Annotated in this window: 59 protein-coding genes (1 of these 59 cut by a window edge); 10 read left to right on the top strand and 49 right to left on the bottom strand. The window is 47.8% G+C overall.

All coding sequences use genetic code 11. The annotated features are described in order from the left end of the window. From rsmH to FGB90_RS02040, 5 genes are all read right to left on the bottom strand, one after another. Nucleotides 1-409, bottom strand: the 5' end (the start) of a protein-coding gene (gene rsmH / locus FGB90_RS02060) for a 16S rRNA (cytosine(1402)-N(4))-methyltransferase RsmH (RefSeq protein WP_138808909.1). Its footprint begins 539 nt before the window's first position; 409 of the gene's 948 nt are visible here — the first part of the coding sequence; it begins with the start codon at nucleotides 407-409; its stop codon lies beyond the left edge, outside the window. A 26-nt stretch (nucleotides 410-435) separates the two neighbouring features. Beyond that, nucleotides 436-867 (bottom strand): division/cell wall cluster transcriptional repressor MraZ, encoded by a 432-nt coding sequence (gene mraZ, locus FGB90_RS02055; protein ID WP_138808908.1) that lies wholly within the window; start codon nucleotides 865-867, stop codon nucleotides 436-438. 429 nt (nucleotides 868-1,296) lie between these two features. Beyond that, nucleotides 1,297-2,925 (bottom strand): bacillithiol biosynthesis cysteine-adding enzyme BshC, encoded by a 1,629-nt coding sequence (bshC, locus tag FGB90_RS02050; RefSeq protein ID WP_138808907.1) that lies wholly within the window; start codon nucleotides 2,923-2,925, stop codon nucleotides 1,297-1,299. Nucleotides 2,926-3,030: 105 nt separating this feature from the next. Further along, entirely contained in the window at nucleotides 3,031-3,408 is a 378-nt protein-coding gene (locus tag FGB90_RS02045) for a DUF3397 domain-containing protein (RefSeq protein WP_138808906.1), read from the bottom strand. Next, nucleotides 3,405-4,304, bottom strand: coding sequence for a 2-dehydropantoate 2-reductase (locus FGB90_RS02040; protein ID WP_171051667.1), 900 nt, complete (start codon nucleotides 4,302-4,304; stop codon nucleotides 3,405-3,407). Before FGB90_RS02040 ends, FGB90_RS02045 begins: the two co-directional genes overlap by 4 nt. 230 nt (nucleotides 4,305-4,534) lie before the next feature. On the opposite strand from FGB90_RS02040, the gene FGB90_RS02035 reads away from it, so the two are divergent. Beyond that, nucleotides 4,535-5,023 (top strand): N-acetyltransferase, encoded by a 489-nt coding sequence (locus FGB90_RS02035; RefSeq protein WP_138808904.1) that lies wholly within the window; start codon nucleotides 4,535-4,537, stop codon nucleotides 5,021-5,023. Between the two features lie 127 nt (nucleotides 5,024-5,150). Here the strand turns inward: FGB90_RS02035 and FGB90_RS20060 are convergent, their stop codons facing one another. The 4 genes from FGB90_RS20060 to FGB90_RS02015 form a co-directional block, all read right to left on the bottom strand. Further along, a complete protein-coding gene (locus FGB90_RS20060) occupies nucleotides 5,151-5,708 on the bottom strand; it encodes an RsfA family transcriptional regulator (RefSeq protein WP_138808903.1) in 558 nt (185 codons plus the stop codon). A gap of 139 nt (nucleotides 5,709-5,847) precedes the next feature. Then, nucleotides 5,848-6,645 carry an enoyl-CoA hydratase/isomerase family protein gene (locus FGB90_RS02025; protein ID WP_138808902.1) on the bottom strand — a complete coding sequence of 266 codons (798 nt, stop codon included), beginning with the start codon at nucleotides 6,643-6,645 and terminating at the stop codon, nucleotides 5,848-5,850. 181 nt (nucleotides 6,646-6,826) lie between these two features. Further along, a complete protein-coding gene (gene rpmF, locus FGB90_RS02020) occupies nucleotides 6,827-7,000 on the bottom strand; it encodes a 50S ribosomal protein L32 (protein ID WP_138808901.1) in 174 nt (57 codons plus the stop codon). Nucleotides 7,001-7,048: 48 nt separating this feature from the next. After that, complete coding sequence (locus FGB90_RS02015; RefSeq protein ID WP_138808900.1) at nucleotides 7,049-7,552, bottom strand: YceD family protein; 504 nt, start codon at nucleotides 7,550-7,552, stop codon at nucleotides 7,049-7,051. 293 nt (nucleotides 7,553-7,845) lie between these two features. Here FGB90_RS02015 and FGB90_RS02010 point away from each other — a divergent pair, with 293 nt between their 5' ends. Further along, nucleotides 7,846-9,087, top strand: coding sequence for a nucleotidyltransferase (locus FGB90_RS02010; protein ID WP_171051666.1), 1,242 nt, complete (start codon nucleotides 7,846-7,848; stop codon nucleotides 9,085-9,087). A gap of 119 nt (nucleotides 9,088-9,206) precedes the next feature. On the opposite strand, the gene FGB90_RS02005 is transcribed toward FGB90_RS02010, so the two are convergent. Both FGB90_RS02005 and FGB90_RS02000 read right to left on the bottom strand, forming a co-directional pair. Then, nucleotides 9,207-10,253: a SepM family pheromone-processing serine protease gene (locus FGB90_RS02005; RefSeq protein ID WP_138808898.1), complete on the bottom strand. Its 1,047-nt coding sequence runs from the start codon at nucleotides 10,251-10,253 to the stop codon at nucleotides 9,207-9,209. After that, on the bottom strand, nucleotides 10,225-11,034 hold the full coding sequence (locus tag FGB90_RS02000; protein ID WP_171051665.1) for a patatin-like phospholipase family protein: 810 nt from the start codon (nucleotides 11,032-11,034) through the stop codon (nucleotides 10,225-10,227). Before FGB90_RS02000 ends, FGB90_RS02005 begins: the two co-directional genes overlap by 29 nt. A 96-nt stretch (nucleotides 11,035-11,130) precedes the next feature. Here FGB90_RS02000 and ylbJ point away from each other — a divergent pair, with 96 nt between their 5' ends. After that, nucleotides 11,131-12,339, top strand: coding sequence for a sporulation integral membrane protein YlbJ (gene ylbJ / locus FGB90_RS01995; protein ID WP_138808897.1), 1,209 nt, complete (start codon nucleotides 11,131-11,133; stop codon nucleotides 12,337-12,339). 141 nt (nucleotides 12,340-12,480) lie between these two features. Here the strand turns inward: ylbJ and coaD are convergent, their stop codons facing one another. From coaD to FGB90_RS01940, 11 genes are all read right to left on the bottom strand, one after another. Continuing rightward, nucleotides 12,481-12,963: a pantetheine-phosphate adenylyltransferase gene (coaD, locus tag FGB90_RS01990; RefSeq protein ID WP_138808896.1), complete on the bottom strand. Its 483-nt coding sequence runs from the start codon at nucleotides 12,961-12,963 to the stop codon at nucleotides 12,481-12,483. Then, entirely contained in the window at nucleotides 12,963-13,532 is a 570-nt protein-coding gene (gene rsmD / locus FGB90_RS01985; protein WP_138808895.1) for a 16S rRNA (guanine(966)-N(2))-methyltransferase RsmD, read from the bottom strand. Before rsmD ends, coaD begins: the two co-directional genes overlap by 1 nt. A 736-nt stretch (nucleotides 13,533-14,268) precedes the next feature. Then, nucleotides 14,269-14,544 (bottom strand): YlbG family protein, encoded by a 276-nt coding sequence (locus tag FGB90_RS01980; protein ID WP_138808894.1) that lies wholly within the window; start codon nucleotides 14,542-14,544, stop codon nucleotides 14,269-14,271. Between the two features lie 66 nt (nucleotides 14,545-14,610). Then, nucleotides 14,611-15,051 (bottom strand): YlbF/YmcA family competence regulator, encoded by a 441-nt coding sequence (locus FGB90_RS01975; protein ID WP_138808893.1) that lies wholly within the window; start codon nucleotides 15,049-15,051, stop codon nucleotides 14,611-14,613. A 33-nt stretch (nucleotides 15,052-15,084) separates the two neighbouring features. Beyond that, nucleotides 15,085-16,047 (bottom strand): UV DNA damage repair endonuclease UvsE, encoded by a 963-nt coding sequence (uvsE, locus tag FGB90_RS01970; protein ID WP_138808892.1) that lies wholly within the window; start codon nucleotides 16,045-16,047, stop codon nucleotides 15,085-15,087. Beyond that, the gene (locus tag FGB90_RS01965; RefSeq protein ID WP_138808891.1) at nucleotides 16,044-17,456 is read right to left on the bottom strand and encodes a hypothetical protein; all 1,413 of its coding nucleotides are present in this window, start codon (nucleotides 17,454-17,456) and stop codon (nucleotides 16,044-16,046) included. The genes uvsE and FGB90_RS01965 overlap by 4 nt, the downstream gene beginning before the upstream one ends. Then, nucleotides 17,453-19,114 (bottom strand): DNA repair helicase XPB, encoded by a 1,662-nt coding sequence (locus FGB90_RS01960; RefSeq protein WP_138808890.1) that lies wholly within the window; start codon nucleotides 19,112-19,114, stop codon nucleotides 17,453-17,455. The genes FGB90_RS01965 and FGB90_RS01960 overlap by 4 nt, the downstream gene beginning before the upstream one ends. Nucleotides 19,115-19,280: 166 nt before the next feature. Beyond that, nucleotides 19,281-19,520: a YlbE-like family protein gene (locus tag FGB90_RS01955; protein ID WP_138808889.1), complete on the bottom strand. Its 240-nt coding sequence runs from the start codon at nucleotides 19,518-19,520 to the stop codon at nucleotides 19,281-19,283. Between the two features lie 14 nt (nucleotides 19,521-19,534). Continuing rightward, nucleotides 19,535-19,966: a YlbD family protein gene (locus tag FGB90_RS01950; protein WP_171051664.1), complete on the bottom strand. Its 432-nt coding sequence runs from the start codon at nucleotides 19,964-19,966 to the stop codon at nucleotides 19,535-19,537. 554 nt (nucleotides 19,967-20,520) lie between these two features. Next, nucleotides 20,521-21,723, bottom strand: coding sequence for a CAP domain-containing protein (locus FGB90_RS01945; protein ID WP_138808887.1), 1,203 nt, complete (start codon nucleotides 21,721-21,723; stop codon nucleotides 20,521-20,523). A 251-nt stretch (nucleotides 21,724-21,974) separates the two neighbouring features. Then, nucleotides 21,975-22,403, bottom strand: coding sequence for a CBS domain-containing protein (locus FGB90_RS01940; protein WP_138808886.1), 429 nt, complete (start codon nucleotides 22,401-22,403; stop codon nucleotides 21,975-21,977). Between the two features lie 218 nt (nucleotides 22,404-22,621). Between FGB90_RS01940 and FGB90_RS01935 the strand changes: the two genes are divergently transcribed. Beyond that, nucleotides 22,622-22,978 carry a YugN family protein gene (locus tag FGB90_RS01935; RefSeq protein ID WP_138808885.1) on the top strand — a complete coding sequence of 119 codons (357 nt, stop codon included), beginning with the start codon at nucleotides 22,622-22,624 and terminating at the stop codon, nucleotides 22,976-22,978. On the opposite strand, the gene FGB90_RS01930 is transcribed toward FGB90_RS01935, so the two are convergent. Next, nucleotides 22,975-23,358, bottom strand: a complete 384-nt coding sequence (locus tag FGB90_RS01930; RefSeq protein ID WP_138808884.1) for an Asp23/Gls24 family envelope stress response protein — start codon at nucleotides 23,356-23,358, stop codon at nucleotides 22,975-22,977. The two genes, FGB90_RS01935 and FGB90_RS01930, sit on opposite strands and share 4 nt — an antisense overlap. A 91-nt stretch (nucleotides 23,359-23,449) precedes the next feature. Between FGB90_RS01930 and ytvI the strand changes: the two genes are divergently transcribed. Further along, a complete protein-coding gene (ytvI, locus tag FGB90_RS01925; RefSeq protein WP_138808883.1) occupies nucleotides 23,450-24,508 on the top strand; it encodes a sporulation integral membrane protein YtvI in 1,059 nt (352 codons plus the stop codon). Nucleotides 24,509-24,556: 48 nt separating this feature from the next. Here the strand turns inward: ytvI and FGB90_RS01920 are convergent, their stop codons facing one another. From FGB90_RS01920 to cyoE, 6 genes are all read right to left on the bottom strand, one after another. Next, a complete protein-coding gene (locus FGB90_RS01920; protein WP_246056018.1) occupies nucleotides 24,557-25,015 on the bottom strand; it encodes a DUF420 domain-containing protein in 459 nt (152 codons plus the stop codon). Nucleotides 25,016-25,231: 216 nt separating this feature from the next. Further along, complete coding sequence (locus FGB90_RS01915; protein WP_138808881.1) at nucleotides 25,232-25,582, bottom strand: cytochrome C oxidase subunit IV family protein; 351 nt, start codon at nucleotides 25,580-25,582, stop codon at nucleotides 25,232-25,234. Between the two features lie 14 nt (nucleotides 25,583-25,596). Beyond that, nucleotides 25,597-26,217 (bottom strand): cytochrome (ubi)quinol oxidase subunit III, encoded by a 621-nt coding sequence (locus FGB90_RS01910; protein ID WP_138808880.1) that lies wholly within the window; start codon nucleotides 26,215-26,217, stop codon nucleotides 25,597-25,599. A 1-nt stretch (nucleotide 26,218) separates the two neighbouring features. Further along, a complete protein-coding gene (gene ctaD, locus FGB90_RS01905; protein ID WP_438502668.1) occupies nucleotides 26,219-28,045 on the bottom strand; it encodes a cytochrome c oxidase subunit I in 1,827 nt (608 codons plus the stop codon). A 28-nt stretch (nucleotides 28,046-28,073) separates the two neighbouring features. After that, a complete protein-coding gene (gene coxB / locus FGB90_RS01900; protein ID WP_138808878.1) occupies nucleotides 28,074-29,111 on the bottom strand; it encodes a cytochrome c oxidase subunit II in 1,038 nt (345 codons plus the stop codon). Nucleotides 29,112-29,154: 43 nt separating this feature from the next. Further along, a complete protein-coding gene (gene cyoE / locus FGB90_RS01895) occupies nucleotides 29,155-30,090 on the bottom strand; it encodes a heme o synthase (protein ID WP_138808877.1) in 936 nt (311 codons plus the stop codon). A 489-nt stretch (nucleotides 30,091-30,579) separates the two neighbouring features. Here cyoE and FGB90_RS01890 point away from each other — a divergent pair, with 489 nt between their 5' ends. Then, nucleotides 30,580-31,473 carry a COX15/CtaA family protein gene (locus FGB90_RS01890; RefSeq protein WP_138808876.1) on the top strand — a complete coding sequence of 298 codons (894 nt, stop codon included), beginning with the start codon at nucleotides 30,580-30,582 and terminating at the stop codon, nucleotides 31,471-31,473. Between the two features lie 53 nt (nucleotides 31,474-31,526). On the opposite strand, the gene FGB90_RS01885 is transcribed toward FGB90_RS01890, so the two are convergent. The 4 genes from FGB90_RS01885 to glsA all read right to left on the bottom strand — a co-directional run bounded on the left by FGB90_RS01885 (nucleotide 31,527) and on the right by glsA (nucleotide 37,342). Further along, entirely contained in the window at nucleotides 31,527-31,973 is a 447-nt protein-coding gene (locus FGB90_RS01885) for a Dps family protein (RefSeq protein ID WP_138808875.1), read from the bottom strand. 95 nt (nucleotides 31,974-32,068) lie between these two features. After that, a complete protein-coding gene (gene pyc, locus FGB90_RS01880; RefSeq protein ID WP_138808874.1) occupies nucleotides 32,069-35,515 on the bottom strand; it encodes a pyruvate carboxylase in 3,447 nt (1,148 codons plus the stop codon). A gap of 502 nt (nucleotides 35,516-36,017) precedes the next feature. Further along, nucleotides 36,018-36,314, bottom strand: a complete 297-nt coding sequence (locus FGB90_RS01875; protein WP_438502667.1) for an Fpa/YlaN family protein — start codon at nucleotides 36,312-36,314, stop codon at nucleotides 36,018-36,020. A gap of 98 nt (nucleotides 36,315-36,412) precedes the next feature. Continuing rightward, nucleotides 36,413-37,342 (bottom strand): glutaminase A, encoded by a 930-nt coding sequence (glsA, locus tag FGB90_RS01870; RefSeq protein WP_138808872.1) that lies wholly within the window; start codon nucleotides 37,340-37,342, stop codon nucleotides 36,413-36,415. 104 nt (nucleotides 37,343-37,446) lie between these two features. On the opposite strand from glsA, the gene FGB90_RS01865 reads away from it, so the two are divergent. Then, complete coding sequence (locus FGB90_RS01865) at nucleotides 37,447-37,923, top strand: molybdopterin-binding protein (RefSeq protein WP_138808871.1); 477 nt, start codon at nucleotides 37,447-37,449, stop codon at nucleotides 37,921-37,923. 197 nt (nucleotides 37,924-38,120) lie between these two features. Here the strand turns inward: FGB90_RS01865 and FGB90_RS01860 are convergent, their stop codons facing one another. Continuing rightward, complete coding sequence (locus tag FGB90_RS01860; protein WP_138808870.1) at nucleotides 38,121-38,531, bottom strand: LysM peptidoglycan-binding domain-containing protein; 411 nt, start codon at nucleotides 38,529-38,531, stop codon at nucleotides 38,121-38,123. A 257-nt stretch (nucleotides 38,532-38,788) separates the two neighbouring features. Here FGB90_RS01860 and FGB90_RS01855 point away from each other — a divergent pair, with 257 nt between their 5' ends. Both FGB90_RS01855 and FGB90_RS01850 read left to right on the top strand, forming a co-directional pair. Beyond that, entirely contained in the window at nucleotides 38,789-39,694 is a 906-nt protein-coding gene (locus tag FGB90_RS01855) for a manganese catalase family protein (RefSeq protein WP_138808869.1), read from the top strand. Nucleotides 39,695-39,930: 236 nt separating this feature from the next. Further along, on the top strand, nucleotides 39,931-40,587 hold the full coding sequence (locus FGB90_RS01850) for a hypothetical protein (protein WP_138808868.1): 657 nt from the start codon (nucleotides 39,931-39,933) through the stop codon (nucleotides 40,585-40,587). A 171-nt stretch (nucleotides 40,588-40,758) separates the two neighbouring features. On the opposite strand, the gene FGB90_RS01845 is transcribed toward FGB90_RS01850, so the two are convergent. From FGB90_RS01845 to FGB90_RS01815, 7 genes are all read right to left on the bottom strand, one after another. After that, nucleotides 40,759-42,186 carry a dihydrolipoyl dehydrogenase family protein gene (locus FGB90_RS01845; protein ID WP_138808867.1) on the bottom strand — a complete coding sequence of 476 codons (1,428 nt, stop codon included), beginning with the start codon at nucleotides 42,184-42,186 and terminating at the stop codon, nucleotides 40,759-40,761. Beyond that, on the bottom strand, nucleotides 42,187-43,446 hold the full coding sequence (locus tag FGB90_RS01840; protein ID WP_138808866.1) for a dihydrolipoamide acetyltransferase family protein: 1,260 nt from the start codon (nucleotides 43,444-43,446) through the stop codon (nucleotides 42,187-42,189). 15 nt (nucleotides 43,447-43,461) lie between these two features. Further along, a complete protein-coding gene (locus FGB90_RS01835) occupies nucleotides 43,462-44,463 on the bottom strand; it encodes an alpha-ketoacid dehydrogenase subunit beta (RefSeq protein ID WP_138808865.1) in 1,002 nt (333 codons plus the stop codon). Next, the gene (gene pdhA, locus FGB90_RS01830; RefSeq protein ID WP_138808864.1) at nucleotides 44,460-45,524 is read right to left on the bottom strand and encodes a pyruvate dehydrogenase (acetyl-transferring) E1 component subunit alpha; all 1,065 of its coding nucleotides are present in this window, start codon (nucleotides 45,522-45,524) and stop codon (nucleotides 44,460-44,462) included. The genes FGB90_RS01835 and pdhA overlap by 4 nt, the downstream gene beginning before the upstream one ends. Nucleotides 45,525-45,548: 24 nt before the next feature. Next, nucleotides 45,549-46,655, bottom strand: coding sequence for a Leu/Phe/Val dehydrogenase (locus FGB90_RS01825; RefSeq protein WP_138808863.1), 1,107 nt, complete (start codon nucleotides 46,653-46,655; stop codon nucleotides 45,549-45,551). 35 nt (nucleotides 46,656-46,690) lie between these two features. After that, on the bottom strand, nucleotides 46,691-47,095 hold the full coding sequence (locus tag FGB90_RS01820; protein WP_138808862.1) for a thioesterase family protein: 405 nt from the start codon (nucleotides 47,093-47,095) through the stop codon (nucleotides 46,691-46,693). A gap of 163 nt (nucleotides 47,096-47,258) precedes the next feature. Further along, nucleotides 47,259-48,236 carry an NAD(P)H-dependent flavin oxidoreductase gene (locus tag FGB90_RS01815; RefSeq protein ID WP_138808861.1) on the bottom strand — a complete coding sequence of 326 codons (978 nt, stop codon included), beginning with the start codon at nucleotides 48,234-48,236 and terminating at the stop codon, nucleotides 47,259-47,261. 62 nt (nucleotides 48,237-48,298) lie between these two features. Between FGB90_RS01815 and FGB90_RS01810 the strand changes: the two genes are divergently transcribed. Continuing rightward, entirely contained in the window at nucleotides 48,299-48,808 is a 510-nt protein-coding gene (locus tag FGB90_RS01810; protein WP_138808860.1) for a gamma carbonic anhydrase family protein, read from the top strand. A gap of 301 nt (nucleotides 48,809-49,109) precedes the next feature. On the opposite strand, the gene FGB90_RS01805 is transcribed toward FGB90_RS01810, so the two are convergent. The 8 genes from FGB90_RS01805 to FGB90_RS01770 form a co-directional block, all read right to left on the bottom strand. Further along, nucleotides 49,110-49,946, bottom strand: coding sequence for an SDR family NAD(P)-dependent oxidoreductase (locus FGB90_RS01805; protein ID WP_138808859.1), 837 nt, complete (start codon nucleotides 49,944-49,946; stop codon nucleotides 49,110-49,112). A 167-nt stretch (nucleotides 49,947-50,113) separates the two neighbouring features. Then, nucleotides 50,114-50,746 carry a DUF1129 family protein gene (locus tag FGB90_RS01800; RefSeq protein ID WP_138808858.1) on the bottom strand — a complete coding sequence of 211 codons (633 nt, stop codon included), beginning with the start codon at nucleotides 50,744-50,746 and terminating at the stop codon, nucleotides 50,114-50,116. After that, nucleotides 50,743-51,081, bottom strand: a complete 339-nt coding sequence (locus FGB90_RS01795; protein ID WP_138808857.1) for a PadR family transcriptional regulator — start codon at nucleotides 51,079-51,081, stop codon at nucleotides 50,743-50,745. Before FGB90_RS01795 ends, FGB90_RS01800 begins: the two co-directional genes overlap by 4 nt. A 192-nt stretch (nucleotides 51,082-51,273) precedes the next feature. Continuing rightward, nucleotides 51,274-52,773: a phytoene desaturase family protein gene (locus FGB90_RS01790; RefSeq protein WP_138808856.1), complete on the bottom strand. Its 1,500-nt coding sequence runs from the start codon at nucleotides 52,771-52,773 to the stop codon at nucleotides 51,274-51,276. Between the two features lie 226 nt (nucleotides 52,774-52,999). Further along, on the bottom strand, nucleotides 53,000-53,557 hold the full coding sequence (locus FGB90_RS01785) for a methyltransferase family protein (RefSeq protein ID WP_138808855.1): 558 nt from the start codon (nucleotides 53,555-53,557) through the stop codon (nucleotides 53,000-53,002). Between the two features lie 177 nt (nucleotides 53,558-53,734). After that, the gene (gene paaX, locus FGB90_RS01780; RefSeq protein WP_171051663.1) at nucleotides 53,735-54,628 is read right to left on the bottom strand and encodes a phenylacetic acid degradation operon negative regulatory protein PaaX; all 894 of its coding nucleotides are present in this window, start codon (nucleotides 54,626-54,628) and stop codon (nucleotides 53,735-53,737) included. Between the two features lie 118 nt (nucleotides 54,629-54,746). Then, nucleotides 54,747-55,949, bottom strand: coding sequence for a thiolase family protein (locus FGB90_RS01775; protein WP_138808854.1), 1,203 nt, complete (start codon nucleotides 55,947-55,949; stop codon nucleotides 54,747-54,749). Continuing rightward, nucleotides 55,946-56,833: a 3-hydroxyacyl-CoA dehydrogenase gene (locus tag FGB90_RS01770; RefSeq protein ID WP_138808853.1), complete on the bottom strand. Its 888-nt coding sequence runs from the start codon at nucleotides 56,831-56,833 to the stop codon at nucleotides 55,946-55,948. Before FGB90_RS01770 ends, FGB90_RS01775 begins: the two co-directional genes overlap by 4 nt. Nucleotides 56,834-56,909: the final 76 nt, after the last annotated feature.

Genomic DNA, 56,909 nt, shown 5'->3' with positions numbered 1-56,909 from the left:
TAAAGGCCGTCAGTTCCTGTGTCTGATCCATCCTCATATCCAGCGGTGCATCGTAACGGTAGCTGAATCCCCTGTCCGCTTCGTCAAACTGCGGTGAAGAGACACCGAGGTCAAAAACGACACCGTCAACGCTGGTTATTCCGATGGAAGCAAGTTCTTCTTTAATGTGGCGGAAGTTAGAACGTATGAATGTAATCCGTTCCCTGTAAGGTTCCAGACGTTCTTTAGCTGCCTTCAGTGCCCGGTCGTCCTGGTCAAAGGCAATCAGCCTCCCGCTGTCACCAAGCTCCCGGACAATCCTTTCACTGTGGCCGCCGCCTCCGAGTGTACAGTCCACATAGATGCCGTTCGGTTTTATTTTCAATCCTTCGACTGTTTCTTCCCTGAGTACCGTTTCGTGTTCAAACATCTGCTGCACCTGTCCCTTTTTTACGTTTACAAATCAAAGTCGACGATTCCCTCTGCAATCTCTGCAAAGGAGTCTTCGGATTCTTCTACATACTCTTCCCAGATTTCTTTACTCCATATTTCCACACGGTTTGAGACACCAATGATGACACACTCTTTTTCAAGCTTTGCATAAGACCTGAGTACACCGGCAATGTTTGCCCTCCCCTGCTTGTCCAGTTCACATTCAGTTGCACCGGAAAAGAAAAAACGGGTAAATGCCCTGGCGTCCTTTTTGGTAAAAGGAAGTGCTTTAAGCTTCTGTTCTAAGTGTCTCCATTCTTCTTCGGGATAAACAAAAAGACATTGGTCCAACCCTCTTGTTACCACGAAGGAGGAGCCGAGATCTTCACGGAATCGGGCGGGAATAATCATCCTGCCTTTATCGTCAATGTTGTGACGATACTCTCCCATAAACATCTGCGGCACCCCCTCCCCCACTTCTTATCACTAATTTACCACATCCCCCCACTTTCCTCCACTTCTTTTTGAAATAAGTTTTGAAACTGTAATATTTTTTTCTGCTTTAGTAATTCACACTTGTTTTATCATCCCGAATCTTTACGCCTGAATCGAAAAAAGCCTGGTATATTAAGGTTTACGCCGTCACCCCGCGAAGGGCAAAACAGTCTGTCTTTTAAGGAAAAATGGAGTGGGGAAAAGTGGGGAAATTTTACGGATTTCTGCCCTCAGGAAGGTTGGAACACAGCAGCCCATGGAAGTGATTTGCGGCAGACTGAAAACCCGGGGTAAGAGAGACTGTTTCAATACCAGTGCGGAAAAACCCCGTCTATCTGTCTCACAGCCATTCATGACAAAAAAACCGCAGAAATATTCTGCGGCTGTAAGCTAAAGGTATACAATTGTATGTTCGTGACTGAGCGGGGGGTTCTCCCTGATTCTGCAGTTCAGGTCACGTATGAGGTCAGGACCGTACTCGTTCAGAAAAGGAAGAACATTGATAACCCGCTCCTGAAGGCCCCCCTCGGGGCGCAGGGCAGCACTGAGGCTGTCGTAACCCGTGACCCCCGGTGCCAGATCCCTTTTAACTTCTCTGTCCACTTCCTTTTCATACCGCTCCAGCATGTTCAGGGCACCCTCTTCAAAAGTGTCCGCTTTATGAGGAATCAGATCGTTTTCGGAAAGACTGTTTCTGAGACGCTGCAGCACTTCCCGCATTTCACTCTCCGCACGTTCGAATACCGGACTGTAGTCAACAGGCCTGCGGGCAGACTGCCATTCGTGTTTATCTTTCTGAACACCATTTGCAATTACCTTATGAATATCTGCATCCAGGCGGCCCGCATAGCGCTGTGTTCTCCTGTCACAGATCGTGATCTGCATCCTCGGCAGAAGAGGAGGCATCTTATAATCAAAATTCTGAAACACCTCTCCCAGTGTCCCCCAGTATTTTATTTCACCCGGGCCTGAAACAAAGCCCAGGACAGGGAGGAGCCACTCCTGCATAAGCGGCCTTGTCACAACATTATTACTCAGCGCTCCAGGGCTTCCTGCTTTCTGCTCCACTTCGCTGAAAGTCCAGCTGAAACGGCCATCCCGGTCTGTAAAAGTACCGTTATCCTCCGAAGCATATAACAGGATACGCTCGCCTTTATGGTGGATAAAAAGATGCGAAAGCGCGGCATCAATCGTCACCGGTTCACCAAATCCCGCTTCCCTGAACGCTTCTGCCCTCGATACAAACGAACTTCTGATTTCGCGGTTCTTTCTGACGAGCTCCCTGAAGAAGGGACCCTCCAGATGCCTTATATCAGGATCATGGGCGTCCATAAGAACGATTCCGGTTCCTTTAAACAGTGTGTGAACAAGAGCAGCAAAGAAATCCACATACGTCTCGGATGAGGCAAGCAGACGATTCCACTCCTCAAAAAGGGGACCGGTAAACGCCGTTTCACGAAGGTGGCGGAAAGAACTGAGAAGACGCTCAGCCGTCTCCTCATTTTTCACCGGTCTTTCCGATGCGGCAATTTTTACATCGTTGCGCTCCCGTACAGATACCCGTTTGATTTCATCCCTGTAGTGAACAAAAATGTGATTAATTTCATCAATATCGTGATCCTCACCTGCTATCCAGAACACCGGGACAACCGGGATCCCCGTTTCATCTTCAGCACGGGCAGCTTCCGTCAGAATTGAAATAATCTTATTAACAGTATACAGCGGACCTGTAAAAATCCCGGCCTGCTGGCCGCCTGCAATCACCGCAGAATTTTCAGCCGTAAGCTTTTCAATCTGTCTGAATGTTTCTTCACAGTCTGTATATCTGCGATTAAATGCAGAAAGAACCCCGGCAAGTTCCGTTCTGTTAAACTGCCGTTCTGAAAGTTCTGCTGCTCTTTCCTTCAGATCTTCAGGACCAGACCCGTAATCATAAAAAGAGAGCAGTCTGCTATTCTGCTCTATGTACTGATCCAGAAAAGGATTAACACCTTTTATATGTTCATACTTTATCTGCATAGAGTAACAACCTTTCAGCTTCTCATGACTGTTATTTCGAGTACCGTTATTTCATTGCTCTATTATAGCAGAGTTTTTTTTCATGACCAACGAAACGCACCGGGTTCACGCTGCAATCGTCAAAACCGAACCTACGATGGCCAGAACAACATAGAGAACCAGAAACAGAACAAACTGAAAACGCCAGACACCCTTTGCAATTCGGAAAAAACGGATATCTTCATATTTTCTCCAGTGAACGAACGTAAAGATGATAGCCAGGAAAAGCATAACGGCAAAGATATACTGAATGAGGGACAGACCCCATATTTCAAGGATAAAAAAATGAACTGCCAGTACAAAAAACAGCAGCGACCCATCAGCAGCAGCTCTCAGGGCGACTCCTTTATTTTTAGTCACCTTTACCGTAACAATGTAAATAAGATACAGTGCAATAAAAGGCACTGTTACCAGCGTAGCCGCCACTCCCCCAATAATACTCACAGCCGCAGCCCCCTCCTTTCAAGTCCTTTTACCGAACGGTGAACAAATTCTGTCACCGGAACAGGGGTGCCGTTCTCTCCTGCTTTTTTCAGCACGTAACCTGTAATTGCATCGGCTTCTGTAAGTCTCCCTTTCATAAGGTCCATACACATTGAGGAGTGATTCTCCGACGTGCCCAGAATGACCTCCTCCACAAACTCCCACCCAGGTGCTCCTTTTAAAACCCCGGCCACCTCAGCGTAGAGCTGCCGGGCATTCCCTTCAAGTTCACCATTGTCACACAGACTCCCATTACTAACCTGGTAAATTGCTGTGAGCGGATTAATAACGGCATTCACCACAAGTTTATCAATCATATCCTGTTCGATGGAATGGGTCAGCGCTGCGTTAAGGCCGGCTCCGGTTAAACCCCGGCAGAATGCATCTGCTGCAGGAGAGGCTTCTCCTCCTGCCGGACCCGCTTTCAGCATTCCGGTGCCTGTGTGCCTCACAGAGTGCGGTTCGCCCCTGAGTGCCCCGTGGGTCATCACGCACCCGTAAATCGAGGGACCGGTAAGTTTCTCAGAGGCCTTTTCAAGATGGCCCATCCCGTTCATGAGGAAAAACACCGGCCCCTTAAAACCCGAATCTGCAATTTCCTCCAGTACAGGCTCAAGGTGAAACTGCTTCACCGCAGCTATCGTTACATCCGCATCGGATGGAACGTTCACCGGAACAGAATGAATCCCCGTTACTTCCTCATACACCCCGTCACGTTCCAGTACCACCCCACGCTCCAGGATCCGCTCAGCCTGTCCGGCGGTTCTCGTTATGAGGGTTACGTCAAAACCCGCTATTCTGCTGTAAGCAGCCGTAAGCAACCCCGCCGCGCCGCCTCCAATCACATTCACCTTCATTACGTTCACCTTCTGTTCAGCCGCTGTATTTGCCGTATATTTTATCATAAATTCCATTTGTGCACGGTTTTTCCTCTTTTATTTAAAAAATTACTTTTAATAGAAACAGGATTGTGAAGGGTTTCCATTAATGCGCTTTCATTTTTGGAGTGGAAATTTTAAAAACATATAGATTATTCTGTTGTCATTATTGTAAAATAGGAAGTAATCGAATTGTTGGAGGGACAGCCATGGTTGATATCCAGGAAGTTAAGCGCTTACGCATTAACTTTAAAACACTTGAAGAGTTTGAGAACTTTCGTGAATATGGACTGCAGGAGCTGTCCATGAAAGAGGATCTCGAGGGCAATATGGTGGACAATGACGAAGAATCACCATTTTACGGGATTTACTACGGTGACAAACTCGTAGCAAGAATGAGTCTGTACAAAGTGGACAGTAAGTTCGACCGCTACTTCGAACCTCCCCAGGACTATTATGAACTGTGGAAACTCGAAGTTCTTGAACCATATAAAGGAAAAGGATTCGGAAGATCCCTTGTTGATTATGCAAAGTCACTCGGACTTCCAATCAAAACAAATGCACGTCAGCGGTCCGATGAATTCTGGACACTCATGGGATTTGAACCACTCACTTACGATACTCAGCGGGACAGGGGCGAAAATCCGTACGTCTGGTTTCCGCAGGGCGTAAAAGAACAGAAAACCGATCAGGAGTAACTTAACTGATCTGTGCCGGCACCTGCTGTTCATCTTTAAGGCAGAGTCTGCTGTGGATTCAAGCCAAAATAAGAAGAACAGGCTCTGTTATGACGGGCCCGTTCTTCTTTTCATTTACACTGCAAAGTCACGACAGATTATCTGCAGTATTTTTGTTTCGTTTTGCTGCACGCTCGACGACATTAATCATCAGCTGATAATCCTGCTTCATGATATCGTAATCGCCTTTAACCTTGTTCAGCTCTTTACTGAGAACTTCATTCTCCTGCCGCAGGGCAGCCACCGCTTCTGCCAGCTCATTCGCGTCCTCTGCAGCTCCTGCACTTTCCAGCTTTTCCCGCTGCTCATGCAAAAATGCAATCACTTCATCAAATACTCCGACAATTCCCTTAGGGGCAGATTCACCGCCGCTATTCACCGAACGCGGGTAATCCACTCCATTTTCCACATGACCTTTTTTACCCTTAACTGCCTTTCTCTGCTTCTTCGCAAGCTGGATGGCGGTTTCATACTTTTTTCTGATTGCAGAATTCCACCGGAAGCCGCACGCTGCCGGCGTTCTGGAAAGTCTGCGTCCAACCTCTTCAAATGCAGCAAGCTGCGTGCTTCCATCCCGTATATGGCGGAGTACTGTTTCTGCCAATGTCAGATCTTCATCATTGTTCCATGCATCCTGCCGAACCAATCGGCACCCCCTCCTTTTTAAATTCCTCACTGTTCATCTCATATCTATGCAGATGATAGAAAAGATAGACTTCGTTCTCTTAATTTAAGTATAAACTGAAGGGCTGGTCCTATTCAGAAACATGGGACATGTCCGGGTATTACCGGCTTTTACTCCCATTACCTCCTGTACTCCTTTTCCTTTTTGATAGAAACAATTCCACCGCTTCATGGTGGGCATCCATTTCCCAGAGCACAGCACAGCGCCTTACTTCACGATCAACCGAAGCAGCCAGGGTTTCTCTTTCCTGTTCTGTTCTCAGTGTCTGTTTATAGGCGGCTATGACTTCCTTTCCGGTATGAGCCCACTGGCTGCACCAAAGCCTCAGCTCTTCGTCACTTTCCACTATTTTGTTTATCCATCTGATCTTTTTCCCTTCCTCAGCCGAAAACAGCCTGGCGCTGCCAAGCATGGTCAGAGCAGTGGTGTAAGGAACCTTTTCCTTCAGAAAACTGGCACCACCCCATCCGGTCGTGATCGCAAGCGTCCCCTGAATGAACCCGGTTCGGCTGCCAGGCAGTGAAAGTCTGTAATCACATGAAGCAGCAATTTCACAGCCCCCGCCTACGGCATGCCCGTTCAGATAAGCAACAGTGATAACCGGCAGATCTGCAATCCGTTTTAAAAGCCGGCTGACAGGTCTCAGCATGGAAAGTGCCTCCTCCTCTGTCCTGAGAGAATGGAACTTTGTCAGATCTCCACCTGAACAGAAAATACCCTTCTTCCCCTGCAGTATCATTACGCTGATATCAGGATCCGACTCAGCCTGCGAAACTGCTTCCCCCAGGCGGTCTGCTACATCAAAATCCACCGCATTTTTAACTTCCGGCCGATTAATTGTAACCCACAGCAGATTCTCTTCTTTTCTCACTTCCACTTTACTTCTCTTTCCGCTCATATCCGGGTCCCCTTCCGTGCATTTATGTAACCGCTTTCTCCCTGCATAAAAAAAAATAGCCGAGGCGATTCTTGCAGCAAAAAGCTCCACTGCACACCTTCCCCTCGCATCATCCAGACCACTTACTTTCCCCTACAAAAAAAAGGCAGGAAGGAGTACCTTCCTGCTGCCCATCCGGGTCTTATTTGTTTACAACTTCTTTTCCTTTGTAAGAACCGCAGGCTTTGCATACGCGGTGGGAAAGCTTCTGCTCTCCGCAGTCCGGGCACGCTACCATGCCAGGTACAGTAAGCTTCTGGTGTGTACGGCGCTTATTTTTACGGGTTTTACTCGTTCTTCTAAAAGGTACGGCCATGTCTGACACCTCCCTGATATTCGTTCATGTCTGCCCTTTGACAGACCGTTACTTGTCAAAAAACTTTTCAAGTTCCTTCAGCCGGGGATCGACTTTCTTCTCCTGTTCCTCCTCGGAAACAAGTTCCCAGTCTTTGCCCTGAACAGGAGCCGGTCCTTCCTCCGCTTCGCTGAAGACCTGCATCGGTTTCTCAAGCAGTATACGTTCTTTCACGTACGGCATTAAATCAACCGTGTTATCATCCAGCTCATGAACGTCATCTTCCTCTTCGAAGGTGGCCCATTCATCCAACTTGAAGATCTCGTTGGCTTCGATTGAGAAAGGATATTCCACATCATTCAGCGTCCTTGAGCAGGGCAGCGTCATTTCACCGCTGATCCGGAGTTTAAACCTCACGGAATTACGGGTAAATGATGCATCGCCCGTTACGTGTACGGGACTGATGTGCCGGATTTCACGATCTCTTTCCTGCAGCTCTGATACATCAACCGATTCGTCGATGTGTAATCCTTTATGCTTTAAGGATAACAACTGTTGAACCGACCATTTCATTCTATTTCACCTCAAGACAACAAATGTAATTATATCCTTGCCGATTTCTTTTGTCAAGGTAACTTCTTTACATCATCAGTATACATTTTACCCGAACTGGAGGCTTTAAACCATCCTGTTTTCCTCCTCGGAAATTCAGTGTAACAGACTTGATGTTCTGATTAAAGAAGACCGCTCTGTTTACGGGGAGGATTTTCACTTAATTGGGTTACCAGGAAGTAAGAAGGTTTAAACCACAGCGGTTTTTGATTAGAATTAAAATAAGAATGATTTATGCCAAGGAGATGCTGGAAGTGAAAACAACCGGACTAGTTGTAGAATATAACCCTTTTCATAACGGACATCAGTATCATCTGACAGAATCCCGTAAACTCAGCGGAGCTGATATAGTCATCGCTGTCATGAGCGGCCCGTTCCTTCAGCGTGGCGAACCGGCCATCACCGACAAGTGGACGCGGACCAGAATGGCACTGAAGGGAGGCTGTGATATTGTAGTTGAACTTCCTTTTGCCTACGCTGTCCAGCATGCCAGCGTTTTTGCCCGGGGAGCCGTTGCCATCCTGGAAAAACTGGGAGCTTCATCTGTCGTCTTCGGCAGTGAGGACGGGAATACGGACCGTTTCCACCAGACTGCCCGGCTGCTTCAGGCCAGATACCCGGAATACAGTCACCATATGAAAAAAGCCCTCTCTGACGGCCTCAGTTACCCTGCGGCTGCAGCCAGTGCCTACAGAACAATTGCTTCAGATGATTTTACCGGAGTGGATCTGAGCGAACCAAACAACATCCTCGGTCTTCAGTACTGTGAGGCTGCTGCAGAACTTGGGGGACGCATCGAACCGCTGACCATTACAAGGGAACAGGCAGGCTACCACGATCCGGTTGCAGGAGATGGCCCCATAGCAAGTGCAACCAGTATACGGAGGATCCTGTTTTCCCCTGATTCAGACCTGGAGGATATCCGCAAATACGTACCGGAGACAACTTACCAGTGCCTGAAGGAGTATAAGGAAGAGTGGGGCGGATTTCACAGCTGGGAGGACTACTTTCCTCTTTTCCGTCACAGACTTGTTACCAGCTCCCCCGAAGACCTGCGTTCCATCTGTGAGATGGAGGAAGGTCTTGAGCACCGATTCAAAAAAGGGCTTTCCCATGCCGAGGACTGGGAAACATTCCTTTCATTCGTCAAAACTAAACGTTATACAAGAACCCGCCTTCAGAGAGCGATGGTTCATATGCTTATGAACACAGGAAAAAAGTGGCTCAAAGATTATGGTGATCCGCTGAAACCTTCCTATATCCGGCTCCTCGGCATGACTGCTGCCGGCCAGGAGTACCTTTCTTCGGTGAGAAAAGATCTGGATGTACCACTTGTTGCAAATGCTTCACGGGGTGAAGACCCTCTTTTTGAGAAAGACATCGAGGCCTCAACGGTACATCACCTGCCTTTAGTGGAGCGGGCCGGCGGCAGTATGGTTAAAGAATACCGTGAAACACCTGTACGGATCAAAAAAACCGGAAGTGCCTTCGTTTAAGGCACTCCGGTTTTTGTTTTACTCTGCTCTGTAAATTTGACGGACAGGAGCTGTACTAAACGACATCCACTCCCTTTCCGCGGCGGTAACGCTGAGCCTCCCCGGCAACACCTTTAGGTTTACTGGAGATTTTCCAGGTAGGTAAGAGCTTCATCAAAAGTATCGATTCCGGCTACTTCCATGTCTGTTCCAATGCTTTGGGCAGTTTCCATGGCAATCTCATAGTTGGACCCCTCCACCCCATTTTCATTGGGGACAAAAAACACGGCTGCACCGGCACTGTCTGCTGCAATGACTTTCTGCTTAACCCCGCCGATTCTGCCAACCTCACCATCTTCATTGAGTGAACCGGTTCCAGCTATATGGTGCCCCCTGGTAATGTCCTCTTCTGTCAGCTGATTATAAATTTCCAGTGAAAACATCAGACCTGCCGATGGACCGCCGATCTGCCTGGTGTCAATTGTAACTTCAGGGGATTTAATAAGTTCCCTGTCGGTTACAGGATGGGCAATCCCGATTCCCCCGCGTTCTCCTGACGGATCAAGTTCTTCGGGGAAGTGATCCACCGCAAGCACAACTTCCAGAGTATCGCCATCCCGCTCCACTCTCAGCTCAACCTGATCCCCTATCCGGGCGTCTCCCAGTTCGTCGAGAAGATCCTGAGCTGTCTGCGTTTCCATCCCGTTGACAGCTGTAATTCTGTCTCCGGGTTCGAGCTTGGCCTCCGCATCCATACCTTCCACGAAGCTGGTAACAATTACCCCGTAATTCTCAAAGTAGGCTTCTTTTCCCGCATTTCTGTACGCCACCAGAATGGCTGTATCCTGTGAGTTGGCCATCATCATAAGCTGCCGGTGGTGATATTCCTCATCGGACTCCCCCTCCGGCCGAATCAGGCTTTCATGGACCAGATCTCTCTCGGTACTGAGGAGTGACCACACATAATTCACTGTGTTCGACCTGCCCATTCTTACAGTCGTCAGACTGAGGGATCCATCATATTCAAATCCCTCATCCACTTCAATAACTTCACTGAGCACCTTGGCGTCTCCGGGAATACTGAAGTAGTACGGCAGCTGATAAAAATTGATAAATACCAGTATAAGCAGGAAAATGCCCCAGCTGAATGCGGACCCTTTAATCGTTCTCCGTTTCTCGTTGCTCATGCTGCTTCTCCTTCCACGCCGCAATGCTTTCCTTAAAGGAGACGAGATGCTTTTCCATTTCCCGTTCCCCCTGCAGGATTATCTCCTCAACCTCTGTAAATTGAGTGGCTTTAATATGTTTAAAGATTGGCCGTACCATTAAATCTGTCTCAATTTCCCTGAAACGTACCATTTCCTTTTCCATAATGTCCATGCTCTGCATGATGACATCATAAATAGAGGTAATCTCAGGTTCTTTATTAAAATAGGACACGTCCACAGCAATGACAAGGTCCGCCCCCATCTCCTTCACTACACTCACGGGAACCCGGTCGATGACACCTCCGTCAACGTACAGACGCCCCTCTATCCGCTCAGGCACAAGAATCCCGGGTATGGCAATGCTTGCCCTGACAGCTCTAGTGGCATCCCCTGTCGTAAACACCGCCTTTTCTCCTTTTTTCAGATCCGTGGCAATTACTGAAACCGGAGGAGAAAGCTCTTCAAGTTTTTTCTGTTTCATGAGCATTCTGATGACACTTTTAGCCTTATCACCTTTTATAAATCCCATTTTCGGAACAGTAAAATCAAGAAAAAACTTTCTCCTGAACTGAAGGGCCATTTTTTCAATCATTTCAGGTGAGTGTCCGGCACTGAAAAGTGTGCCGATCAGGGCCCCCATGCTGCTGCCCGCGATGTAATCAACATTGATCCCTTCCCTGAGAAGCACTTTCAGTACACCGATATGCGCGAAACCTCTGGACCCTCCGGAACCCAGAGCCAAACCGATTTTCGGGTTCATGATTACCTCCCTCAACCTCCTGAATCAAGGTCTAATCTCCCTGAAATTACGTATATTTTAGCGAGGACAAGTTTATGACCGGGAGGAGGCCCGCCCTTGACCGCCTCACACTTTAAAACGATCGTATACGGAGGCTCAGCGGCTTTTCTCGCTGTCGCCTTTCTGGTTTTCCCGAAAGAGGCCTATGAAGCCTCCATCAGGGGGCTTAGTATGTGGTGGGAGGTCGTTTTCCCTTCCCTTCTGCCCTTTTTTATTCTTTCCGAACTCCTGATCGGGTTCGGAGTCGTTACGTTTATAGGTGTATTATTTGAACCCGTTATGCGGCCACTGTTCAGGGTGCCGGGCTCAGGCGGTTTTGTCTGGGCGATGGGGATGGCTTCCGGATTCCCTGCAGGTGCGCGGCTTACAGCCAGGCTCAGGAAAGACAGGAAACTGACGAGAATTCAGGCAGAGCGTCTGGCATCGTTTACGAACGCATCCAATCCTGTTTTCATATTCGGCGCCATTGCCGTCGGCTTTTTCCATAACCCCCAGCTTGGACTTCTTCTGGCTGTCTGTCATTACTCCGGAAATCTGCTTACAGGGCTTGCCATGCGGTTTTACGGTTCAGATGAAAGCGACAGCGGGAAAGACAGCCGCCTTTCAGTCAGGCAGGCATTCCGGATGATGCATAAGGAGCGGATCAGGGACAGACGTCCCCTCGGAAAAATCCTCGGGGATGCCGTACATTCTGCAGTTTCAACACTGCTTATGATCGGCGGGTTTATCATTTTATTCTCTGTATTAAATCAGCTTCTGACCGTGCTCCATGTGTCACAATTGTTTGCAGTAGTACTTACCATTATACTCGCATTTTTCCAGATTCCAAACGAATTAAGCCCCTCCCTGATCTCAGGCCTGTTTGAAATTACAATCGGCAGTCAGATCGCAAGTCAGACTGAGGGAATTCCTCTGTTTTTCAAGGCAGTGGTGGTCAGCTTTATTCTCGGTTTCAACGGCTTCAGTGTTCAGGCCCAGGTTGCCAGTATCCTTGCCGAAACGGACATTCGTTTCAAACCCTTCTTTGCGGCGAGGCTTTTACACGGTTTCTGTGCTGCTGTTCTTGCTGCTCTCCTGTTTAAGCCCCTTTACCTGAGCAGGGTGACTGAGCCGGTGTCGGGGCCGGATTCAGGCACGGCTGTCAATAATATCTTTGTCGGTATTTATGACTGGCTCACGGTTTATGGGGGACTGATTACCCTGTTTACGCTCGTTATGTATATTTTCTATCGTGCCGTACGTTCAGCTGGACCATCGCGACTCTGATTTAAAAAGACGGACGGATCATAGGAAAACCCGTCCGCCTTATTCTTTTCCCGCAACCTCTTTACCGTTTCGAAAAAAGCCGGATAACCATGCCTGAGGCTGGCACTTTCCACGGTCTCCGCTAAAATCAGACTATGGCAGTCAGTTTCTGAACTTCCTCAGCAGAGCCTCTTCAACAGGTGCAGGGACAAGATCCGATACTGATGCTTCGTACTTTGCAAGTTCCTTTACAATACTTGAGCTCAAATAGCTGTAATGATTGTTTGTCATCATAAAGAATGTCTCTACATCTTCATCGAGCTTACGGTTAATCGAGGCCATCTGAAGTTCATACTCGAAATCCGAGACCGCCCTCAGTCCCTTAATAATGGCGTTGGCCTGTTTGTTTTTGACATAATCGATCAGGAGGCCGTCAAAGCTGTCCACTTCCACATTCGGCAGGTGAGCAGTGGTCTCCCTGATCAGGGCCACACGTTCTTCAACCGAAAAAAGCGGTTTCTTGCTTCTGTTATTCAGGACGGCGACAATGACCCGGTCAAACACCCCGGCTCCCCTCGTAATAATATCCAGGTGACCCAATGTAACCGGGTCAAAACTGCCCGGACATACAGCTGTTTTTCCCATTAGTCTGATTCCTCCGTTTCATTTAAGCGGTAAATGGAAACCGCCGTATCCCCGTATGTTTCCCTTCGTACAAGTTCCAGCATTCCGTACCGGTTATCCAGATTCACTTTAGCATCATGCTCAGCTACAATCCGTCCGGATTCCTCAAGCAGAGCGTTTTCCCCGATAAAAGTCAGATCCTCTTTCAGCTGCTGTTTCGCATAAGGTGGATCCAGGAATATAAGGCTGAAGGATTTCTTTCTTTTAACTAGCGCCTGAAGCGCTCTTCCGGCCTCGTTTCTGTAAACTTCAGCCTGGTTCTCCATTGCGGCTGCTTTCAGATTATTCCTGATTGTTTTTACAGCTTTAAAGTCACGGTCCACAAATACGGCTTTTTCCACCCCTCTGCTCAGGGCTTCAATACCAAGACCTCCCGCTCCCCCGTAGAGATCAAGAGCTTCTCCTCCCTGAAAATAGGGGCCGATCATATTAAAAATCGATTCCTTTACTTTATCAGTTGTTGGGCGGGTGTTCATACCGGGAACGGCTTTTAATAATGTTCCTTTTTTTCTTCCGCTGATCACTCTCATACGACTGGTCCTCTCTTTATGTACTCATAATAATCGTAGCATATGTTCGTATGGATCTGCACGTCAGGCAGGTAAAATTGTCAAACCCTGTTAATCTGTGTATATTCTCCTGACAGTTGTCCATAATAAGGGATAGCAACATGATACCAATGTTGCTGACAACCGCGGAGAAGACTTACGTTTCCCCATAAGTTCTTCCTCCGGTTTCTCCTCTCCCATAGCCTTGAAAACGGTTTGGCTGTTTTCATTAAGGCACCCGCAGAAGGTTACTTCTGCGGGATTTTTTTATTCCTTCCTTTTGAGGGGCAGGAAGATTACCTTGCTATATTTGGCTGTTTCAGGAAAGATTGTTTGTTTTTCTACGCTGCAGACCGACGCTTTCCGCGGGCAACACTGCAGCCGGGTGAAAGTTTCCTGCTTCTTCCTCTGCCGGTTAAGCTCCGAAGAAGGCTGCGTCGAAGCAACTCGGAGATAACTCACGGAGTAATCGCTCGTCGCTGGAGTCGCGGCCTTTCGCTATGAAAATAATAATACTAATAACAACAATCTTTACGAAAAGAGCTTTTTAAAGAAACTCCGTTTCCACCTTACGCCTGCTTTCCGTAGCGATGCCGGCAAGCCTCCTTCATGTGTTTCGCTCCCGCTCGTAACTACAGAACTATTTGCGTTCCGGAGGGAACCTGATGTGAATTCTGACAATAAGAAAACCTCCGCACCGCTGCGGAGGTTTTCTGCGTTAAAGACCCATTTTATAATCGTACTCTTTTGCTTTGTCGGGTTTTGAATTCTGAAATTCAGTGTTCAGATATGGCCGCATGGACATGGAGACGCGCTTGACGAAATGGTAGGACTCAAGCTTTTCCATTGTCTGTTCGGCTTTCTCACCGTCACAGTAGAGCACAACATATTTCATTTTTCTGGATACGTAATGAATGTTGCCAAACCGCCGAAGCTGCTTGACGTGCTTTAATGACTGGATCCATATAGCCAGTCCGACACGGTTTCCGATCACGCCGCTCCCGTCCCCTCTGTTTAGTCGTTATTTCCAGTTTAGCACCGAAAGGCAAAGGGGGCAACATTATGAACAGCCGCAGCTGCCGCCGGAACCGCAGCCGCCGCTGCAGCCGTCCTGATCAAAGAAAGGATTGCCGGTAGGTACTTTCACATTTTTCGACACAGTGTCGGCTATGATCAGACTCACTTCACGAAGCAGGTTTTCAAGCTCTTTCTCAGCTTTCTTGTATTCTGCAACAGAGGAATGAAGATCGACCTGCCTTTTAGCTTCCCGTACATCTCTGGTGACCTGTTTATAATCAGGATGATACTTTCCAAAACGCTGGACCTCATCGTACTTGTCTTTCAGCTCAAGAAAGGAAGCGATCAGCCGCTGGGCTTCACGGTCTTTTTCCATCACCTGTTTTGCATGTATATAATCAGCGTAGATTTCTGAGTCTGTAATAAAGTCGCCAAGGTCATACGCGGAATGGAGGACATCCGAACTTGCTGCTGTTGTAATCATTTTATACACCTCCATCTGCAGTATAACATGAAGTTAACGCTCAAGTTCAATGGTTGACTGATTCTGTACTGAAATTCCCGGTTTTTCCTTCAGATCTTTCATCAGCCTGAAAAGTGCCCCGTCTTTCTGTTTTGCTTCAATCATAATATCAAGGCGGGGTACACTGCCGTTAATTTCCTTTAAAAATGCATAAAGGCGATCTGCATTGATATAGTCTGCATGACTTTTATCGTTTTCGTGATCACGGGGACTTGAAACGTGCATTTTCATAGGCAGGGGGCTGTGTCCCCACGTGGATACCACCCGTTCCCAGAAAGACCCGATGGGCTTTCCGCCGTGAACATCATGGTGATGGAGATCAAATACCACAGGAACCTGAATCTTCTCTCCCAGATAGAGGGCATGCTCGACAGTATAATTCGTATCGTCATTTTCCACCATCAGCATTTGCCCAAGGGCTGCAGGGACTTCCTGAAACCGTTCCACAAACGTCTCCAGCCCTTTTTCAACTCCGTATTTCTTCCCCCCTATATGGAGTACTGTACGGTGAGTATGATCCACGCCCATCCCCTTAAGAAGTCTGTAATGATAAAGAAGGACACGGAGTGACCTTTTAAACAGATCGTCACTATCCGTGTTCAGTACTGTAAAATGATCAGGATGAAAATCCACACGGCTCTCTGTTTCCCTGACCGTTTCCCCAAGACTGTTAAGATTTTCCCTGATTGCTCTGTGCCAGTTCCAGCCTTCAGTCAGTGGGTGATCCACTAGGGGAACAAGTCTTGATGACAGGCGGAAAAAGGTAATGTCATGAGCTTTATTATGGATGAGCAGCCTTCTGCAGTTTTCCAGATTAAGAGAAGCTGTCCGTTCCAGCTTCCTCAGCGCCGCTTCACGATTGTTCAGCTTTTCAAACTGCTTTGCCGTCATGGTTTTCGACGGAGACGCGTTTGAGAGCGCCATGCTCATCGCCACGTAACCAAAACGGACAATCATAGGCGGCCCTCATGAATCATCTGCTGTGCTTCAGCCGGGGAAACAAGTGCAGCCGAATGAATGTGCTCAAGATAGACTCTCTCGCCCGTATCATCACAGAAAAATGGACGGGCTTCACCTTTTACTGTCAGATTACTGATTTCCGTAACCGCCGCAGTTCCGCTGCTGTCTGTATAGGAAAGTGGCAGCCCAAGGACGAAAGCCTGCCTGACAAGCCTGAGGAGCATCTGCGGTTTGTAGGAAGTGAGAGAATACCACTGTCTCGGAAGATTGGCTGGTGCCTCAGTGAGTGCCTCCTCGTTAAAGGGGGGATCAGCGCATACCCAGCCGGGGACACCCGGGGACTCGGCGCCAGTATTATGATCCTCTCTCCCGTTAATCATCCCCTTTGCTTTCAGCAGTTTCAGTGCATCTGCCTTAAAGGCACTCTCTACAAAGATCATCTTTCCCCCTCCTCTGGTAAATGAAATATTATTCTCACTGAGCAGACTGACTGCTGCTGCGAGCACCTCTTCTGCAGAAAACCGGAAGGCCTCAAAGCTCCCGGCATAATGTCCGGGTTCGCTGTCTTCTGAAAGAGCTTCCAGTCTGGTCTGAAAGCTGTCACTGTCACTCAAAGCCTTCTCAAATTTCCGGATAAATGATTCTACGGTGCGGCCCGTCTGCACGGCTTTCCTAACCGATCCCCGGTTAAAAACAACTGTTATATATTCCGAATCAGCGTGATCGCCCTCTGTTTCTCCCCATAAAAGCAGCTCAAACAGCAGACCGGGCTGCGTACTCAGCGGTACAAGCCATTCCATGTTTCCGAGGTCCATTATTTCCGTAACGCCTGTCCGGCCCGTAAAGAACCGGCTGTCTCCTACGGCTTCCCTTTTACTTTTTATATATTCCTCGATAAGATCATCAAAACGGCAGCGTACGAGCATATCGATGTCTCCTGAATCGCAGTCAAACCGCTTCAGAAGCTCTTTCACCTTCACATCATTTTCTACGTTTCCATGCTGTCCCGAAAAACAGGATACAAGAGCATTCATCAGGGTGAAAATATCATCCGGCTTTTCACTTTCATCAATCTGCCTTTCTCCTGTTAACATGGTTTTGGCTTCACGCGGGACAACGTATTCTGTTTTTCCATTACGGCGAACCGAAAAAACAAGTCCTGCTTTCTGCAGTTCAGCCAGTGCCAGCCGGTCGAGAAGCGACTGGTCATTGAGGCGGTCCCGTCTGTTTATGCCTGCATTGCCAACCAGGGTATAGATCCTTTGTTCCCTTGGAGTCAGAACGGGCAGGATACTTTTAATCTCTGCATGCGCTGACAGGGGAGCCAGCCCCCTTTTACGTCTCGTTTCCTCAATTTTCTTCAGACAGCAGGGATCAAGTCCCGCTGATAAAACAGCCAGTTTCATGAACTCCACTCCTCTTTTTCGTAAGAATATCCCTGGTCAAGCATAAACAGCTGACGGTTGCCTGCACGCTCTTCTTCCTGGGTTCCGGCAGTGATGATCGAATAAAATGTCACTTCTTTACCTTCCTGTGAAGGCCGCAGCAGCCTGCCGATCCGCTGGGCTTCCTCCTGACGGGAACCGTACGAACCGGAAAGCTGAATACCAATTGCTGCATCAGGAAGGTCCAGTGCCATGTTGGCCACTTTACTTACAGCAAGGCAATTAAGTTCTGAGTCCCTGAAAGCACTATACAGTCTTTCACGCTCCTCAATTGACGTAGCACCAGTGACAAGCGGGGTACCAAACCGGTTATGAACAGCACTCAGCTGACTGAGATAATGACCGATGATCAGTACTTTTTCATGCCGGTGGCGATTCAGAAGTTTCTCCAGTACATCAAGCTTTCTCTGATTTTCACTGGCAAACCGGTACTTTTCACGTTTACCGAGCCCCCAGTAGGTAACGGCATCCTTGTCCGAAAAGCCTACTCTAATCTCCCTGCAGACAGGCTTTGACAGCCATCCGTTTTCCTCCAGACTGCGAATTCCAAGCTCGTACCTTTTCGGGCCGATCAGGCTGAAAATATCATTTATTTTTCCATCTTCTCTCACGCATGTAGCTGTGAGCCCTGTCCTTCTTGTGCTCTGGAGATCGGCTGCAAAACGAAAAAGCGGTGCAGGAATAAGATGCACCTCATCATAAATAATCAGGCCCCATTTCCTCGACTGAAATACAGGCAGGTGACTGAATTGACCTTCTCTGTTTTTCCTCGTAAGCATCTGGTAAGTTGTTACCGTAATCGGAGCGAGTGACTTCTCCTTTCCTGTATAAATGCCTATACAGTCCCTGCCGAGCGTAGTGCATGCGGTTAGCTCACGCACCCACTGTCTCAATGACGTTTCGTTGGGAGTGACGATTAGTGTCTCCTGCTGAAGAACGGCCATAAGGCCGATGCCTGTGATCGTCTTTCCCGATCCGCATGGCAGCACAATGATCCCATTACCTTCATCAAGGGAAGTTGATTTAAAAACCGAGCGTACAGCCTCCTTCTGATATGGCCTCAGCTGAATATGCTCCCTGAGTGAGAAAGGCACCTTTTCACCTTCCTCATAACCTCCCTGATCCATCACAGGATAACCAAGGTTCATAAGCTGTCTTTTTACGGTGCCCCGTTCCTCTTCAGTGATGATCGTGTACTCCTCTTTATGTGAAGGTGAGATTACTTCCCTTCTCCCGTTAAACAGGGTTTTCAGCAGTCCTTTTTCTTTTGAGCATAAACGCATACCATCCTGGTTGCGGGTGATAATGAGGAGTCCGTATCTGGCAAAATGTTTTTTCATCCATTGGAGCAGCTCTTCCGGCGGAGGGGTTTTTCCATAATCACAGAAAAAGTTTTGAATATCATCGTAAGTCATCCCTCTTTCACAGGCGTACCATATAGAGTGGCTGCTCATTTCATACACATGAACTGCCTGCGGGGATTTCACAAGTTCAGCTATATCCTGCAGTACCGGCTGCACAATTGGATACTGTTCATGATCCACACGCAGGTAGATTTTCCTGTCTGAGCTGATTAGAATCGGCTGTTCTTCCCTCATATATTTCACCTTCGCTTTCATTCCGGCAAACTGCTTATGGTTACTATTGGAAGAAGCCTCTCTGATTATGCACGTATTGAAGAAGCAGCCCAAGTGCCGGGCCTTTCTTTACGATCACCTAGTCCCTGTATCTCACCCAATGACCGGAAATCGCTGCACAGAAAAAGCCGTGCTGCCATACTGACAGTCACGACTGCTGACCCATCTGACGCACCATCTCAAACAGCATCGATGCCAGATTTACATTATTCTGGATTTTATCCATCCGCTGAGGAAATGTCCTGCCGTAAAATACCCGGGATTCCTTTTCCATTTCCGCGAGAGAGGCAGGATTTCTTGACAGCTTCCGATACCAGTGCGGATGAATTCTCATATACTTCCAGAGTTCCGGATTTGCCCGGACCTGCTGCAGCACTTCAACTCTCATATCAAACCTCCAGACTAGTCATCACGAAATGAAAATGGGGATGATGAGTTCGGACCGCTTCCCTGCTCCTGATCTCCCTTTCTGAATGTCCCCAGGAGTTCCTGTAAAGACGTAAGCGCTCCGTTAAACTGGGAAAGCTGATTCTGGAGATCGTTCATGTTCATTGATTTAATCATGGCAAGAATGTTTGCCGCTGTTGCCCCTGAAGATTTTGTTTCCTGCTGACTCTCTGAGGCTGAATCCTGACTGACCGCCTGTTCGGGTGAAAAAGAAGGCTGCTGTTCCTTGTACGTTTCCCACACTGGATCGTCATCTCCGAAAAGCGTCCATTCCTCATACAGATCCTGAAGTGTTTTCTCATTTCTTTTTACATCCCTCAGTACATAAGGGTGGTCCTTTACGAAGGCCTTAAATTTCTGAACGTCCGGGTGAAGCCTGCCGCTCATCTGGTGCACCTCCATCTGAATGTCTCTCTATTCCCATTCTAGTCAGGTGACCCCCCGGGTGTGAGCCTAATTTTACTGTTTTGTTTACAGAAAGGCTCAGTTAAAGGTTAGTTATGATTTTAAAAGTTGGCGGATAGAGAAAGAAGAGGCTGGGACAAACCTCAGCTAAATAGAAGGACCCTCACCATCGGTGAGAGCTCTTTCTTGTATGCAGTATTTTAATGGTTGATTGTTCAAAAATACACTCGCTTGCCGCGGGCAAGGCTTCAGCTAACCGGGAGGGGGACTTCTGCTTCTTCCTCTGCATGTTCATCTTCGAAGCTGTCTGCGTCGAAGCAGCTCGAAGCCTGCACAGGATGTAAACGCTCGCAGCTCTTGCTTTTCCCGCAGGCGTCTCGTGATTTTTGAAAATCAACGCATATATAAGAAAATACTCCGGCCGACAGGCTTATCAAACATTTTTAAACAGACAAAACGGTGCCAACGAGCGAAAAGCGATCGTTGGCACCGTTTTTTACTTAATTAGAGTCTGTTTTGTCCCAGCAGCTTCTGGATTACCACGGAGTAATGAAGTTCTGAGTATAAAATTCCCGGTACACGCCCACACCAAGATGGGTGAGGTCTTCATGCTTAAGATTTACCCTGTGTCCCTCGCTGTTGAGCCATCCTTCCACTGCAGCGGCGGCGTCATCGTAGCGTGCAGCAATGTTTTCTGCGGCCATATGATACTGAACTCCTTCAGCTGTCAGCCGGTCACTGAGCTCCCCGTGTGCTGGCGAACTGTGGGAAAAATATTCGTTCTCATACATATCCCTGCTGTGACCAAGCGCCACCTGCGCAGTATCCTCATGCCATTCAAGTTCTTCAATACCATGACGCTTCCTGAAATTATTGGTCAAATCAAATACCTGGCGGGCCATGCCTTCTTCAACAGCTTCCCACTCACCGTCGGAAAGTTCCGGTTTTTCCGGCATGGACCGGCTGTAAGTCAGTGAATACGGCTGATGCAGGACCAGCGTTTCTTCATCGGAATACCTGACGGACGAGAGTGTTCCATCAAACGTATCGAAATAGAGCTGGACGTATACACCATCATATTCCACAAGCGGTCTTGTTTTAACATCACTTTCAGAAAGGTTAAAGGTAAATGTACTGAAATCGCCCGTAAGGGAAACTTCTTCCTCAAATCCCTGATCAGCCTTCAGCTCCTCATAAGGCTCACCCACGGTAAATGGGGATAACAGATCTGAATACATATTAGTGTAAAGGGATACGACTTCACCTTCGGAAACACCGGCCTGCAGATAGTGATCTTCATTCCATACGTACCATTCGTAGCCGTACTGAGTCATGTCAGTACGATCCGGATCACCATACGCATCAGTCAGTACCTCAGCGGTTTCGCCAATATATGTATGATAGCCCTCGGAAACTTCGGTATCACTGATGTCCTCTGTTTCGTCCCCGCCATTGTCACCATTCTCTTCGGTCGATGACCCGGAGGAAACTTCCTCGCCCGGTCCGTTTTCCGTTTCATCCATATCCGCATTTCCGTCGTTCTCTTCTTCTGATGGGAGGTTATCATCCCCCGCGGAAGGTTCATTCCCGGACTGGTCCTCCTCGTCAGGAGATACTCCGTCCCCAAGAACCGGAAGTTCTTCCATCATGTCTTCCTGCGCCTGATCGTCCAGTGAGAACATATATGCAATCAATCCAAGACCAAATGCTATAAATGCCAACTTCAGTGCAATTCGCATATTTTCTCCTCCTCTACCGGATAAACTGGTAAAGCTTTCTTTAACTCTACTTTAAAATTTGTTCCCAGACAATCTAAAACCTGTATGCTTTGTTCTGTAAAGGAAATATTAATTCCATTATTCCCCTTTCCCTTCTCCTGTTAAACAGAGCAGGATCGGTACCCCGGAAAAAAAGCAGCAGACAAGGTTCATCACCCTGGCCTGCCGCTTCTTTAGTTTACGTAATAATATTATAATCAACTGCTTTATTATCAGTGATGAACCTCCGGACGTTCGGAAATCTCGGAAAGAGCAAAGCTCGCTTCGTCAGTTGTTGAAGTATGAACAGCCAGATCCCCAAGGGAAACGATGCCTACAAGCTTCTGATTTTCCACAACGGGAAGCCTGCGGATCTGTCTTTCCGCCATCATCTGTGCAGCCTGATCCACAATCATTCCCGGATCAGCCGTAACCAGCTTCTCACTCATTACTTCTTTTACATCGCAGGAGTTAGGCCTTTTTTCAGCCACCCCTCTCATAACGATGTCACGGTCTGTAATCATTCCGAGAAGATGATCCCCGTCGCATACAGGAACGGAGCCGATATCGTATTTTTTCATTTTTACAGCTGCCTGATACAGATTATCATCAGGTGCACAGCACTCCACATCGGTTGTCATAACATCCTTTAAACTTTTCACCGCTTACCCTCCTTACAGCGTTGTCAACGGTAAGGTCCCCTTAATCGTTTGTTTTATTCACATTACGGAGCTTCAGCGGTTTCCCCCTCCTTCCGGTACGGTCATGGCAAAACAGTGAATATTGCTTCTGAAGGGGAAGGTTTCGTTGCATCCTTGGCAGTTTCGTAATAGAATAAAAAGGAATGAAACCAGACAGAGAAGCAGGAGGTATCGTTTTAATGAGATTTGAAGCAGAAGAACTTGAAGGTCTTGAAGTTGAATTTGAATTAATTGAGAGTGTCATGGAAGACCTCGGTTTTACATACCAGTGGGACTATGAACGTGCCACATTTGACTATAAGTTTGTGGACCAGGTAAAGGATGATGTTTATTACTTCCGTGTACAGGCTTATGCAGTTGAAGGGGAGATCCCCAAGGCTCACAGCATCGTAAAAATTCTGAAAGCCTTCCTCGGGAAACACTACTATCCACACGGTGTAGAATATGATAACGAATCATTTCCGGACCATATTGTAAAAAACTGCGAGAAGAAAATAGCGAAAGTAAAAGAACAGCTGCTGGCTGAAAACAGCTAATCTATACTGGACTTGAGCTCTTCCACTTTGCAGGACACAACACGGACTCTTACTTCACCCACTGGGACTGAAGTAAATTCCCGAATGTGCCGGGCCATATATAACTGGAGCTTTCGACACTGCGAATGAATGGGGACGCCGTTATTTACGATGACCTCAAGCGTGATCGAAAGCTTTTCTTTATCTTCTTCACCAGTGTGGACTTTAACAGGCGAGAAAGCCCCGATAAGTCCATGGCCTTCTCCGGCAAGTTCCATATAGGGGCTTTCCCTTTTCCAGTCATCAAAAATCAGATACACATACTGACGCAGCGCCTTTAACGATACGCTGACCTTACCCTTTAACGTCGTGTGCGAACTGACATGCACGGCTTTTTTCATTTTCCCGCTCCTCTCTAATATTCCTGCTGTCACAGACCAGGCCGTTCGTCTATAATAAAGTAGAGGTATGCATCCAGAAAGGGGTTAAACGGTGACATCAAAAAAATACAGAAAATATATATACATTGGCATCGGGATACTCATTGCAGCTCTTTTAATCTACTTTGTTATGCCCGTGTCGGTACCGCTGATCCTTGCCCTCATTACGGCACTGTTTCTCGCCCCGGCGGTATCAGCCTTACAGAGACGCGCCAGACTGAGGCGAAGTCTTTCAGTCTTTATTGTGTTTATGATATTTTTATGTGTTCTCGGATTGTCCACATACGTCCTAACTACAAAAGCTGTTACCCAGGTGAACCAGTTTGTTGAAACCCTGCCGGATACAATTGCGGATCTTCAGTGGGCATGGATTCAGATTGAAAACGATCTGAGTGCACAGCTGGGGGATATTTCGGAGGATCTTGCCTCAGCACTGGACCAGCAGGTAACCTTTATGCTGAATGATATCCGAAATTACTTTGAAGACCTCAACATTATTAATCAGGTCACAAATATCCTGCTGAAAATTCCGGCATATCTTGTTTCACTTATTGTGTACCTTATAGCTTTGTACTTATTTCTTCTTGAGCTTCCAAGACTTAAACTTAAAGCCTTTTCCTACATGACGGATAAAACAGCTGAAAAAGTCCGCTTTATGAGTTCACGGTTATCCTACGTGATTTTCGGCTTTTTCAAAGCTCAGTTTCTGGTCAGTATCATCATCTTTATCGTGACGTTTATAGGGCTCCTGTTTATTGCACCTGAAGTGGCCTTTATCATGTCGCTCATCATCTGGATTATTGATTTTATCCCGATCATAGGCTCAATAGCAGTCCTTGCTCCGTGGGCACTGTACCATATTGTTGCGGGCAACACCGTACTGGCTGTACAGCTCCTGGTTCTGGCAGTTATTCTTCTGGTGATCCGGCGTACAGTGGAACCGAAGGTCATGGGGCATCATATCGGCCTGTCCCCTCTTGCCACATTGATTTCCCTCTACCTGGGCCTCCAGCTGATCGGTATACTCGGCTTTATTCTCGGGCCGCTCGTCGTTATTCTGTTCGCGAGTGCAAAAGAAGCGGGAATCATTAAATTCAACTTTAAAGTGTAGCTGCTGCAGAAACACAAAAAACCTGCTCCCTTACGGGAAGCAGGTTTTTTATATTCCGAGGATCGCACGCCAGACATTCGTCGTTTCACCTGGAGGATAAATGACATAAAGCAGCAGATACACCATAATCCCTGAACTTGCCGAAATAAACCAGACAACGGAAGTTACTGGACCGAGTCTGCGGTGTACATGAAGCTTATTTTTATATCCGGTCACCAGTGTCCAGATTCCCATAACAGCTGCCACCGTAGCAAGCGTGATGTGGAACAGGAGAAACACAGTATAATAAAGCCGAACATCCTCCGGGCCTCCAAAAGCAGTGCTGCCAATGAAAAATGTTTTGGAGAGATACGTAATAAAGAAAATAACGGCCAGTACTGCGGCCCAGAACATTGCCTTTTTATGAGCCTCTATTTTTCTTTTGGCAACCAGGTACCACCCTGCTGCAACAAAAAGAGCACTGGCACCGATAAAAATCGTACTGACAAAGGGCAGAAACGTAGCCACCGCTCTCCCACCTTTCGTGATGTCCATTCAGTGTTAATATTACCGGACTTTCAGTAATGATTGATTTCTTTAATGTGACAGTTTGATGAAAACTTTTTAAACAGAACGGTTATCCACTGAAGGCCGGACTGGCTGAGCTGCCACCTCCGGCATTGTTCTGTCATGATAAAAGCCTCTGCCCGCAGGCAGAGGCTCAAAGTTCACCAGGTTCCAGGATCAGAACTTGATGACACCGATCAGAAGCATCAGTGTTGGTACAGTCATGATTGCAACAAAGATCCCCGTCCAGAGCATAATGTTATTCCAGCCGTTGCCTCTGTCATTAAGGTGCATGAAGTAATAAAGCTGCATGAGCACCTGAACGACTGCAATCAGCAGAATAAACGGAATGGCAAACCGGTTTGGAATCGTATCACTGGCAACTGTCAGGAAGGCAACCGAGGTAAGGAAGATCATAAACACAAAGGATACAACCTGGTGCCTGGCTTCTTTCGCCAGCTTCTTTTCAGTTTTCTTGGATGGCCCTCCTTTTAAAGGAGCGCTCGGGTCGGAAACATGTGGATCCATCTACGTTACCTCCTTTAAACTCCCATAAGGTATACGACGGTAAAGATAAATACCCATACTACGTCGATAAAATGCCAGTAAAGTGATGCCGTGTAGAATTTCGGTGCGTTCGTAAGTGTAAGACCTGTTTTTGCATAACGGATCAGAAGTGTGGAGATCCAGAGAACTCCAAACAATACGTGAGCACCGTGCGTTCCTACCAGTGTATAAAACGAAGAGGCAAAGGCACTTGTTGAAAAACCAAGTCCATAGTTTACGGTGTAATCCCAGAACTCGTAAATTTCAAACGAGAGGAAGGCAACACCAAGTGCGACGGTTGCCCACATCCAGCCGAGAAGGCCTTTGTAGTTACCTTTCTTCATGTTAATAATCGCAAATACACTTGTAAGTGAACTTGTCAGAAGGATCATCGTCATATAGAACACAAGATCCAGGTGGAACAGTTCCTGTGAAGTCGGGCCGTCTGCCACCCCGTTCCGGAGACCAAGATAGGTTCCGAAAAGGCTGGCAAACAGAACGGTTTCACCACCAAGGAAAAACCAGAATCCGAGAAACTTATTTTTCCCTTCCAATGTAGCTTTTTCAGGATATGGAGGAAGGGCCTGGTCGTGTTTAACTTCTTCTGCCTGAGCCATTTTACCCTGCCCCCTCTTCATTTTGGATGTCTTCTTTGTGAATATGATACCCGTGATCTTCTTTAATCGAACGTACAAACATACATACTAATGTAATCAGAAGTCCGATAATCGTTACCGGATGCACGAGGTAAATCAGGCCGAACGCAGCAACAAACAGACCGAACGACATGATAATCGGAAGAATGGATCCGTTCGGCATGTGAATATCGTCAAGCGGTTCTGCTGCTTTAAGCTTGCCGTTTCCATGCATCTTTTCATACCACAGAGGATCCAGCTCGCGGACAAGCGGAGTCTGTGCAAAGTTGTATTCCGGTGTTGGAGATGGTATACCCCACTCAAGCGTACGGCCATCCCATGGATCGGCTTCTGATTTATTTTTCACCGAAACAACCACGTTAACAGCGAACAGGATAAACGCAAAAGCCATAAAGAAGGCTCCAACTGTACTGATCAGGTTCAGTGAGTCAAGTCCCTGCCCCGGAAGGTAGGAAGCTACACGACGCGGCATTCCCATCAGACCTACAAAGTGCTGAACAAAGAATGTCAGGTGGAACCCGAAAAGGAACAGCCAGAAAAACCATTTACCAAGCGTTTCGTTCAGTTTGTAACCGAACATTCTCGGCCACCAGTAGAAAGCACCGGAGAAGAGACCGAGCACAACACCACCAATGATAACGTAATGGAAGTGGGCTACAACAAAGTACGTATCGTGGAACTGGTAGTTCGCTGCACTTGTTGCAAGCATAATACCTGTTACTCCGCCCATTACGAAGGAAGGAATAAAACCAATGGCAAACAGGTTTGCGGTTGTGAACTGAATCCGGCCGCCCCACATCGTAAACAGCCAGTTAAATATCTTAATACCCGTAGGTACGGCAATGGCCATTGTAGCTACGGCAAAAATGGCGTTTGCTACAGGACCGATTCCAACTGTAAACATGTGGTGAGCCCATACCATAAATCCAAGGAAACCGATAATCAGTGTTGCAAATACCATTGCGGAGTAACCGAACAGACGCTTCTTTGAGAAAGTCGCCAGTACTTCGGAGAAGATCCCGAAAGCAGGCAGAATTAGAATGTAAACTTCAGGGTGTCCGAAAATCCAGAATAAATGCTGCCAGATTACAACGTTACCACCCATTTCTACGGCAAAGTAGGTTGCTCCAAACAGTCTCTCAAACATAAGAAGGAGAAGTCCGACTGTAAGAGCAGGGAATGCGAACAGGATCAGGGCAGATGCTACAAAGCTGCTCCATGTAAAGAGCGGCATCCGCATCATGCTCATACCAGGTGCACGCATGTTAATTATGGTAACAAGGAAGTTAATACCTGCAATTAATGTACCGATACCACTGATCTGAAGTCCGAGTACATAATAGTCAATACCGGTTCCGGAATAGGCGCTGGAAAGCGGAGTATAAGCTGTCCATCCTGCATCCGGAGCGCCGCCGAGGAACCAGCTCAGGTTAAGAAGCACTCCACCGAAAAAGAAGAGCCAGAAACCGAGAGAGTTCAAAAACGGAAACGCAACGTCCCGCGCCCCGATCTGGAGCGGAACAATGTAGTTCATAAAGCCGAACAGAAGCGGCATCGCTGCAAGGAAGATCATCGTCGTTCCGTGCATCGTTAGAAGTTCGTTAAATGTTTGTTCTGATACAAAGCCTAACTCCGGGAACATCAGCTGAATTCGCATCAGCATGGCTTCCAGTCCGCCCAGGGCGAAGAAGAAACCACCGGCTGCCAAATAAAGAATACCAATCTTTTTATGGTCTACCGTTGTCAGCCAGTCCCAAAGCACGCTTTTTTTAGCGTATGCTTGTGACACGTTGATTTACCCCCTTAAACTGTGGACATTATTCGCTGTCTAGTACGCGAAGTGTATCAAGATACTCGAGAAGAGAATCCATTTCATCTTCGTCAATTGCCTCGTGTCCGAATGCCGGCATATTGTTACCTGGTTTGTAATCCTGCGGTTCGCGGATCCAGTTTTCCAGAGCATCGCCGTCTTCGGCATCCCATTCAATAAAGCCTGCAATTACTTCACGCTCGGCAAAGTTGGTCAGATCCGGTCCACCCTGAGGGTTACCGCCTTCACCGCCGACTGCGTGACAGGAGAGACAGTTCTCTTCATAAACCTCACGGCCTTCAGCGGCTACATCACCGGTCGGCTCGCTTAGTTCCGCCTCCGGCTCAGCCATGCCCTGGGCCCAGGCTTCGAAAGTATCCGGGTCCACCGCAATGACTTTAAAGTCCATCAGCCAGTGGGACTCCCCGCAAAGCTCGGTACATTTTCCCTGGTAAACACCTTCTTCAGGTGCTTCAAGCCAGAGGGAGTTTGTAATTCCTGGAACGTTATCCTGTTTACCCGCAAGAGCCGGTACCCAGAATGAGTGAATAACATCAGACGCTTCAAGGTCAAAGATAATTCTTGTGTCTGTTGGAATGTAAACATCCTGTCCGGCAGTAATACCAAGGTCCGGATATTCAAACTCCCACCAGAACTGGTGACCTGTAACCTCAATCACAAGGGAATCCTCATCCGGTTCTGTTTCTGCAAGTGTAAACGTATCCATTACGTTCGGAACTGCTAGGATGAGAAGAAGGACAATCGGAATCGCTGTCCAGATGATCTCGAGGTTTTTGTTTCCTTCGACTTGCTTAGGAATATGATTGTCGCCTGGTTTCTCTCGGAAGCGGATCAGTACATAAATGTAAATCGCCGCCACGACCACGATGACAAAAATCATAATTAACAAGCTGAGAATAATTAAGGAATACTGCATCTCTGCGACAGGTCCACGCGGGTCCAGTGCAGTCAGATTTTGTTTCCCGCAACCTGCCAGAAGCAGCAGGATGAGAGAGAATGGAAGCACTCGCCACAAGTTCTTCATCGTGTCATAAACCTCTCTTTCTCTGTTTACTTAAGTTTGATTCTTAGAACATATGAACAATGACCATCACGGCAAACAGGACCATGAGATATACAAGAGAGTATAAAAACATATGCGTTGCCCACTTGATGTCATCATCATATTTTTTATAACCGGCAAATCCAAGTACAAGCCACCCTGCCCCAAGCACGAATGCTGTGACTGTATACACTGCACCGAAATTAAACAGCGTCAGCGATACCGGAAGCAGTGCTGCGGTGTAAAACAGAATCTGGCGCTTTGTTACGCCAAACCCGGCTACAACCGGAAGCATCGGTATTCCGGCGGCCCGGTACTCCTCGCATCTTCTCATGGCCAGTGCCAGAAAATGCGGTGTCTGCCAGATAAACAAAATGAGGAAAAGCGACCATGCGTACGGATGAAGGCCCGGATCTATCGCTGCCCAGCCGATCAGCGGCGGCACTGCTCCGGCAAAACTTCCCACTATCGTATTAAGCGTGGTTGTCCGTTTTGTCCACATGGTATAAAAAACGACGTAAATAACCAGACCCGACAGCCCAATCACTGCGGTGGTCAGATTAACGGAAGCAAGCAGCAGTGTTCCCACAGCAGACGTTATAAGTCCATACCACAGAACCTGTGAGCCTGTGAGTTCACCTGTTACCGAAGGCCGGTTGTCCGTCCGGATCATTTTGTCGTCAATATCACGATCCACATAGTTGTTAAGTGCACAGCCACCTGCAATTATCAGCGCGGCTCCAAGCATTGAAAGAATTACAATGTGAGGCGCGGAAGATAATGGCGTCTGTGTATAGTGAGCAGCCAGAAAAAGCCCGGCAAACATCGTGATAAGGTTTGACTTCACTATACCGGTTTTGGAAATATCCATGTACGAACGCCAGGTTGCTTTTTTCGCCTGAGCATGCTGCTGTTCTTCGCTGATCACATCCGTTGAAGAAAGCGCTCCGGATTTATTCATTCTTTCACCCCCCGAGTCTGATCACCAATCGTTGTTCCGGGAAAATCCCCTTATAAGTCTACTTGTTTGTCCGGAAAGATGGAAGCGTAAATAGGAAAATGACTATTTTCAGAATGTTTTCTATACGTTACCGATCCGGCTCAGAGACAAGTCCTCACCACATTATATATGAAGAGTCGGGGAAATTCATCAAAATACGGAAAACAACGATGTTCCAGTTTATATTTTAGCATATCCATAGACTGTATTCATTTGGAATTTGGCTTAATAACTTTATTTCGGGGAGATTGTTACAATTTAATGAACAAAGAATGAAGGAAAATCACAGCATGCTTTTCTATGAGATAATCAACATGAAATTGACAACCGTCAGGATTCTCCATAAAATGAAGGGCGGTATGTTTATTTCCGATTTTTATAAAAGTAAGGTGCTGATCATGTACAGGCTTCAGTCAGCGCTGATTTCACAATAGAAAGCCGGTGAACAAATTGAACAGAGGATTTAAGATTTTCAGTGTACTTGCGTCCTTCGGGATGCTCGTCGTCCTCCTTCAGGGAGCACTGGTAACCCAGACCGGCTCAGGGGACGCCTGTGGAACATCCTGGCCACTGTGTTATGGACAAGTAATACCAGCCGAGGCAACAATCTATACCTGGATCGAGTACACCCACCGCATTGTATCCGCTCTTATGGGAATTGTAGTAATTATACTGGCAGTCTGGGCGTGGGTAAAACTCGGACATATCCGCGAAACCAGATTTCTTTCTATCCTTGCTGTTTTCGCTATTATTTTTCAGGGTCTCCTGGGAGCTGCAGCTGTTGCATGGGGACAATCGGACGCTGTTATGGCACTCCACTTCGGATTTTCCCTTGTTTCATTTGCCAGTGTACTGCTGCTCTGCCTTCTCGCTTTTGAAGCAGATTACTCCGGTGCCCGGAAAGCTGCAAGTCTTTCAAAGAGAATGAGGTATTATCTCTACTTTGTGATCACCTATATGTACGCGGTTGTCTACACGGGAGCTTTTGTTAAGCATACAGGAGCAAGTTATGCGTGCGGCAGCTGGCCCCTCTGTAACGGACAGCTGATTCCCCCTTTAGAAGGAAAAGTGGCCATTCAGTTTGGTCACCGTGTCGCAGCAGGACTCCTTTTAATTGTCATCATCATTATGCTGATAGCACTTCTGCGGCATTACCGTCACGAGAAGGTACTTGTCTGGACAGCCATTCTCTCAACAGTTCTTGTCTCCATTCAGGTGGCAAGCGGAGCTGTGGTTCTCTTTACCGGGTTTACACTCTGGGCAACACTGTTCCATGCACTTTTCGTGAGTCTTCTGTTCGGTGTCCTCAGCTACGGTGTAATGATTGCATCAAGAAAAACATGATTCAAACCTCCGGATCGTATCGATCCGGAGGTTTTTTGAAAGTTATTCTTATATTACTCACCCAGATATGAGCGCAGCATCCAATTGTGTTTTTCGAAGCTCTGTCTGATCGCTATCAGCATATCTGCCGTGTCCTCATCTCCAACCTTTTCCTCCAGGGCTTCAATATCACCCTTCAGCTCTTCAATCAGTGTATCAAAATCAGTATTAAGCGTTCTGACCATGTCTTTGGCGCTTTTTTCATCTGACGCTTCCTTTATAGAAGAAAGTTCCAGGTATTCCCTCATAGTTGAAACCGGTTTTCCTTTGACTGTCAGGAGACGTTCTGCAAGTTCGTCAATGTGTCCCTGTGTTTCGTTATAGAGCTCTTCGAATTTCTCGTGAAGGGTAAAGAAATCCGGTCCTGTTACGTACCAGTGATAATGATGCAGTTTTACAAACAGGACATTGAAACTGGCTACGTGACGGTTCAGTATTTCTGATTGTTTTTCGTGTGCCATGTCGATCATCTCCCCTTTTTAATCTGCACTTTATTTATTTCCCCACCCTGAAAGAATTAAACTATGAGCTGTGGCAATACAGGCCGTGTTTTACCTCACTCAAATTCAATAAGAAGATCACCCGCCTGCACAGCTTCGTCATCTGAAACATAGACTTCAGCAACAGTCCCATCGTATGGTGCCTGTACGGTAGTCTCCATTTTCATAGACTCCGTGATCATCAGGTGGTCTCCTTTTTTCACTTTATCTCCTTTTGATGCAAGGGTCTTTACAACGGTACCCGGCATGGAAGCTCCGATGTGACGATCATTATTTTTATCGGCTTTCACTTTCTGTTTTTCTTCGGATTCAATGCTCTCATCGATTACGTGCACTTCCCGGGGCTGGCCATTCAGTTCAAAATAAATTACCCGGCTCCCGTCCCGCTGCGGCTGACCGATGGACACGAGTTTTACGATCAGGGTCTTTCCATGCTCGATTTCAATTTCAACTTCCTCCCCCATTCTCAGGCCGTAAAAGAAAGTCGGCGTATCAAGAACCGAGACATCCCCGTACTGTTCAGTAAATGTTTCGTAATCCAGGAACACTTTCGGATAAAGGGCATACGAAATCGCATCGTGGTCCGTCACCTGGCGGCCAAGCTTATTGTAAAGCTCTTCCTTCAGCCCGTCGAAGTTCACCTCATCAAGCAGCTCACCGGGGCGGACATTAATCGGTTCCCGTTTTTTTAAGATCAGCTTCTGAAGCTTCTCAGGGAATCCTCCGTACGGCTGGCCGAGATAACCTTCGAACAGTTCGATTACACTGTCAGGAAAATCGATGGTATCCCCTTTTTCATAAACCTGGTCCTCATCGAGATCATTTTGTACCATAAACAAAGCCATATCCCCCACAACTTTTGATGATGGGGTAACTTTGACGATATCGCCGAACATGTGGTTGACACGGTGATACATTTCCTTTACTTCCGACCACCTGTCCCCGAGGCCGACAGCTTTGGCCTGCTGCTGCAGATTGCTGTATTGCCCGCCCGGCATTTCGTGCTCGTAAATTTCGGGGTGGGGTGCCATCATACCGCTCTCAAAGTCGCGGTAGAAATGCCGCACGTCCTCCCAGTAATCACTCAGCTCCCGCGCATGATCCATATTCAGTTCAGGCTGACGTTCATCCCCGCTCAGAGCATGGAAAAGACTGTTCATGCTCGGCTGACTTGTAAGACCCGCCATGGAACTGATTGCCGTATCCACAATATCAACGCCTGCCTCGATCGCTTTTGCATACGTATAGATGCCGTTTCCGCTCGTGTCATGAGTATGGAGGTGAACGGGAATTTTCAACTCGCTTTTCAGGGCACCGATCAGCTCATAGGCAGCCTTTGGTTTCAGGAGGCCTGCCATGTCTTTAATTCCGAGAATGTGAGCACCTGATTCTTCAAGTTCTTTTGCAAGCTTCACATAGTAGGCAAGGTCGTACTTGCTGCGGTTTGGATCCAGAATATCTCCTGTGTAGCACATGCTGGCCTCGGCAATTTTACCTGAATCCCTTACGGATCTGATTGCCGGCTGCATTCCCTCCACCCAGTTGAGACTGTCAAAAATGCGGAATACGTCGATACCGGCTTCGGCTGAAGAGTGAACGAATTCCTCAATAACATTATCAGGATAATTTTTATAGCCTACCGCATTCGACGCCCTTAGAAGCATCTGAAAAAGAATATTCGGCGCTTTTTTGCGGAGGCTGATCAGACGTTTCCACGGATCTTCATGAAGGAACCTCATACTTACATCAAAAGTCGCTCCTCCCCACATCTCAAGAGAGAAAAGATCAGGAAGCATCTGTGCTGTCGGCCCGGCGATCTTTTCAAGATCATGGGTTCTCAGCCGCGTTGCCAGAAGCGACTGGTGGGCATCACGAAAAGTTGTATCGGTAACCAGGACACGCTGCTGTTCTTTGACCCATTGCGCGAGTCCTTCCGCTCCTTTATGGTCGAGGATCTGCTTTGTGCCATCAGGAAGCGCTTTCACACCATTGCGGTCGGGAACCCGCGGTTCTTCCAGCACCGGCTTTTTCTTTACGCCTATACCGGGATAGCCGTTTACGGCAGTCGAACCAATGTAGCTGAGCAGCTTTGTCCCACGGTCCTTTCGTTTCGGGAACACAAAAAGTCCGGGTGTCTTGTCGATAAAAGATGTATCGTACTGGCCTGACATAAACTGTTCGTGTAGCACAACGTTTTCAAGAAAAGCAATATTCGTCTTTATCCCCCGGATCCTGAATTCCTTCAGGTTCCGCACCATTTTGCTTGCGGCTCCTTCAAATGTGAGGGCCCACGTTGACAATTTTACGAGAAGGGAATCATAATGGGGCGAAATAACAGCACCCTGAAATCCGTTTCCTGCATCCAGACGGACGCCAAATCCTCCCCCGGTCCGGTAGGCCATGATTTTCCCTGTGTCAGGCAGGAATCCGTTTGTCGGATCTTCAGTTGTAACACGGGACTGGATAGCATATCCGTTCGTAACCACATCCTCCTGCCGGGGAATTGATACAGGGGATTCGTGAAGGTTCATGCCGTCAGCGATATAAATCTGCGACTGAACGATATCTATGCCCGTAATCATTTCTGTAATTGTATGTTCTACCTGAACTCTCGGGTTTACTTCTATGAAAAAGAATTCATCGTCTCTCGTTACAAGGAATTCCACCGTTCCTGCATTTACGTACTCCACATTCTTCATAAGCTTGACAGCCGCTTCACAGATCCGTTCTCTTACTTCGTCACTCAGGGCTACACTCGGTGCCACTTCCACAACCTTCTGATGACGGCGCTGGACCGAACAGTCCCGTTCATAGAGATGGACAATATTTCCTGCATGATCCCCGATGATCTGGACTTCAATATGTTTTGGATTCTCCACAAACTTTTCGACATACATTTCATCACTGCCAAACGCGGCTTTCGCTTCCGACCTGGCACGCTCAAAACTTTCTTTAAGCTCAGTTTTATCCCTTACGATCCTCATCCCCCGGCCGCCACCGCCAAGAGAAGCTTTGATCATGAGCGGGTAGCCGTTCCGGTCTGCAAAAGCTTTTACTTCCTCCAGCCCGGAAACAGGGCCATCAGTTCCCGGTATAACCGGAATGTCTGCATTTATGGCCTGCTGACGCGCCTGTACTTTATCACCGAACATACGAAGATGCTCTGTTTCCGGTCCGATAAAGATGATCCCTTCTTCTTCACACCTGCGGGCAAACTGAATATTTTCGGAGAGAAATCCGTACCCCGGATGAATCGCATCCACATCGTTTTTCTTTGCTGTTCTGATAATATCCTCAATGTCGAGGTAGGCATCAATCGGCTTTTTTCCCCTGCCTACCAGATAGGCCTCATCTGCTTTATACCGGTGAAAAGCACCAGTGTCTTCCTTTGAGTAGATAGCCACCGTCCTGATATCCAGTTCCGTACACGCGCGAAAGATACGGATGGCGATCTCTCCGCGGTTGGCTACAAGCACTTTGCTGATTTTCTGAAGCCGTTTCATTTCTTGGACCTCCTCAAGTCGTCTGTAAATGGTCTGGTGCCGGCGCAGTTATCTTTATGTACAGGAAACCGGCCTCTCTTTAATATTTATACACCCTTCGCCAAAATCCTTCATTTTTTTAAGCTGTTTTCGGAATGATTGCTGCTATATTCCGCTGCAGGCGGACGCTTTCCGCGGGCATCACTTCAGCGAGCCGGAGAAGTCCTTCTGCTTCTTCCTCTGCAAGTTAATCTACGAGGCTGTATGCGTCGAAGCAGCTCGAAGCAATTACAGGATGTAACGCTCGCAGCTGATGCTATTCCCGCTGGAGTCGCCGCCTTTCGCTCCAAAATTAATTTGGTCAATAACAACAACCTATACGAACACAGCCTTTTTTTAATAATTAAAACTTATATGGTCCCTTATCATTCGAAGATCTGTATTAAATCAGGTTTCTTTTTTCAGCGCAAAAAAACCAAACCTTTTTCAGGTCTGGTTTCAGGTGAACTATATGAATCCGGGTCTATTTCCGATTCCCGCGCATACACGCCTCATGAAGTGCGGACAGCTGCTGTTCAAGCTGACCGAGAAGCTGTTTTCCCTCTTCTTCTTTTATGAGATTAAGACGAATCGCAAAGTCGATCTCCCTCGAAAGCCCGAACATCTGGGTATCGAGAACTTCCTCGTAAAGAGGACACTGGGGCATCGTCAGGTTTGTCATCTGCACTTCAATAAGATTAAGAATCTTCTGAGCATCTTCTTTTAGAAGGGCATATGCTTTCTCGCTCTGTCCGGATAACGTCTCGACTGCCAAGGTCATCCCTCCTATTTCCAAAAGAAACTTTCCCTACTTATTAATAGTATCTTTTCAGCCTGAAAAATGCAACAGAATCGGCACAATCCGGCACCTGGAAAACATCAGAAGATACTCAGGTCATATCTGTGGGAGAGTGCTTCGAGTAATTTCATACCTGCAATGCTGTTTCCCTTGTCATCTAGTGCGGGTCCGTAAATTCCTATACCCTGCCCGTGGGGTATTGATGCCATAATACCACCGGAGACACCACTCTTGGCGGGAATACCCACCCGTATGGCAAACTCGCCCGATGCATTGTACATCCCGCAAGTGACCATAAAAGTTTTTAGAATACGGGCAATATGAAGAGGGATAATCTGCCTTCTTGACTGCACATGTTTTCCTTCATTTGCAATGACGTAGCCGATCTTCGCCAGGTCCTGACTGCTGACTTTAATGGCACACTGCTTCGTATAAAGATCGAGCAGATCCTCCACTTCATCGTCAAATACATTGTGCTGCCTCATAAAGTATGCAAGGGACCGGTTAAGGTCTGCTGTACGCAGCTCCGACTGTGCCACATGTTCATCATAATGGATATCGGGATTCTCAGTGAGTTCATGAATAAAGGTCAGCAGCCTGCCAAGCTTTTCTGAAGTGGAAGCTCCGCTGATCATGGATGTAACAGCAAGTGCTCCGGCATTGATCATAGGATTGAGCGGTTTATTCGGACGATGCGTTTCCAGCTTTATTATCGAATTAAACGGATCCCCAGTGGGCTCCATTCCTACTCTTGAGAAAACTTCATCCTCGCCCCGGTCCATCAGGGCCAGGGCCAGGGAAAGAACTTTCGAAATACTTTGCAGGGTAAAAGTTTCTTCGGTGTTTCCTACAGCTGCACAGGTTTCCCCACCATCGTATATTGCCAGTGTAAGTACCGAAGGATCTGCTTCAGCCAAAGCGGGAATGTAGCTTGCCACCTGGCCTTCTCCGGTGTATGTACGTGCCTCTTCGATCATGAGCTGAAGAATTTCCTGATCATCGCAGAGCATGTATGGTCCCTCCTGTCATGTTTAGTGTGACAAATCGTCATTCAGCTTTTATAATTTAGTCAGTATATGTTCTTTACCGGGCATAAGAATTGAGGAGTGAGCAGATGAGTCAGCAGGAAATGATTGTAAAAGTCAGCGGAAAAACAAAGTTTACGATAACGCTTGATCCCGGTTCATTTATTTTTGACAGCAGGAGAATAAATCTTGACCTCGATGAACAGGAGCCGGCTGTCAGCAGAAAAAATTCCTCGGCAGAAGCATGGGACCGTCATCGCTCGGGTGGAATGAAAGTCCGCAATGAAAACGAGGTGCGGGTAAACAGGGAAGAGCTTAAAACAAACAGCTTCGGCATCCCCCTCCTGCCGTTTCTGGAAAACGCTTCACCAAATGAGGATGCAAGGAGCGTAGTGTTTAAAGGCGCCAACGGTACTTCTGCGGAATTCCCACTCGGGGAGGTTAAGGAAGCCATTCTGAAATTCTCGGATAAGGGGCAGCCGCTTAAAGAGACCGGTCCCGTTCATGTTATCATGCCGGGTTCAGAAAGCCCTATTACCCACGTGGAGCAGATTCAGGTAACCTGACAATACCCAGTGATTTAATATTACCTTTTTCAGGCTCAAATAAACGGCATCTGCAGTCCCCCATTTAAAAGAGGCTTCCCTTTCACGTTTATACGTGACGGAGAAGCCTCTTATCTTATAGCTCTTTTATAACAACAATCTATACGACCACAGCCTATCTTTTCCCTGTGTCAAATTTCCGGAAGAATGCTGTTCGTTCATTTTGTACTTCTGCCCGGAACAGCCAGTTCATCTCCCGGGTAGATCAGATGATCAGGGAGACCATTGTGCCTCTTCAGCTCTTCAGCTGTGGTGCTGTATTGCTGCGCAATTGTATACAGGGTTTCACCACTTTTGACAAGATGGATACCATTATAATGAACTTTCCCGTTTTTTTCTTCTCCTATATCACTTATAAAATTCAGTATATTGTCCTCGGTCCCGTCTCCCTGTTTATCCGACTCTTTTTGATTATTCTCCTGATTATCAAGCCCCGCTGCTGCAGCAAACAGGTCCCCCGGTTTTGCATTAAGTTCCCCGCATCCGCAGGCAAGCGGTGCACCCACGGTCAAAATTCCTGCGATACCCAGAATAACAAACGCAGCAATTGCCAGTTTAATTGTGTTCATTTTTTCTCCTCCCACATCATTGTCCTTTGGTACTCTGTACCCGATTTCAAGGATTTTAGCGCCCGAATTGGAAAAACAGTTCCAATTTCCCTGAGGGCTGACATTCTATTTAATCTGCTCTGTTTTTCTGAACTTTACTGTCATTTTTCGTCCAGGCTATAGTCCTGAAATTCGCAAAATTCTTAATACAGGTTTAGACCGGGACAGGACGGGAAATTCCTTAATGTCGTTCACCAATATTCGAGGAGGTTTTTTATTTGTTCAAACGCATCGACCGTCTTCAGATTGACCTGCCAAAACCGAAACATCCCGACCCGGAGTCCGCCGGAGCCATACAGGAGCTCATGGGTGGAAGGTTCGGTGAAATGTCCACGCTGAATAACTATATGTTTCAGTCATTTAACTTCCGCAGTAAAAAGAAACTGCGTCCATTCTATGAACTGATTGCCAGCATAACGGCAGAGGAAATGGGACATGTGGAACTTGTTGCAAACACGATTAATGTATGCCTTGACGGTTCAATAGGCAATGGAAGTACAAACCCTGATGACACCCCGCTGCGTGATGCCCTCGGCATGGGTAATAAATTCAATTTTATCCTTGGTGGACAGAACGCTGTTCCTGCTGACTCCACAGGAAAACCATGGACAGGCGACAACGTGTTCTCCAGCGGCAACCTCGTGGACGACCTGCTTCATAACTTTTACCTTGAGTGCGGTGCAAGAACACATAAAATGCGAGTTTATCAGATGACCGATAACGAAGCTGCCCGGGAACTGTGCGGCTACCTTCTCGTACGGGGAAGTGTACATGCTGTAGCCTACGCAAAAGCACTGGAAGAAGTAACTGGTGTGAACATGATGAAAATGCTTCCCGTACCGAGCCTTGACAATTCAAAGTTTGATTATGCGAAAAAATATGAGGACGAAGGCTCTCACCTTAAGCTGTACCGTTTCAGTGATGACGACTATCAGCTTCTCAACCGTATCTGGAATGGACCGACTCCAATCGGACCTCCAGGTGAACTGGAAGTGGTCGATGGTACTCCTGAAGGTGGGGAAATTCCTGATTTGCAGCACATCCCCGAAGAGTTTGCCCCGGGATTCGATGAAGAGCAGTTCCTTGAACTGTCAAAACGCCTTAAATATGAAGCGGGCATGTAAAATACTCAGCAGCCCCAGGGCGGAATTCCGTCCAGAGGGGCTGCTTTTTATTACACAAGCATTACATAAAATCATTTCACAGGTACAAAAGTTGTTTTATATATAAAAAAAATATAAGATAAAAGTCAGAGGAATTAGCTGAATTCTGGCAAAAGCGGGGTAGTTTAGTAAATTCTCTGTTTTTGAAGGGACCAAATGTTCACTATTGTTAACAGAATTGAATAGGAGGCAGTAGAATGAATAATACAAAATTCATAGTTTTTATGAGTGCAATCCTGCTTTTTGCAGCAGCCGCTGCACATTTCGGTAATTTTGCCACTGCTTCAAAGACGGAGGAAGAACTCCTACAGACATATCCTGAACCGGTTATGGAGCAGGTCAGGAAAAGCCTGGGCGGCAGCAAACATAACCGTGCATATGATGAAGAAATTATGAACCTTCCCAAAGCGGAAGTTATGGATTATTATTTCGATGCCCACGGCCGTACAAAGGGGTTTGGCCCTGAAATGCGTGAAGTTGTTCTGGCTATTTACGGCATAAATCTGGATGCGATTTCGGCTATGGAAAATTCCGGAGTTACGATCTTCTCCAAAGGAACATATATTACTAAACAGCCGCATGATTTATTTGAACTGCGTTCAAATCACGATGATTCCGATGTCACGATTTCAATTACCGATTATTATAAAGAAGTTACGGGTTCAGCTGTCTTTCCGAAAGAGCTCGGCGTAAAGCTGGAGGAGCTGGCAGGCTCCGAATTCCGGCTTCTCGACAGCGGGGAAGCTTACTATTTCGATAACAAGGTACCAATTCCCGATGAAGACAAACATCCAATCATGGGCACACTTCTTCGGTATATCGAAACAAATTACAGCAAACACCTAAATAACTGATTATAAAACTGATGCCATCTGCATACTGCTGAGGCATTGGTTTTTTTGTCCTGAGTTTTCCACTGCATGAAAAAGCCTTCGTATAAACTTCCGCAATACTGCACTGAACCAATGACATTCGCAGAAAAAACGCCTCCGGAAATTTCCGGGGCGTTTTTTATTATCCTCTTACTATTTAACTGTCCCTGCCTTCTCACGTGCAGGTGGTGCGTGAAGAGCTTTTCCGTTGAGCCCTTCCGCTGCTTCAAGCCAATTTTCATTCAGGCTTGGATGCGGGTAGTATGGAGCCGCCAGGTCTTCATCCCGGGCGACGAGCTCAAGTGCTGTGATTCCACTGGAAATCAGCTCCACAGCCCCTGCACCGATACTGTGAAAACCGAGAAGAAGATCAGTTTCACTGCATGCCACAATCTTTGTTTTCCCTTCCTTCTCCCCTGAGAGTCCGGCAAAACCGTTTCCTGCAGCTGCTGCTTCACTCACTTTAACGCTGTAGCCCTGCTCTCTCGCTTCCGCTTCCGTTAACCCTGCACTGGCGACAGGAGGGTCGGAATGGACGACCTTCGGAATTAATGCAAGATTACATTCAGCCGGGGTTCCACAGGCATTATCCGCTGCTGTTTTACCCTGTTTGAGTGCTTTTACGGCCAGTGCCGGCCCCGGGGTAATATCACCTGCAGCAAACAGGTTCGGTACATTGGTTCTGCAGCGGCTGTCGACCTCAATGTGGCCTGACTCCAGGACGTTTACACCGGCACGGTCCAGACCGAGGTTTTCCGTAAGCGGACGCTGAACACCGCTTACATAGAGATGGGATCCCTCTGCCTCTTCCCTTCCTTTTCCGGTTTCAAAAGTAACCTGAACACGTCCGTCATGCTGCTCCGTACCAATCATGCGGGCTTCTTTAACAAACTTGATTTTTCTTTTTTTCATGATTCTCTGAAGTTCTTTTTCAATGGATTCATCGAACCCGAAAGTATCCCTGTCAGCAAGAAAGGTAACCTTCGAGCCCAGTGCCCGATACCCGAAAGCTGCTTCAAGGGCAATATAGTCAGATCCGCAGACGATAAGGTGTTCGGGGACCTCTTTCAGGCCGAAGACTGTTTTTCCGTCAAGCACATATTCACCTTCAGCCCAGACAGGCAGCTCCGTCCGGCTTCCAACAGCTACCACAGCCTGCTTAAAACGATACGTATCAAACTGGTGCCCATGCTCCACACCAATTCTGTCATCGGAAAGAAACGAAGCTTCCCCTTCGATCACTTCAATTTTGTGTGCTTTACAGAGGCTTTCCACACCCTTTTTAAGTCCTTCAACCACATGGTCCCGCCATTCAAGCATTTTGCCGGTGTTAAAAGTTATTTCCTGCGCCTCAACACCAAATTGGGACGCTTTTTTTACACCTGCGTATGCAGAAGAACTATGGGTAAACACTTTGGAGGGTATACAGCCCTCGTTCAGACACACACCCCCGAGGTTCTTCTTCTCCACAAGGACGACATCCATCCCGGCCCCGGCTGCACGGATCGCAGCCGAATAACCTGCAGGACCCCCTCCAATCACAATCAGGTCACGTTCCTGTACGAGTTCGCCGACTACCATCTATACCATCTCCAGCATCATTTTAGCAGGGTTTTCAATTAAACCTGCAAAACGGTTTGTAAAGGCCACTGCAGTTGCGCCATCAGCAACACGGTGATCAAAGCTCATGGACAGGTTCATCATGGACCGGATAACAATTTCATCATTTCTGACGACAGGCATTTTCTTCGTTTTATGAAACGCAATCAGTGCTGTTTCCGGTTCGTTAATGACCGGTGTGGCGCCTGTACTTCCAAGCGGGCCTACATTACTGACCGTAAACGTTCCCCCTGTTAATTCTTTCTTAGTCAGGCTGTTTTCCTTTGCCATTTTCATTACACGCTTGATTTCACTGTCAAGACGGGAAATGGATAGACGTTCCGTACCGTGAACAACCGGAACGATCAGCCCTTCTTCCGTATCAGCGGCAAAACCAATGTTATACGTTTTTTTCAGTTCGATCTGCTCTTTATCCTCGTGAAGTATAGCGTTAAAAACAGGATAATCTTTCAGTGCCATTGCAAGTGCTTTTGCAAAAAATGCGGCAGCTCCAGGCGCACTTCCTTCCTCTTCCTTGATTTCCTCCCTGAGTGCAATCAGATTGGTCAGATCCACTTCATCAAAGTGTGTCACGTGGGGAATCGTCTTGAGAGAGTGCGTCATTTTCTTCCCGATCTGCTTTCTTCGACCCCGGTAGGGAATCATTTCGGATTCTTCCAGGGTGGCTTCAGCCGTCTGAACGGCCTCCCTGGATTTATCTTCCACGGAAGAATACGGTGCGGGCTGATCGGACAAGCCTCCGGAGTCCCGGAACGCCAGTACATCATCATCTGTTACTCTTCCGGCAGGACCAGTCCCTTTCACCTCTTCAATATCAATGCTGTTTTCAAGTGCCAGTCTCCTTGTATAAGGGGTGGCCAGTACTCTGTTTGTACTCGGGGCACTGCGGTTTTTGTCGATCCGCATTTTGAACGTTGTCTGTTCCCCCGATTTTTCAGCTTTTGCCTGCGGCTCGCTCTTTTTCACCTCAGTACCGGAAGTGCTGCCGGCCTTTTCCAGTACAATCACCGTTGTCCCGACACTGACGACCTCTCCCACTTCTGCTTTAATTTCCTTAACCGTTCCTGCCACGGGGGAGGGAAGCTCTGCTGAAACTTTATCCGTCTGAACTTCCACCAGAGGCTGGTCAACAGAAACACTGTCTCCGACATTTACAAGGAACTGGGAAATTTCCCCTTCGGTCATCCCTTCACCGACATCATGCAGCTTTACTTCAACCATGGCTGATCCCTCCTCCTAAAAAGTTACTGATTTTTTTATGGCGTGAACGATGCGCTCCGGTGTAGGCAGGTACTCCTCTTCAAGGGAGAAAAACGGAAACGGAGTATCAAAACCGGCCACTTTACTGACAGGAGCCCTTAGATAAAGGAACGCTTCCTCATTAATAACCGAAAGAACATCGTTTCCGACTCCACCTGTTTCGGGAGCTTCATGGACAATGACGGCTCTCCCCGTTTTCTGCACGGACTCAGCAATCAGGTCCTTATCAAGAGGATAAAGGGTGCGAAGATCCAGAAGTTCGCAGGAAATTCCTTCGGCTTCCATTTTCTCAACGGCCTTCTGTGCTGTTGCGACCATATTACCCCATGCAATAACGGTAACGTCTTCCCCCTCAGTGAGTTTTGCTCCTTTTCCAAGTTCGACCGTGTATTTTTCCTCAGGTACGTCATCTTTAAAGGCCCGGTAGCTCCGCATCGGCTCCATAAACAGTACCGGATCCGGGTCTTCAATGGCTGCGATGAGCAGGCCCTTGGCATCATAAGGATTCGATGGCACTACAACCTTCATCCCGGGCATATGGGTAAAAAGGGATTCACAGCTGTCCGAATGTATTTCCGGGGCGCGGATGCCGCCTCCGTATGGTGCGCGGATTACCATCGGCACGCTGTAGCGGCTGAGTGTACGGCTTCTGATCCTCGAAGCGTGTGTCATGATCTGCTCATAGGCAGGATACACAAAGCCAAGAAACTGCATTTCGGCAACCGGACGGAATCCGTTAATAGCAAGTCCTATTGACGTGCCGACAATTCCTGCTTCAGCAAGGGGGGTATCCATAACCCGGTCCTCGCCAAATTCTGCCGCAAGCCCGTCTGTAGCACGGAAAACACCGCCGTTCTGTCCCACGTCCTCGCCAAGCACAAGAACTTCCTCGTGCTCTTTCAGCATCGTTCTCAGTCCGTCGGTGACAGCCTGAACGAGCGTCAGTTTATTTGTTTTTATTTCAGCTGCTGTCTTCATACGGTTTCCCCCCGTTTAAAGGTTAGATAGTCTTCGCGCTGTTTTTCAATCGTCCAGACCGGTTCTTTAAATACATGGCCGAACATATCGTTTATATCTGCGTCAGGAAATGCTTCCATTTCCTCTACCGCCTGTTCAATTTCACGGTCACACTGCGCAGTAACGTCCTGTTTCCACTGTTCATCGAAAAAGCCCTGTTTTTCCATGTACCGTTCCAGCCGGAGAAGGGGATCAATTTTATTTCTTTTTTCTTCGCTTACCTGCTGGTCCCGGTATTTTGTCGGATCATCGGCTGTTGTATGAGCGCCGTAACGCCACGTTACAGCTTCAATTAATGTCGGTCCTTCTCCCCGTCTGGCCTTTTCCACTGCTTTTTTCGTCTCAAAGTAGACAGCCAGTACATCGTTTCCATCTACCCGGACTCCATCCATATCGTACGCCAGTGATTTCTGCGCAATGGTTTTGGAATTCATCTGCTTTTCAATTGGAACACTGATGGCATAGCCGTTATTCTGATTAAAAAAGACCACAGGAGCTTTAAAGACACTGGCGAAATTCAGTCCTTCGTGAAAATCCCCTTCACTTGTGGCTCCATCACCGAAATAGGCTATTGACACACGGTCTGTGCCTTTCCTTTTCTCGGCCATGGCTGCACCTGTTGCGTGAGGAAGCTGAGTGGCAATCGGCACCGCAGGAGGAAAGATATTTTTGCCTTCAGGCGGTACACAGCCTTCCACACGGCCTTTCCAGTACAGCATGATCGTAGTCACTGAGTGGCCGAACGTGAGTGTGGCCCCATGATCCCGGTATGTTGGAAACATCCAGTCTCCTTCACCCAGCGCACTTGCACTTCCTACCTGGGAAGCCTCCTGTCCTTCGAAAGGAGCATAGGTGCCGATTCGGCCCTGACGCTGGAGATTCACACTTTTCTTATCAAGAGTCCGGGCCCGGAGCATCTTCCCGTATAAATCTTTAACAAGTTCCTCACTCAGGTCATAGCTGTCATCTGTGATATTGCCCTCACCATCAAGAACCTGTCTGATCGGAAATTCTTTTTCCATTATGCAGTCCCTCCATTACCCAAATCAGCAGCGCACCTGCCATTTGAGCCGTTTTTTATGAGAAAAGAAGCTGTTTCGTTTTTTCCTGCTTTCAATCCGGTCTTCGCAAAACGCACTTGCTGCTGCTTCAGTGGAAATATTCTTGAGATCCGACTGGAGATAAATCTCTGTCAGAGTCTCATAGATCGCTTTTGTTCCCCTGAGAACCCGTTCCTTGTTCGGCCCGTACAGTTCATCCGCCACCTGGATCAGTCCGCCGCTGTTGACAATATAGTCCGGGCCGTACAGGATCCCCTTTTCTTTCAGCAGATCCGCATGGCGGGGTTCAAGAAGCTGATTGTTTGCTGAACCGACAACTGCCTCAAACTTAAACCTCCCGATGGTTTCATCGTTCAGAATGCCCCCGAGTGCGCAGGGAATAAATATATCAGCCTCTACGCTGTAGATCTCAGAACCTTCAACGATATGAACCTTACCCCCAAGCTGTTCAGCCCTCAGGGAAATATTCACAAGCGCCTCCTGATTAATATCGGAAACATAGATCTCGGCTCCTTCGGAAAGGAGCGTTTCAGCCACTTTAAACCCTACTTTGCCCAGCCCCTGAATGGCATAACGCTTACCGGAAAGAGATTCGGTACCGTAAAGCATTTTCGAGGTTGCCTTCAATCCGTATACCACTCCGAGAGAGGTAGGGACAGAAGAGTCCCCGCTCCCGCCATAAGCCTCCGGAACACCGACAATGCAGTTCGTTTCCTTACGTGCATGGACAAAATCGTCCGGGGTCGTTCCCATATCCGTACCCGTGTAAAATCTTCCGTTAAGAGATTCCACAAACTGGCCGAATGCACGGAAAAGCTCAGGTGAACGGTCTGTTTCCGGATCTCCAATGATAACGGCTTTTCCTCCTCCAAAGTCCACGTCGGCAGCTGCACACTTGTAGGTCATCCCCCTGGAAAGTCTCAGTACGTCCTCAAGTGCTTCATCCACGTTCCGGTATGGCCGCATCCGGCAGCCTCCGAGCGCCGGTCCCAGAGTGGTGTTGTGAATTGCGATAATCGCTTTCAGACCCGTGTCTTCGTCGTTGCAGAATACAACCTGTTCATGATCACTGATTCGTTCAAAAGATAGCATCCTTTACTCCCTCCTGGCAGCAGGCGTAAACGCTTTCATTTCTGTGCGGTTTTTGCCTGCTCTATGCTGGCTGAAATCTGTTCCTTCTGCAGAATAAACTGCGTGACTTCTCCTTTTCCGACGAGAGTTCCATGATGCGTAATTTCGAGTTCGCACACAATTTTATTCCCCTTAAGCTCTGTCAGGGTTGCTTCGGCCTGAAGCTCTTCCCCTGCCGGTACCGGGCTTATATGCCGGACTTTAACATCCGCCCCGATCCCTTCCTCGTGTTCTTCTATGTACGGCAGGATAATCTGTCTGGCACACCATTCCATATGATAGACCATCGAAACAGTAGAATAGGCAGGGTGAACAATCTGCCCTTCGAACTGAGCGTACATATCCGGTGTCACATGAATATCGATAACGGCTTTCTGACCGATTTCCATCCCTGGTTTCAACTCACAGCACCTCCAGTTTAATGACGTATCTATAACGATAGAATAACATTGCGTTATAGATTGGTCAATTACATTTCATAATTTTCAGATTTGTATAAACAAAAATATCACACAAAAAAAGACACCCGCGAATCGGGTGTCTTAAACCTGGGCTGCAAGTGTATTATCTGTCCCGGACCTTTCCGCTTTTAAGCTTTAAAGCGGAACCTGTCCGCATCATTGCGGTTTCTGCATCAGAAACCATCTGCTGAAAAAGATCCTCAACCGAAGGAATTGATTTTACAAGACCTGCGATCTGTCCTCCATTCAGGTGACCTTCCCCAAGCTTCCCATCAATCGCTCCTGCTACGTGCCGTCTTTCATCCGTCATAGAGTCATACTCCTCTCCGGATACTCCCGCCTGCTCGCTGGCAATCAGCTTTTCGGCGTATGGTGTTTTCAGCAGCCTGCGAACCTTTCCGAACGCCCTTCCTGTGACAACAGTACCCGTATCATCGCTTTCAAGAAGCCGCTTTTTATATTCTGCATGAACGAGCGCCTCTTTCGTCGCTATTAATCTCGTGCCCATCTGCACCCCCTCTGCTCCAAGGCACAAAGCAGCTGCCACGCCTCTTCCATCTCCTATTCCTCCTGCTGCAATCAGGGGGACGGATACGTGGTCGGCTATCTGGGGAATGAGTGTCATCGTTGTGGTTTCGTGGACAGAATTGATTCCTGCTGCTTCATAGCCTTCTGCAACGATCAGATCCGCTCCTGCCTCTTCCGCTTTCACTGCCTGCTTTACGGAAGCTGCAACTGTAATCACTTTGATACCCGCTTCCTTAAACATCGGGATCAGCGGTTTCGGATTTCCTGCGGAAAGACTTACTGCCGGAACCTTCAAATCTATGATTAAATCAGCTATTTCCTTCGCCTGCGGATGTACGCGAATAGGAAGATTCACAGCAAAAGGACAGTCTGTCATTTCTTTTATTTTCCGAATATGTTCTTTTACTGCTTCAGGCGTCATGGTTCCTGCTCCCAGCGTTCCAAGGCCTCCTGCATTCGAAACGGCAGCTGTAAGCTCCGCGTGGCTGATATTTCCCATTCCCCCTTGTATGAATGGGTATTTTATATGTAACAGACCATTTACTCTACTCATTTTTCTCCCTCCGTGAAAAAAATGTTATACTTGAGTCTACCATAAAAACAGGAGGCGTTTCTATGATCTATCCTTATAACGGTAAAAGCCCGGAAGTGCACGAAAGTGTTTTTGTGGCTCCCGGCGCCCACATTATTGGTGATGTTGCGATCGGAGAGGAATCCAGCATATGGTTTAACGCAGTGTTAAGAGGGGACGAAGCCCCGATCCGCATCGGTAAAAAATGCAATGTTCAGGATAACTCCACTCTTCATCTCTTCGATAAGTACCCTCTCGTGCTTGAAGACGAAGTTTCCATTGGTCACAACGTCATTCTTCACGGCTGTACGATCCGCCAGGGAGCCCTTGTCGGCATGGGTGCCACCATTCTGGATGGGACCGAAATCGGAGAATGGTCTCTCATCGGAGCCAATACATTTATCCCGTCCGGAAAAAAAATCCCGCCACGCTCTCTCGTTCTCGGGTCACCCGGAAAAGTCGTGCGTGAACTGACAGATGCAGACTATGAACTGATCCGCCTCACAATCGATACATATCGTCAGAAGGCGAAGGAATTTAAAGAACAGCTTTAGAATTTTCAGTTCGCTCTTTTTGTTAAGTTTTTTTCGGAAAGATAGTTGTTTTATTCCGCTGCATGCGGACGTTTTCCGCGGGCATCACAATCAGCCAGGGCAAATTCCTGCTTCTTCCTCTGCCAGTTAAGCTCCGATCCGGCTCCGTCCAAGCAACTCGAAGATTGCTCAAGGAGTAAAGGCTCGTTGCTGGAGTCGCAGCCCTTCGCTCCGTAATTATTTTTAAAAAGCAGCAGTTTATGCGATCACACCAGGAATCTTACAGCTGATCCTCTGGGCAGTTACCGGGGTCAGCTGTTTTTTATTTCATTTTTCTTTTTATAAACCACTCGATCACCGGCCACGGGAGCAGCGCCTTAAGTGCAATAAGCGTCCGCACTCCTTTTCCAGTCTGGTAACGGAACCGTGGTTTTTCTGTTCTGCAGATTTTTCCAATGAGCTTTGCCACATCGCCGGGATCGGCTGCCGTTTTGGACGAGTGCTCCGCGAGACTGTACATGGATTTGAGTACAGGCTCATAATCCTCTGGCACATCCATTTTTGCCTGTTTCATCCCCTTTTCCCAGATTGCTGTCTTATAGGAACCCGCTTCGATGAGTGAGACGTAAATGTTCTGTGAAAGAAGTTCAAGCCGCAGTGATTCACTGTAGCCGGAAAGAGCATGCTTTGAAGTGACGTAAGGACCCAGTGCAGGAAAACCGAACCGGCCGCTGATACTGCCGAGATTAATAATTTTCCCTCCGCCTTTTTTCTGCATGGAGGGAAGAAAGGCTCCTGTCACACATGCGACCCCAAGCACATTTGTTCCGATCTGCTGTTCCCAGTCATTACAGGTAAGGGTTTCTGTGATCCCTCCCAGGCTGTAGCCGGCGTTATTTATCAGCACATCAGGTGCCCCAAACCGCTCCAGGACTTCGTTGCGGACTTTTTCGATCTGTTCGTGGACGTTCACATCCAGTTCCATAACTGTAATTCGTTTTTCAATCCCGGCTTTCCTGGCCCGTTGCCGGAGCCGCGTACCGTTTACTTTTTTTCTCATCGTTGCAATAACGGTGTATCCATCTTCGGCAAGCAGCAGAGCTGTCTCCATTCCAAAGCCACTCGATGTGCCGGTGATGAGTACTGTTTTATCGTTCATGGGAAAGGCTCCTTTCCGGGGTCAGTGCTTGACGGTTCTTTATCCTGCAGGGCAGCTTTCCGGTGGCGCTCTGTTGCTGACTGTTTTATATATTTCCTTACTGTTCCTATTATTTCCTTATTGGCCTTTCCATTGCAGTTCACCGTGTTCTCAATGTGACTGCCCGATCAGTATGGCATTCGTGCTTTGGCGGCCAGACCTGCTCCGGCGCAGGCTGCGGCTGTAACGAGATAAATGTACCATGGCGGATCGTATGCAAACAGGTCCCTGTATTCGAGCAGCAGCCAGATTAGAAGAATCATATACGCTGCCTGCGGGATCATCGCCAGCCAGGGAATTTTAAACCTTGTAAATGCACTGTATTTCATCAGCCGAAGTGTCAGCAGCGTCACAAAACCTCCAACAAGCAAAACAGGAACAAAAAGAAGAAACGTTGTGTTAAAAGTGTTCGGCAGAAACAGTTTCATGACCCCGTCGAAGGCGAGCAGGACCCCCGCCGCAAAAAATGAAAGATAAGTAAATGATAGCACCTGCGTTTTCATAGTCTGTTTCGGAAGCTGTGCGGCGAGCTCAGCCGCGTATTCTTTCGGGCTCTTTCCGTAAAGGGCCTGCGGGCTCTTCCCTTCTTTCTGGGCTTCAAAGAGATGGTCAAGAATTTCGCTGAACATTTCCTGTGCAGCCCGTTCATCTGCGTCGCCTGCGTTTATATAGACATTCAGTTCATTATAAAAATCCCTGTGTTTACCGGTAAGGTCTTTCGCCCGTTCGCGGTTCTGTTTATGCAGTTCATAACCTGTCATTGTGCTTTCTCCCTTTCCGATTCCAGAATTGCCGTGACGGCCTTTTCAAGCTCACACCACTCCTCTTTGAACGCCTCAAGCGCACGCCCCCCCTTTTCTGTAAGCTCATAATATTTCCGGCTCGGGCCGCTTTGGGAAGGAACCATTTTCCCTTTAATCAGTTCCTCTTTCTGAAGTCTGAGAAGAACCGGGTATATGGACCCTTCACTGATTTCCCCCAGTCCCTTTCTGCTTAGAAGCACGCTTAGTTCGTATCCGTAGGCGGGTTTCCTGTGAATCAGGGCAAGAATACAGCCTTCCAGTATACCTTTTAAAAGCTGACTTTTTGAAAACATGAAACCTGCCCCCTTTTTCAGTATTATGTATAACAAGATAGTGGAACAAAAAAGGAGGTATCTTGTAAAACAAAATACCGCCTGATTGATACGTTATCACAGCACTGAATTTTCCGTCAATCATTATTTCCCGGATTTACGGCATAAAAAAGCCGACCGGGAGGATGTACCGGTCAGCTCAATGGCCTCATGCTATACGTTTACTTCTGCAAGGTTCTTTTTGATTAAATCGGCTGTGAGCTGGCCTGACAGTGTTACCATCGGCACACCGCCCCCGGGATGAGTGGAACCGCCAACAAAATAAAGGTTGTCGTAAAGGTCACTTCTGCTCGGGATTTTAAACCCTCCGTTTTTCTTCTTATCTGCTGCTACACCGTAAATGGACCCACCATTCGCCCCGTAGAGACTCTGAAGGTCATCAGGGATAAACTGATACTCAAACTCAATTGCCTCACGGAGCCCCGTCAGTCCCTGCCTCTCCAGTTTGGCAATGACTTTTTCCCGGTATGATTCCCGGTATTCTTCCCACGATTCGCCCTTTTTCAGTGGCGGCACATGAGTCAGCACGAACAGGTTCTCTTTACCTTCAGGCGCCTGGGATGAGTCTGACTTTGCCGATACGCCTATGTAGACCGTCGGATCATCTGCCGGAACGCCATCGTCATATATCTGGCGGAATTCGTTTTCCATATCTTCTGCAAAGAAAAAGTTATGATGAGCCAGCTGCGGATACTTTCTATTTACACCGAGCAGAAGAACAAGACCGGATACCGATGGGATAAAGTCCTTCTCCAGCTCTGCTGCTCTTTTCACAGAAACCGAAGGCTCAACCAGTGATTCATAGGCAGGAATCACTTCCAGGTTGGAAACAATAAGATCGGCCTCTTCAACTGTACCGTCTGCCAGTTCCACCCCTGATGCCCTGTTTCCTTCCGTCACAATACCGGTCACTTCTGCATCTGTAACTACTTCGGCTCCAAGTTCATCAAGCAGTTTCAGCATGCCGCGGGCTATATTGTACATACCGCCTTCCACATAATGAACACCGATACCAAGCTGTACATAGGCGAGCTGAGAAAGCACAGCCGGTGCATGGTAAGGAGACGAACCCACGTACATAGCAAGGAAATTAAACATCTGCTGAATCCGTTTGTCTTTAAAATATCTTCCCGTTCCGTCTGCCACTGTCCTCATCGGATCAAAGCCGAGCAGTTCCTTAAGGGAATGAAGCTGACGCAGCTCCGAAAGGCCGGAAATACTTTCTTTATAAAAGCTCTTTCTGCAGAGCTCGTACAGATCCTGTGTATATTGCAGATAATCGAAATATTTTCTGGCATCAGCCGGGTTTACCTGCTTCAGTTCATGGAGCATCTGCGGAATGTCTGCCACCATGTCCATACAGGTCCCGTCTTCAAAAAAGCAGCGCCATCCGGGTTCAATCCGGGTGATTGTCATATAGTCCGAGAGGTCTCTTCCGGCACTTTTGAACAGCTTTTCCAGAACCCACGGCATCGTCAGGATGGATGGGCCGGTATCAAACGTATACCCCTTACCGGATCGCTGGTTCAGCTTTCCTCCGGCACGTTCATTTTTTTCCAGAACCTTTACCTCGTGTCCATCCGAGGCAAGACTGATCGCGGCAGACAATCCCCCGAGTCCTCCTCCAATTACAGCTACCCGTTTTTTTCCCATCCACGTTCCTCCTCTGAAGATTTAATAATGTGAATATCCCCTTACGTCAGTCTTTGGTTCCTAAGGTTGAGCTGAACGCCATCCGCTCGCTTTCCGCGGCGGTGCCGGCAAGCCTCCACGGGCTTTGCCCTGCGGGGTCTCGCCAGGCCCCATGCCGCCGGAGTCTCGCTGCTGGCGTTCAGCTGCGCGAGACCAGAGGTTTACTGACTGAAAGGTATACACATTTTTAATAAACATAAGGAATAAAGCGATATCGTGAGGAACACCATGTCTGGTATCCTTCGCCAAGAGCATCTGTAAGCATTCGCTCTTCCAGCTTCATCCGTATGAGCAGTGCAGGCAGTACAAAGACGATTACAGCTGCCAGTCCGGCTGCGCTCCCCATGTAAAGAGCTATTCCGGCTGTACAGAAAAGAAGCGCAGTGTACAGAGGATGTCTGAGGGTCCGGTAGGGACCGGAGCTCACAAGGTCCACTGCTGATTCCACCGCTACATCCCGGGAGAACATTCTTCCGAGCTTAAGAATCCCCCAATACCTGAGTGCGACTCCCCAACTGTAGAGAAGAAGCCCGGACATCAGGAGGGTTCCATGCTCCTGAAGACGGAAAAAAACCAGTTCACGGCTTGTAACTGAAATAATCACAGAGCCGGATACAGCAGCCGCGATCCAGACGAACGATTGTTTCTCCCGTTTCGTCCCTTCTTTCGGCTTACGGTCCCTGAACAGAACAAACTCCATCAGCCAGACTGCTGTAATAAGGAAAAACAGAAGATCCCACCACAAGTCACGATCCCTCCCCCTATACTTTCACCACTTATATTGGATACCCTTTCCAGAATAGATGTAACCCTGTTTATCTTTCTCCGGCGCCGGGTGCGAATCCTCCTTTGAGTGTCAGTACGAAAAAAAGGAGACCGCCGCGGAAGGTGGTGTCTCCCGGGACGGTCTCCAGTAATCCGTTTACTTTTCATTTGCCATTAAAGGATGGCTGAATGCATTGTATTCACGGCTTCGCTTTGTAATTTCATTAGCCTCTTTAAATACAGATTCAAAAAACCTGCTTGCAGGTTCAGCGAGTGCACGGTAATAGTCGCTGAAAAGAGCTGCTGCATAAACGCCAAGCCACTGATCAGGAAGCAGTTCATCAGGAAGACCGGGGTCCACAAAAAGAAATTTGCGGTATTCATGGACGAGCTTCGTTCTTTCCACAAAACATTCCCCGTCGGTCATATGTCCTTTTTCAATCTTATTCTTATCGATGATGAACTTTTGACTGTACCTGGAGATAAATGCCTGGTATTTTTCATTAATCTCATTCAGGTTCCAGCTCTCGGCCACAACATCCCTGCTCGTACGCGGTCCCTTATGTTCTGAAACGAAGAAATGGACGTACTCTTCTATTCCATACTTTGCAATAAGGTCGCCCACCTGTTTCTCAAGTGGATTGGGACTGATCCAGCAGCTGTTTGAAAGGGTTCCGAATCCGCTCCAGACAAGCTCTTTACGCAGCTCATCCCTGAGGTTTCGCCTCGATTCGGGGATCGTGTACATGAGCATACGCCATTTCCCGTCCCAGCTCCCGTTTCTGAGTTTGAAAATCCGCTCCGCTGCTTCATTCATCCGGCTGATTCCCCGGTCCGTTAGAAAGTAAAAGCTTTTATTCCCTTCCTTTCTCGATTGAACCCAACCCTGTTTATTCATTCGCGAGATTGCAGCGCGAATCGACTGTTCATTATGACCGAATTCCTTCAGAAGCTGAATCAGACTACCAATCCAGATTTCATTTCCATAGTGACGGATATAATCCCCGTACAGTGTAAAAATCATTGATCTTGTATTCAGACTTTCTTCCATTGTTCAAAACCTTCTCTCTTTCCGGTAAAGACTCCCTCTGGTATCCCACAATTATAGACGAATAAATAAAGGATGTAAATTTAACGTCCGGCGAAAATTACGTAATACCCGTCCTGCGTTACTGCGGCTTTTTGACAATGAGACTGATTCCCTGCCCCACACCTACGCACATCGTTGCAAGGCCGTGATGAACATCCCTGCGTTTCATTTCGTGTACGAGCGTAGTCAGTATGCGGGCACCGCTTGCTCCAAGAGGGTGGCCGAATGCGATGGCACCTCCATTCACATTCACTGTATCAGGAGAGAGATCCAGCTGCCTTATACATTCGATGGACTGCGAGGCAAAAGCTTCATTCAGCTCTGTCAGACCAATATCCCCTGCGTTAAGACCCGCTCTTTCAAAAGCCTTCCGTGTGGAGTGAATCGGCCCGGTCCCCATAATCGCCGGCTCGGTCCCAGCTGCAGCTGACGTCACATATTCCGCAAGTGGTTCAAGTCCAAGAGCTGCTGCTTTATCGCTGCTCATGATCAGGAGTGCCGAGGCACCATCATTCACTCCCGAGGCATTCCCGGCAGTTACTGAGCCCCCTTCAAACAGAGGAGGGAGTGTCGCAAGCTTATCCGGCGTCACTTCCGGCCGCGGATGCTCGTCCGCTTCCACAGTAACCATGTTTCCTTTCCGGTCTGTCCAGGAGACGGGCACCAGTTCATCGGCAAATCTTCCCGATTCCACCGCTTCCTTGGCTTTCATCTGACTCTGATAGGCAAAGGCATCCTGGTCTTCCCGTGAAACGTTAAATCTCTCCGCTACATTATCGGCGGTCTGAGGCATAGAATCGGTTCCATACATCTCTTTCAGCTTCTTATTTACAAAACGCCACCCGATCGTTGTGTCATGGAGAGTGGTATCACCTCTTGGAAACTCCCTCTCGGGTTTCGCCATGACAAGAGGGGCCCGTGTCATACTCTCGGTTCCTCCTGCTATAAACACATCCCCTTCTCCTGCCAGCACAGCACGGAAGGCGTAAACAGCTGCATCAAGACCTGACCCGCACAGGCGGTTGACTGTCGTTGCTGCCGCTTCAACTGGAAGTCCAGCAAGAAGTGCTGACATACGGGCCACATTCCGGTTGTCCTCCCCTGCACCATTGGCATTCCCCATGACGACTTCTTCAATATCAGCAGGGTCAAGAGCCGGATTCCGCTCCAGAAGCGCCCTGATGACAACGGCCCCGAGATCATCCGGCCGTACCGACTTCAGCCCACCTTTATACCGTCCGATCGGTGTTCTTACGGCATCAACAATTACAGGTCTGCTCATCTTACTTCCTCCCTGTGTGCGGTATAATCAAAAACCCCTTTTCCGGATTTTCTGCCGAGCCTTCCTGCCTTTACATACTTCACCAGAAGCGGACACGGACGGTATTTTTCCCCAAGAGTTTTATGAAGGTAGTTCAGATTGTTCAGGCGAGTATCCAGACCTACGAGATCCCCGAGTTCAAATGGTCCCATCGGATAGTTCAGCCCCAGTTTGATGGCACGGTCAATTTCTTCAGCTGAGCCTACTCCTTCCTGAAGCATATAGAACGCCTCATTGCCCACAAGCGCACTGATCCGGCTTGTTACAAAGCCCGGGAACTCGTTAACCACAACGGTTTCCTTCCCCATCCTGCCGGCTGTCCAGTCTGCCGCCTCCGCCGTACTGTCACTGGTCTCCAGACCTCTTACTATCTCAACCAGAGGCATTTTATGAACCGGGTTAAAGAAATGCATGGCAATCGTCTGTTCAGGACGGGAAGTGAAAGAACCAATCTCTGTGGGGCTCATTGTAGACGTGTTGGTTGCAAAAAGACACTCCTTTGGTGCACACCTGTCAAGTTCCACAAAAACCTGCTGCTTGATTGCAATATCCTCTGGAACTGCTTCTATTATAAGATCAGCCTGCCGGGCACCTTCTTCCATGGAGCTTGAAAAAAGCAGTCTTCCTTTTGCTTCAGATGCCTGTTCAGAGGTAAGCTTCCCCCGCTCTACTCCTTTGTGGAACGTTCGGTCAATTTCACTTTCCGCCCCTTCAAGTGCACGCACATTAATATCCACCAGAATGGTCTGAAAACCTGCCGCGGCACTCACATAGGCAATTCCGCGTCCCATCACGCCGGAACCGATCACAGCTATTGTATTTACCGGATTATTCAATGTATTCATACGGGCCTCCTGTATTTTTTTCTGAACGATGATGAAAAAAGGGGAGCGCTGTACCTAGCGCCCCCAAAAATGTTTT

This window comes from Alteribacter natronophilus, from assembly GCF_006007885.1.
GTDB classification, from domain to species: Bacteria; Bacillota; Bacilli; order Bacillales; family Salisediminibacteriaceae; genus Alteribacter; species Alteribacter natronophilus.
This window is presented reverse-complemented; position numbering and strand designations above follow the sequence as displayed.

Coding starts and splice junctions, on each gene's coding strand:
- mraZ (WP_138808908.1), bottom strand. CDS start 867: ATGTTTATGGGAGAGTATCGTCACAACATTGACGATAAAGGCAGGATG.
- bshC (WP_138808907.1), bottom strand. CDS start 2,925: ATGCAGATAAAGTATGAACATATAAAAGGTGTTAATCCTTTTCTGGAT.
- FGB90_RS02040 (WP_171051667.1), bottom strand. CDS start 4,304: ATGAAGGTGAATGTGATTGGAGGCGGCGCGGCGGGGTTGCTTACGGCT.
- FGB90_RS02035 (WP_138808904.1), top strand. CDS start 4,535: ATGGTTGATATCCAGGAAGTTAAGCGCTTACGCATTAACTTTAAAACA.
- FGB90_RS02025 (WP_138808902.1), bottom strand. CDS start 6,645: ATGAGCGGAAAGAGAAGTAAAGTGGAAGTGAGAAAAGAAGAGAATCTG.
- rpmF (WP_138808901.1), bottom strand. CDS start 7,000: ATGGCCGTACCTTTTAGAAGAACGAGTAAAACCCGTAAAAATAAGCGC.
- FGB90_RS02015 (WP_138808900.1), bottom strand. CDS start 7,552: ATGAAATGGTCGGTTCAACAGTTGTTATCCTTAAAGCATAAAGGATTA.
- FGB90_RS02005 (WP_138808898.1), bottom strand. CDS start 10,253: ATGAGCAACGAGAAACGGAGAACGATTAAAGGGTCCGCATTCAGCTGG.
- FGB90_RS02000 (WP_171051665.1), bottom strand. CDS start 11,034: ATGAACCCGAAAATCGGTTTGGCTCTGGGTTCCGGAGGGTCCAGAGGT.
- coaD (WP_138808896.1), bottom strand. CDS start 12,963: ATGGGAAAAACAGCTGTATGTCCGGGCAGTTTTGACCCGGTTACATTG.
- rsmD (WP_138808895.1), bottom strand. CDS start 13,532: ATGAGAGTGATCAGCGGAAGAAAAAAAGGAACATTATTAAAAGCCGTT.
- FGB90_RS01975 (WP_138808893.1), bottom strand. CDS start 15,051: ATGATTACAACAGCAGCAAGTTCGGATGTCCTCCATTCCGCGTATGAC.
- uvsE (WP_138808892.1), bottom strand. CDS start 16,047: ATGATTGTCCGTTTTGGTTACGTGGCGATGAGCATGGCGCTCTCAAAC.
- FGB90_RS01965 (WP_138808891.1), bottom strand. CDS start 17,456: ATGAAACTGGCTGTTTTATCAGCGGGACTTGATCCCTGCTGTCTGAAG.
- FGB90_RS01960 (WP_138808890.1), bottom strand. CDS start 19,114: ATGAAAGCGAAGGTGAAATATATGAGGGAAGAACAGCCGATTCTAATC.
- FGB90_RS01955 (WP_138808889.1), bottom strand. CDS start 19,520: ATGAGAGTTGAAGTGCTGCAGCAGGTCCGGGCAAATCCGGAACTCTGG.
- FGB90_RS01950 (WP_171051664.1), bottom strand. CDS start 19,966: ATGAGCGGCAGGCTTCACCCGGACGTTCAGAAATTTAAGGCCTTCGTA.
- FGB90_RS01945 (WP_138808887.1), bottom strand. CDS start 21,723: ATGCGAATTGCACTGAAGTTGGCATTTATAGCATTTGGTCTTGGATTG.
- FGB90_RS01935 (WP_138808885.1), top strand. CDS start 22,622: ATGAGATTTGAAGCAGAAGAACTTGAAGGTCTTGAAGTTGAATTTGAA.
- FGB90_RS01930 (WP_138808884.1), bottom strand. CDS start 23,358: ATGAAAAAAGCCGTGCATGTCAGTTCGCACACGACGTTAAAGGGTAAG.
- FGB90_RS01915 (WP_138808881.1), bottom strand. CDS start 25,582: ATGGATCCACATGTTTCCGACCCGAGCGCTCCTTTAAAAGGAGGGCCA.
- FGB90_RS01910 (WP_138808880.1), bottom strand. CDS start 26,217: ATGGCTCAGGCAGAAGAAGTTAAACACGACCAGGCCCTTCCTCCATAT.
- coxB (WP_138808878.1), bottom strand. CDS start 29,111: ATGAAGAACTTGTGGCGAGTGCTTCCATTCTCTCTCATCCTGCTGCTT.
- cyoE (WP_138808877.1), bottom strand. CDS start 30,090: ATGAATAAATCCGGAGCGCTTTCTTCAACGGATGTGATCAGCGAAGAA.
- FGB90_RS01885 (WP_138808875.1), bottom strand. CDS start 31,973: ATGGCACACGAAAAACAATCAGAAATACTGAACCGTCACGTAGCCAGT.
- pyc (WP_138808874.1), bottom strand. CDS start 35,515: ATGAAACGGCTTCAGAAAATCAGCAAAGTGCTTGTAGCCAACCGCGGA.
- FGB90_RS01875 (WP_438502667.1), bottom strand. CDS start 36,314: ATGACCTTGGCAGTCGAGACGTTATCCGGACAGAGCGAGAAAGCATAT.
- glsA (WP_138808872.1), bottom strand. CDS start 37,342: ATGCTCTGCGATGATCAGGAAATTCTTCAGCTCATGATCGAAGAGGCA.
- FGB90_RS01865 (WP_138808871.1), top strand. CDS start 37,447: ATGAGTCAGCAGGAAATGATTGTAAAAGTCAGCGGAAAAACAAAGTTT.
- FGB90_RS01860 (WP_138808870.1), bottom strand. CDS start 38,531: ATGAACACAATTAAACTGGCAATTGCTGCGTTTGTTATTCTGGGTATC.
- FGB90_RS01850 (WP_138808868.1), top strand. CDS start 39,931: ATGAATAATACAAAATTCATAGTTTTTATGAGTGCAATCCTGCTTTTT.
- FGB90_RS01845 (WP_138808867.1), bottom strand. CDS start 42,186: ATGGTAGTCGGCGAACTCGTACAGGAACGTGACCTGATTGTGATTGGA.
- FGB90_RS01840 (WP_138808866.1), bottom strand. CDS start 43,446: ATGGTTGAAGTAAAGCTGCATGATGTCGGTGAAGGGATGACCGAAGGG.
- FGB90_RS01835 (WP_138808865.1), bottom strand. CDS start 44,463: ATGAAGACAGCAGCTGAAATAAAAACAAATAAACTGACGCTCGTTCAG.
- pdhA (WP_138808864.1), bottom strand. CDS start 45,524: ATGGAAAAAGAATTTCCGATCAGACAGGTTCTTGATGGTGAGGGCAAT.
- FGB90_RS01825 (WP_138808863.1), bottom strand. CDS start 46,655: ATGCTATCTTTTGAACGAATCAGTGATCATGAACAGGTTGTATTCTGC.
- FGB90_RS01815 (WP_138808861.1), bottom strand. CDS start 48,236: ATGAGTAGAGTAAATGGTCTGTTACATATAAAATACCCATTCATACAA.
- FGB90_RS01810 (WP_138808860.1), top strand. CDS start 48,299: ATGATCTATCCTTATAACGGTAAAAGCCCGGAAGTGCACGAAAGTGTT.
- FGB90_RS01805 (WP_138808859.1), bottom strand. CDS start 49,946: ATGAACGATAAAACAGTACTCATCACCGGCACATCGAGTGGCTTTGGA.
- FGB90_RS01800 (WP_138808858.1), bottom strand. CDS start 50,746: ATGACAGGTTATGAACTGCATAAACAGAACCGCGAACGGGCGAAAGAC.
- FGB90_RS01795 (WP_138808857.1), bottom strand. CDS start 51,081: ATGTTTTCAAAAAGTCAGCTTTTAAAAGGTATACTGGAAGGCTGTATT.
- FGB90_RS01790 (WP_138808856.1), bottom strand. CDS start 52,773: ATGGGAAAAAAACGGGTAGCTGTAATTGGAGGAGGACTCGGGGGATTG.
- paaX (WP_171051663.1), bottom strand. CDS start 54,628: ATGGAAGAAAGTCTGAATACAAGATCAATGATTTTTACACTGTACGGG.
- FGB90_RS01775 (WP_138808854.1), bottom strand. CDS start 55,949: ATGAGCAGACCTGTAATTGTTGATGCCGTAAGAACACCGATCGGACGG.
- FGB90_RS01770 (WP_138808853.1), bottom strand. CDS start 56,833: ATGAATACATTGAATAATCCGGTAAATACAATAGCTGTGATCGGTTCC.